36 protein-coding genes and 14 pseudogenes (2 of these 50 only partly in view) are annotated in these 57671 nt (G+C 54.1%); 13 read left to right on the top strand and 37 right to left on the bottom strand.

Going from position 1 to position 57671, the window contains the following annotated elements:
• From WT16_RS33040 to WT16_RS34090, 27 genes and pseudogenes are all read right to left on the bottom strand, one after another.
• Positions 1-1205, bottom strand: the 5' portion of a protein-coding gene (locus tag WT16_RS33040; RefSeq protein ID WP_082875020.1) for a glycosyl hydrolase family 18 protein. Its footprint begins 196 nt before the window's first position; only the first 1205 of its 1401 coding nucleotides appear in the window; the start codon lies at positions 1203-1205; its stop codon lies off the left edge, out of view.
• A gap of 151 nt (positions 1206-1356) precedes the next feature.
• On the bottom strand, positions 1357-2439 hold the full coding sequence (locus WT16_RS26835) for a glycosyltransferase (protein WP_063534604.1): 1083 nt from the start codon (positions 2437-2439) through the stop codon (positions 1357-1359).
• A 228-nt stretch (positions 2440-2667) separates the two neighbouring features.
• The gene (locus tag WT16_RS33035; RefSeq protein ID WP_156521515.1) at positions 2668-3288 is read right to left on the bottom strand and encodes a hypothetical protein; all 621 of its coding nucleotides are present in this window, start codon (positions 3286-3288) and stop codon (positions 2668-2670) included.
• A 212-nt stretch (positions 3289-3500) separates the two neighbouring features.
• Positions 3501-4139, bottom strand: coding sequence for a hypothetical protein (locus tag WT16_RS33030; protein ID WP_156521514.1), 639 nt, complete (start codon positions 4137-4139; stop codon positions 3501-3503).
• Between the two features lie 28 nt (positions 4140-4167).
• Positions 4168-6696, bottom strand: coding sequence for a glycosyl hydrolase family 18 protein (locus WT16_RS34605; protein ID WP_197486512.1), 2529 nt, complete (start codon positions 6694-6696; stop codon positions 4168-4170).
• A gap of 136 nt (positions 6697-6832) precedes the next feature.
• Positions 6833-10834, bottom strand: coding sequence for an FG-GAP repeat protein (locus tag WT16_RS33015; RefSeq protein ID WP_082743693.1), 4002 nt, complete (start codon positions 10832-10834; stop codon positions 6833-6835).
• A gap of 38 nt (positions 10835-10872) precedes the next feature.
• Positions 10873-13887, bottom strand: coding sequence for a hypothetical protein (locus WT16_RS34110; protein WP_156521513.1), 3015 nt, complete (start codon positions 13885-13887; stop codon positions 10873-10875).
• 57 nt (positions 13888-13944) lie between these two features.
• Positions 13945-14361 carry a hypothetical protein gene (locus WT16_RS33010; protein WP_197486511.1) on the bottom strand — a complete coding sequence of 139 codons (417 nt, stop codon included), beginning with the start codon at positions 14359-14361 and terminating at the stop codon, positions 13945-13947.
• Positions 14358-14801, bottom strand: a complete 444-nt coding sequence (locus WT16_RS33005) for a GPW/gp25 family protein (RefSeq protein ID WP_082743692.1) — start codon at positions 14799-14801, stop codon at positions 14358-14360. The genes WT16_RS33010 and WT16_RS33005 overlap by 4 nt, the downstream gene beginning before the upstream one ends.
• 14 nt (positions 14802-14815) lie before the next feature.
• A complete protein-coding gene (gene vgrG, locus WT16_RS26805) occupies positions 14816-16480 on the bottom strand; it encodes a type VI secretion system tip protein VgrG (RefSeq protein ID WP_156521512.1) in 1665 nt (554 codons plus the stop codon).
• Between the two features lie 5 nt (positions 16481-16485).
• On the bottom strand, positions 16486-17169 hold the full coding sequence (locus tag WT16_RS26800) for a hypothetical protein (protein ID WP_059931715.1): 684 nt from the start codon (positions 17167-17169) through the stop codon (positions 16486-16488).
• Positions 17169-17345 (bottom strand): DUF5908 family protein, encoded by a 177-nt coding sequence (locus WT16_RS34105; protein WP_156442997.1) that lies wholly within the window; start codon positions 17343-17345, stop codon positions 17169-17171. Before WT16_RS34105 ends, WT16_RS26800 begins: the two co-directional genes overlap by 1 nt.
• Positions 17342-17815, bottom strand: coding sequence for a phage tail protein (locus WT16_RS26795; protein WP_059931713.1), 474 nt, complete (start codon positions 17813-17815; stop codon positions 17342-17344). Before WT16_RS26795 ends, WT16_RS34105 begins: the two co-directional genes overlap by 4 nt.
• Positions 17812-19098, bottom strand: a complete 1287-nt coding sequence (locus tag WT16_RS33000; RefSeq protein ID WP_156521511.1) for a phage tail sheath C-terminal domain-containing protein — start codon at positions 19096-19098, stop codon at positions 17812-17814. Before WT16_RS33000 ends, WT16_RS26795 begins: the two co-directional genes overlap by 4 nt.
• Before the next feature lie 445 nt (positions 19099-19543).
• Positions 19544-20965 carry a phage tail sheath C-terminal domain-containing protein gene (locus WT16_RS26780; RefSeq protein ID WP_063534599.1) on the bottom strand — a complete coding sequence of 474 codons (1422 nt, stop codon included), beginning with the start codon at positions 20963-20965 and terminating at the stop codon, positions 19544-19546.
• A gap of 120 nt (positions 20966-21085) precedes the next feature.
• Positions 21086-22237 carry a phage tail sheath C-terminal domain-containing protein gene (locus WT16_RS26775; RefSeq protein ID WP_063534598.1) on the bottom strand — a complete coding sequence of 384 codons (1152 nt, stop codon included), beginning with the start codon at positions 22235-22237 and terminating at the stop codon, positions 21086-21088.
• A gap of 84 nt (positions 22238-22321) precedes the next feature.
• Positions 22322-22774, bottom strand: a complete 453-nt coding sequence (locus WT16_RS26770; protein ID WP_059931706.1) for a phage tail protein — start codon at positions 22772-22774, stop codon at positions 22322-22324.
• Between the two features lie 731 nt (positions 22775-23505).
• A complete protein-coding gene (locus WT16_RS32995) occupies positions 23506-24234 on the bottom strand; it encodes a LuxR family transcriptional regulator (protein ID WP_082743689.1) in 729 nt (242 codons plus the stop codon).
• A gap of 107 nt (positions 24235-24341) precedes the next feature.
• A pseudogene (locus WT16_RS32990) lies at positions 24342-25413 on the bottom strand (transposase); the annotation flags it as partial.
• A gap of 346 nt (positions 25414-25759) precedes the next feature.
• Positions 25760-25933, bottom strand: coding sequence for a hypothetical protein (locus WT16_RS34100; protein ID WP_156442996.1), 174 nt, complete (start codon positions 25931-25933; stop codon positions 25760-25762).
• A gap of 1311 nt (positions 25934-27244) precedes the next feature.
• Positions 27245-27909 (bottom strand): annotated as a pseudogene (locus WT16_RS35290) (transposase); the annotation flags it as partial.
• Between the two features lie 408 nt (positions 27910-28317).
• A complete protein-coding gene (locus WT16_RS32985) occupies positions 28318-29673 on the bottom strand; it encodes a glycosyl hydrolase family 18 protein (protein WP_082743688.1) in 1356 nt (451 codons plus the stop codon).
• Positions 29674-29799: 126 nt separating this feature from the next.
• The gene (locus WT16_RS26750) at positions 29800-32184 is read right to left on the bottom strand and encodes an autotransporter-associated beta strand repeat-containing protein (protein WP_231892115.1); all 2385 of its coding nucleotides are present in this window, start codon (positions 32182-32184) and stop codon (positions 29800-29802) included.
• A 395-nt stretch (positions 32185-32579) separates the two neighbouring features.
• On the bottom strand, positions 32580-33425 hold the full coding sequence (locus WT16_RS26745; protein ID WP_063534596.1) for an acetyl-CoA C-acyltransferase: 846 nt from the start codon (positions 33423-33425) through the stop codon (positions 32580-32582).
• A gap of 28 nt (positions 33426-33453) precedes the next feature.
• Positions 33454-34569: an ISAs1 family transposase gene (locus WT16_RS26740; protein WP_015601316.1), complete on the bottom strand. Its 1116-nt coding sequence runs from the start codon at positions 34567-34569 to the stop codon at positions 33454-33456.
• A 112-nt stretch (positions 34570-34681) separates the two neighbouring features.
• Positions 34682-35056, bottom strand: a pseudogene (locus WT16_RS32980) (beta-ketoacyl synthase N-terminal-like domain-containing protein); the annotation flags it as partial.
• Positions 35057-35279: 223 nt separating this feature from the next.
• Positions 35280-41906, bottom strand: coding sequence for a hypothetical protein (locus WT16_RS34090; RefSeq protein ID WP_156521508.1), 6627 nt, complete (start codon positions 41904-41906; stop codon positions 35280-35282).
• A gap of 74 nt (positions 41907-41980) precedes the next feature.
• Here WT16_RS34090 and WT16_RS26730 point away from each other — a divergent pair.
• Positions 41981-42508, top strand: a pseudogene (locus WT16_RS26730) (DDE-type integrase/transposase/recombinase); the annotation flags it as partial.
• Positions 42509-42736: 228 nt separating this feature from the next.
• On the opposite strand, the pseudogene WT16_RS35280 reads toward WT16_RS26730, so the two are convergent.
• From WT16_RS35280 to WT16_RS35275, 3 genes and pseudogenes are all read right to left on the bottom strand, one after another.
• A pseudogene (locus WT16_RS35280) lies at positions 42737-42921 on the bottom strand (transposase); the annotation flags it as partial.
• A gap of 518 nt (positions 42922-43439) precedes the next feature.
• Positions 43440-43559: pseudogene (locus WT16_RS34085) on the bottom strand (IS3 family transposase); the annotation flags it as partial.
• A 354-nt stretch (positions 43560-43913) separates the two neighbouring features.
• Entirely contained in the window at positions 43914-44087 is a 174-nt protein-coding gene (locus WT16_RS35275) for a Mor transcription activator family protein (RefSeq protein WP_269447553.1), read from the bottom strand.
• 19 nt (positions 44088-44106) lie between these two features.
• Between WT16_RS35275 and WT16_RS26720 the strand changes: the two are divergent.
• The 5 genes and pseudogenes from WT16_RS26720 to WT16_RS26705 form a co-directional block, all read left to right on the top strand.
• Positions 44107-45353: pseudogene (locus WT16_RS26720) on the top strand (ISL3 family transposase).
• Positions 45354-45376: 23 nt separating this feature from the next.
• Positions 45377-45615 (top strand): annotated as a pseudogene (locus tag WT16_RS32970) (IS3 family transposase); the annotation flags it as partial.
• Positions 45616-45708: 93 nt separating this feature from the next.
• Positions 45709-46467, top strand: a complete 759-nt coding sequence (locus tag WT16_RS26715) for a glycosyltransferase family 2 protein (RefSeq protein ID WP_197486509.1) — start codon at positions 45709-45711, stop codon at positions 46465-46467.
• Between the two features lie 354 nt (positions 46468-46821).
• A pseudogene (locus tag WT16_RS35740) lies at positions 46822-47499 on the top strand (helix-turn-helix domain-containing protein); the annotation flags it as partial.
• Between the two features lie 49 nt (positions 47500-47548).
• Positions 47549-48478 (top strand): annotated as a pseudogene (locus tag WT16_RS26705) (IS5 family transposase); the annotation flags it as partial.
• 38 nt (positions 48479-48516) lie between these two features.
• Here the strand turns inward: WT16_RS26705 and WT16_RS34080 are convergent.
• Positions 48517-48669 (bottom strand): annotated as a pseudogene (locus WT16_RS34080) (IS3 family transposase); the annotation flags it as partial.
• Between the two features lie 158 nt (positions 48670-48827).
• Here WT16_RS34080 and WT16_RS26700 point away from each other — a divergent pair.
• Entirely contained in the window at positions 48828-49040 is a 213-nt protein-coding gene (locus WT16_RS26700) for an EF-hand domain-containing protein (RefSeq protein WP_197486508.1), read from the top strand.
• Positions 49041-49240: 200 nt separating this feature from the next.
• Here WT16_RS26700 and WT16_RS35265 read toward each other — a convergent pair whose 3' ends face one another.
• The 3 genes from WT16_RS35265 to WT16_RS26685 form a co-directional block, all read right to left on the bottom strand.
• Positions 49241-49387 (bottom strand): hypothetical protein, encoded by a 147-nt coding sequence (locus WT16_RS35265; RefSeq protein WP_231892114.1) that lies wholly within the window; start codon positions 49385-49387, stop codon positions 49241-49243.
• Between the two features lie 359 nt (positions 49388-49746).
• Positions 49747-49941, bottom strand: coding sequence for a transposase (locus WT16_RS35260; protein WP_231755981.1), 195 nt, complete (start codon positions 49939-49941; stop codon positions 49747-49749).
• A gap of 175 nt (positions 49942-50116) precedes the next feature.
• Entirely contained in the window at positions 50117-50311 is a 195-nt protein-coding gene (locus tag WT16_RS26685) for a hypothetical protein (RefSeq protein ID WP_231755980.1), read from the bottom strand.
• On the opposite strand from WT16_RS26685, the gene WT16_RS35475 reads away from it, so the two are divergent.
• The 4 genes and pseudogenes from WT16_RS35475 to WT16_RS26665 all read left to right on the top strand — a co-directional run bounded on the left by WT16_RS35475 (position 50310) and on the right by WT16_RS26665 (position 54575).
• Positions 50310-50729 carry a transposase gene (locus WT16_RS35475; protein ID WP_063534591.1) on the top strand — a complete coding sequence of 140 codons (420 nt, stop codon included), beginning with the start codon at positions 50310-50312 and terminating at the stop codon, positions 50727-50729. The two genes, WT16_RS26685 and WT16_RS35475, sit on opposite strands and share 2 nt — an antisense overlap.
• A complete protein-coding gene (tnpB, locus tag WT16_RS35735) occupies positions 50717-51367 on the top strand; it encodes an IS66 family insertion sequence element accessory protein TnpB (RefSeq protein ID WP_348982123.1) in 651 nt (216 codons plus the stop codon). Before WT16_RS35475 ends, tnpB begins: the two co-directional genes overlap by 13 nt.
• Complete coding sequence (ltrA, locus tag WT16_RS26670) at positions 51367-52845, top strand: group II intron reverse transcriptase/maturase (RefSeq protein WP_348982157.1); 1479 nt, start codon at positions 51367-51369, stop codon at positions 52843-52845. Before tnpB ends, ltrA begins: the two co-directional genes overlap by 1 nt.
• Positions 52846-52977: 132 nt before the next feature.
• Positions 52978-54575, top strand: a pseudogene (locus WT16_RS26665) (IS66 family transposase).
• A gap of 98 nt (positions 54576-54673) precedes the next feature.
• Here WT16_RS26665 and WT16_RS35255 read toward each other — a convergent pair.
• The gene (locus WT16_RS35255) at positions 54674-55060 is read right to left on the bottom strand and encodes a phosphoribulokinase/uridine kinase (RefSeq protein WP_082743895.1); all 387 of its coding nucleotides are present in this window, start codon (positions 55058-55060) and stop codon (positions 54674-54676) included.
• Between WT16_RS35255 and WT16_RS34060 the strand changes: the two are divergent.
• A pseudogene (locus tag WT16_RS34060) lies at positions 55046-55234 on the top strand (IS3 family transposase); the annotation flags it as partial. The gene WT16_RS35255 and the pseudogene WT16_RS34060 overlap by 15 nt on opposite strands.
• Before the next feature lie 40 nt (positions 55235-55274).
• Here WT16_RS34060 and WT16_RS32960 read toward each other — a convergent pair.
• Entirely contained in the window at positions 55275-56522 is a 1248-nt protein-coding gene (locus WT16_RS32960) for an alpha/beta fold hydrolase (protein WP_082743893.1), read from the bottom strand.
• A 92-nt stretch (positions 56523-56614) separates the two neighbouring features.
• On the opposite strand from WT16_RS32960, the pseudogene WT16_RS35250 reads away from it, so the two are divergent.
• Positions 56615-56754: pseudogene (locus WT16_RS35250) on the top strand (IS6 family transposase); the annotation flags it as partial.
• A gap of 131 nt (positions 56755-56885) precedes the next feature.
• On the opposite strand, the gene ampC reads toward WT16_RS35250, so the two are convergent.
• Positions 56886-57671: the 3' portion of a class C beta-lactamase gene (gene ampC / locus WT16_RS26655; protein ID WP_063534590.1), read on the bottom strand. It continues 387 nt past the right edge of the window; the window shows 786 of its 1173 coding nt (coding positions 388-1173); its start codon lies off the right edge, out of view — the gene reads right to left on this strand; it ends in the stop codon at positions 56886-56888.

Genomic DNA, 57671 nt, shown 5'->3' with positions numbered 1-57671 from the left:
GAGCGCTCATTATCATAACTCAGAAAATACTTTCCCTTGGTAAGATACGGAACTTGCGCATCTTCGTCCCAATGATATTTCCAGCCGCCACTCCCACCGCCGCCAGTTTTCTGCAAAATTGCACTCGTGAATGGTGTGGCATCCCACCCATCCGGTATCTCTTCCGAATACTGCGGCCAATTATCAAAATCACCACTGCTTAGAATTGGCCCATCCGGATCAACCTCAACCATTTTTTTGACCGTGGGAGCATTCAGTGCAGCCGAACTTTCCGTAATAACGCCGCGCCCATAAAATGCAACACCCAAATTGATCTTTTCAGGCTTCACACCCTGACTCAAAAGAAAGCGGGTTGTACCGTCCAATGAGACGGGTGATTCTGAACCCGGATAGTAATAGAGCGGCGAATTATGCCCCGCAATATCAGACCAGCCGCCATTGACATCATAGGTCATAAGATTGAAATAATCCATGTACCGCTCCAGCTCAGCCCAGTCAAATCCACCCAGATTCGCCGGGGTCGCAGACATAGCGGCCGTAATTAGACGTTCAGGACCAATTGCGTCACGCACCTCCCCCATTAATTTGGCAAAGTTTCCATAGTCGGCCTCAGAATAGTTTTCGATATTCATGCCCATTGCATTTGGATATTCCCAATCGAAATCGATGCCATCGAATCCATAATCGTCGACTAGCATACGGCACTGTCGGACAAGCGTTTCACGCATGGTCGTATCAGCGGCAACTTCACAAAAATGCTTGGACATGCTCCATCCACCCAGCGAGGCCATGACCATGACGTCCGCATCCTTTGCCATCTTCAGCAATCCATGAGCACCGCCCGGCGGCCCATCAGTCTGACCAAACAAGATAGGTTTGTCGAAGCTCATACCCTTCGGCGGAGGGACATTGGGGTCAGGGTCTTCCGGGATTTCATCATTGTAATCCTGATGGAGGAGATCCGCAGGATTTTGAACCTCTCCCGGTTTATAAATATCTTTATTGCGGTCATCGCCGCTATGCAAGGTTCCATCGCGCGCGAGACCAAAGAAGGAGAAATTGAGTATGGTGTATTTGCTGAAATCAAGATTCAACTGGCAATAGGCGCCCTTTGATACGAGCCCGGGAATATTCTTCCACGCACTATATTGCGTCACATAACCGATGATCTGCTTTCCATTCACTGTTTTTTTCGTGGTCGCCATTTTACGTCCTCTGCAAAAATGACATCGACATTTCCTTTCCCATCATCACGCTACTAAAATAGTCCCAATCCGAATCGAAGCCACCTATCAATACTGATAGTCCAGACGTGCGACACGGTTCCGCGCCCCCTCCCAGGAATGTAACTGCCAGTCAGGCTTCTTCTCGAATGAGATAGCACTGCAGATTCTGCTCAAGCCGCACGCGCTGATCGTCCGGAAATTCTTGATCGTGCAGCATGCGCAGCAGAACCTCCTTCCCCTGCGCAAATGCCCCAACATAGAACGCACTAATAGCGAGTTCATCGCGAGCGCGCCACGCATAGACAGCACCGTCAACAAAAAGGGAGTCAGCGGGCATTGCAATCGCCGCCGCCTGTTGGGCGTAGACATGCGCCAGCGCGTATTCGCCACGCAAGCGGTGATAGCGTGCCAGCTCGCATAATGGTTCAGCGCGGCGAGGCCGTGCCTGGTATGCCGCCAGGTACGAAGCGCAGACCTCACGGGGTGGCATCGCCAGTCGCTCACTGAGCACCGCGATCTGGAACAGGCAAAACCAGCATTCTTCATCCCAACCGCCCATGGACAGGCGTGCGCGGTATTGGTAGAGGGCGGCCTCGGGCTTACCCGCGTCACGGTAACTTTGGGCCAGATAGAAGCGATAGCGGCTATTGCCAGGTTCGCGTCGAAGCGCTTCCTCAAGCACTTCAACATCGTGCAGGTAAGTGTCGGGGTTCCTGCCACGGGCGCCGTCATGCGCCACTACGATAGTCGGCCCAGGCAGCTTCTGCCACTTATGGGGCTGATCGCAAGTGAGGTATTCGTGCAGCACGCCCTCCCATCGCCATGCGCGGCGGGTGCTGACTAGCGCGTTTCGCAGATAACGCCAGCCGTTCAGTTCGCAAAGAAACTGGTAGGCCTCGTCGTTCAGATCTGGCCAACCAAAGCCGTCAGGCATGTCTAGCGTCTCGTCGGCGTCGATGAACAATAAATAGTCGCCGTGATCTCGCGCCAGCATCAACGCTTCGTTCCGATTATGGGCGAAGTCGTGCCACGGACGCTCGTGCAAGCTGCCGGGGACGTCATGCATGAGTTCGCGTACCAGCTTCTGGGTACCGTCCGTGGATCCGGTGTCGACAATGACCCAGTGATCGATCCAAGGGCGAACCGACTCGAGGCAACGCGACATCACTGCCGCTTCGTTCTTGACGATCATGTTCAGGCAAATGCGTGCCATGCGATATCCACTTTTCCAGAGCGCTGATAGCTGGTAGTACGGAATGTCGCGTCGAGAGATGGTCAACGCCAGGTATCATGCCGCGCGGTTGTTGAGCCAAGTCGGCAATTGCACGAGTGCCAGGCGCTGCTGCGAAACGCCATAAAGGCGGGAACACGCAGCCGCCGCACACGTAGACAGGGCAATTTCATTTCACTTTTTAAATATTTCAATTATAAAAATTGACTTTTATTTTTTCCTAATAAATGATAATAATTCCGCACGATTAGGGGAGCCGTCAAAGCTGTTTTCCATATTAACGAAAAAACCTTCAATTGGCTCCCAATTGGGGTCTGTTGTATCGATCCTGTCAAAATCGCATAGTCCTCTCGCCTGCGTCGGAAATTGAAAACTACTGGGAACGCCCTCACCGGGAGGGCCCATAGGCCCGGGAGGGCCCATAGGCCCGGTAGGGCCTATAGCACCAACGCCAGAAGCACCGGCAGGACCCACAGGCCCCCTCGGGCCGGGAGGACCCGGAACATCTGACGCCTCCGCAATGATTTGACTAGTGGAATTATTAATCGTGAGCCCTTCGCCAACTTTGATGGCAAGTACACCGTCATCAGATAAGACTAATCCGTCTCCCACCCCGTAGCCTTCCGGCTGCAATCCAACAGCCTTACGCCCCACGTCAGCGATCTCAATGATGTTAGAAAAATCCTCTGCAGATGGAGCTCTCCCTTCGCCAAACTTGGCCGTGAGTTCTCCCGTTTCCGGCCCCACTGAATCAGGCACATCCGTCTGCCGAGGTATTTCAGCTACATTTAAGATCCCTTCAACCGTCTTCATATTTTTCCTGTTCGTCATCACGCTCTCCTATAAAACCACGAATTGCAGCGCTTACCAAAGAAAACCTTATATCAATCTACGCGCAGAATATTTTATCAGAGCCCTCATCATGTTTGCATATAACTAGATCACCTCTTTTTTCGAAAGCAGCAATTTTGGTTCGCCCCCTCCGGCCGCCTCCCCAAAATACATGTTTGCGAACAGGATTCGAGCGTCAGCGAACAAGATAGTCAGACGATTTTAAATTTAAGCAAATACAACTCCTCGAATTCATTTTCCGGCTGACCTTCACCTGCATATTTTTGCAAATTCACCCTACCAATTATTTCCCAGTCATCTGGTAAATCTTCGCCAATTGGCCATAAAATGCGAATATTTTGCTTCAAAAGATCCTCATCAGCAATTTCAGCGCTGGTTAGAACCGCCGGGGGACCAGTTGGCCCCGTTGGACCGGTGGGACCCGTCGGGCCAGTCGCGCCTGTTGGGCCACCAGTGCCCACCGGGCCAGTAGCGCCCGTTGGGCCAGTAGCGCCGGTTGGGCCGGGAAGCGATGCCGCCGGATTCGAAATTGCCCCGCCTTCGAATACGAGCGCTTCGCTAATCCGCACGGCAAGCCGCCCATCGTCGAGCAAGCGCAATCCGTCTCCTGGACCGTTCCCATTTGGCTGCAAGCCGACAGCTTTGCGCCCGACGTCAGCAATAGCGATCAAGGCCTCGAAATCTGTAGCCAATGGAATTTTTTGAGCATCGAATCTCTCCTTGGTCTGGATCACTTTCGATGCAACCCGAGCAGGCCCTGTTTTTTCTCGAGACAGTGCTGCTGCTTTACTTCGTCCACTAGCTCCACGCGTGGATTTCTTGTTTGCCATAATTTCTTTCCTAAAAAAACATACTCATTCATTCTGCTTGAGGACCGCGAACTAATATAAACGTTTCTGTTTCTTTACTTGATTGTGTTGCGTCTTCGACTTCAAAAGTTACTTGCCCCACACGTCGCCAGCCGACTGGAAGTGCCTGATTCGGCAAATACAAAACCCCCCATCTGTTAGCTAGCGGAGGGAACGAACCGCCGGCACCGCCCGGAATCCCGGTAGGACCTTCGGGACCTGGAGGACCCTCGGGGCCCGTAGGACCAGTACAACTTGCACCAGTGCTGCCCGTAGCGCCTGTAGGGCCGGTAGCACCAACAGGGCCGGGTTTGGGTTCCGTCACAGTGATGGCGCTGTGTTCATCGAAACCGAGTCCGTCGCCAATATTGACAGCAAGCAACCCGTTTTCCAGCATCAGGCCGCCCCCTGGTGTGGGTGAGGCGACGGCCTTCAACCCAACTTCAGCGATAGCGAGCAAATCGGCATAATCTTTTGCTAACGGAATTCGCCCTCTCCCAAATCTTTCCATGAGTACTCTTGTTTCCGGTCCAACAGGAACAATCGGCTTGTCTTCGCCATGAACCAACCAAGCATACCGATCGCGGAACTCCCAATTGTAATTATTACCCGATATGTCTGTGCCATTGTCCCAATTGACAGACCATGTCATCAACCCCCTGATTGAATTGCCATCGCCGTCGAGCCTCGCAAAGGCTTTAAATATCGCATTAGGGTCGCTTACGTAACCATCGATCGACGCATCATCGTTGCTTGGCAAACCTATGACCAATTTGTTCGACGGAACTCGATGGAAACCACGTGTGCCGTACACAAGGCTGTCAACCAAAAAGAAAATAAATTCTTCCTTTTTTTCATCATCATTCTGTGTAATCAACCCCACACCCTCGACATCTACGCCGTCATCTCCGTGGTTGTAACATTTCGGCGCGACAAAATCAAAAACACCCTCCAATTCTTCCAAATATGAAATATATTCGTCGCTTTCCAATAAGCTCGGAAATCCTGGGGTCATACTGATGATGAAATGCTTATCCTGAGCGTCATAATGACCGCGCACCATCTTAAGCACTTCAGGGAGTACGGTTTTGTTCGCAGCGGCACCAATGGCATCTCGTTCCAGATCGATATTAAGGCCATCAAAACCGTATTTCTCCACCAATCTAATAATTTCAGCCCTCAAACTCTCACCATCGCTCTCTTGGAGTGCAATGTTCGATTCAGGACCTCCCAGGGAAATTAACACCGGACATCCGCGGCTATTCAATAGCCCCACTTGCTGCCGAAAATCGTCATCCGACCATTTATATGGGATAAACGTAGGAATATCACCAGACTTTTCACTTTTCATGAAAGCTACTGCGATTACATTATATTGCCCTGGTACGTCCTTCAAATCCATGGCGGCGAATGTTCCACCACGATTACCACCACCTCGCACGGCAACTTCACTCCAATTATGCCAATATCCCATCAGAATATTCTTACCGTCGATCGATGGCATTTCCGAGGCATCATCATTTGGAATATCATCTCCATGGATCAACGATGCATAGCGGTCGCGAAACTCCCAATTGTACATCTCGCCTGTCTTTTTTGTTCCACCGTCCCAATTGACAGACCAAGTCATTAACCCTCTGATACTCTTATTCATCCCATCAAGTCTTGCAAAAGCATTGAATGCTGCATTAGGATTTATAACATATCCATTGGCTGCCGCATCATTGTTGCTTGGCAAACCGATGACAAATTTATCGGGGGGAATTCTCGTAAAACCACGATCGCCGGAAATCAAACTATCAGTCAAATAAAAAAGAAAATCTTCCTTTCTCTCATCATCATTTTGAGCAATCCAATTCCCCCCGTCATCGTGCACACCATCTCCTTCTTGATTGTAATATTGAGGCGCGACAAAGTCATAGAGATCCTCCAAAGCCTCGAGGTAGGGGATATACTTGCCGTCACTCCTCAGATATGGAAATTCCGGCGCCATGCTGATGATGAAATGCTTACCCTCTCTGTCATAGTGTTCACGCACGATTCTAAGTGCTGCGGGTAACACAGTTTGGTTATCCGCAGCATCAATGGCGGCCTGCTCTAGATCAATATCCAGACCGTCAAAACCGTAAGTTTCCACCAAACGGACAATTTCTTCCGCCAGAGGGGTTTCATCTCCGTCGTGCAGTTCAATGTGTGCATCGGCCCCGCCGAAAGAAATCAATACCGCGCGCCCCTGGCTATTCAACATTCCAACTTGTTGCCTAAATTCAATCGGACTTAAATTATAAGGCTCGAACGTCGGGATTTCGCCGGGCCGCTTACTCTTCATGAAAGCCACAGCGATAACATTATATTCACAAGGAATATCTCTCAATTGCACATTGCGAAATCGCCCACCGTCATAACCTTCGCTACCCTCCGCCCACCCGTTCCAATTATGCCAAAATCCCATCATGATTTTCTTTCCGGCAATAGGGGTCATTTCTGATGCGGCATCATGAATTTTGGACTTCAAATGTGAAAAATCGAATTCTTCCATTTTAGGCGCCTATCGAAATGTCAACGGGTCAATTAGTATCGCGTCAGACAACGGCGATGATAGCGCCGCGAGCAAGTTACTCACTCAGCCAAGCGCGATCAGTCACTGTCGGACACACGCACGCGCGGGCAGCATTTCATGCTCCGCCGTTGGTATCTACAGACGGCGGTACATATAAGAGTTCATATTCGTCTATTTTATCCTTGTTCCATTCGCTTTCGTCTTCTCCAATAACTTCATTCCTCTGATATTCACTAGCTATTTTCATTATACCGATGCCGCGCTCGACAGATTGCTTCTGCCCAAACCCAAGAACACTTAGCAGACGATGAGCCAAATCTCCCAACGGCTTACCGTTGTTGTACCATTTACGATAGATATTTGGAAAAGACTCGTCGTCGCCATCAAAATCGAGCCAATGAACGCGAACTGAAATATGACAAGGAATTTCATCCTGGATAATTTCGTTAATCCAATCTACGGCAGCATTTCGATCTTCTACGTTTTTCAACAGATCTTTTGGGAAAACAATGCTGACGACGAAAGAAAAACTGTCTTCTGCGGTATCGCGGTCCAGATGCCAGCTATAGTCTTTGGGTGATTCAGGCAGTTTGTCTTCGTGCTCCACTATGAACGTACCATCCAACGGATCCACTTCAGTCACCGTCACTTTAAATGAAGCTATGCTGACAGATTCAGGCGGTGTTACGACAATCATGTCGCCAACCTTCAAGGTCGCTGGATATGGCTCCGCTTTCAAGCGCCTGGTTCCCGATGCGTCGCCGGATTGATCGACGTAGCTCAGTGGATACGACATGTCCTGCAGCCACGCATTAGAATTCATCCAGAATAAATTTCCATTCTCCGCGGCTTCCGAAATAGCTTCCTTTTTTGCCAAAATCCGGTCATTGCTTTTTGAATCCACGTCAAATTCCGTTCCACCGACTTTAGATACCAAGACATTGGAAATGACATCCCCATCGTCTGTGCTGAATTTTTGGTTTTTTGCTATAATCAGATTAATAAATTGACCGGGCTGAAGGTAAATCTCGCCAGAAGAATGGATGGTCAAAATATTTTCTCCATCCTTAAAATCGACGTTGATGACGTTCGTCGCGTCATCATGCCTATCGTCCGGCATACCAGGTAGCAAACTTTGGTGTTCGACGATATAGAACGGCAACTCGCCGATATTGCCCCCTGAAAACAACGCCGCCCCCCATCCTAAGCGAGCAGCGATACGTCGATGCAAGGCCGACAGTGAATTAATGCGGAAATTGGCGCGCTGATAGGTCAGCTCGGTTATCTGAGACAGATAATAGTGCTGAACCCTCAGAAACTCATCTTCGGATTCCGCCTGCAAGATACGTGATGCCCGATTGGCGCCAAAATAACCAAGCAAATAATCAGTCAGTGCCAATTCCTTGCCATTGTCCTTCCGTCGATCCTGAGAGAATGTCTTCAGCTCATCCGAGTAAGAACCATGTATCTCATTTGGTATGTCGATCTCATCAGGTGGAAGTATTGGAAACGGCCATTGGCCTCCCCATATTGCTGCATCGTTATCGTCATCACCGCGATCAAAGGCCAGAAGTTGCGGTAACATGGCAAGTTGCTGGCAGCCGTCGGAGACAATTTGCTCATAGGGCAACATATACTGGTGTAACTGAGTTTGCCATCGATCTGGTTTAGTATTCTGCAAACCGTAACAGGGCGGAATCAGATTACTTACCGGGTAGTGCTGCGCAGGTCGGCGCCAAAGCCCGTATGGCAGCAACATCGAAGTTTCATGCACTAAAGCTGGGGACGGGACTTCCATTTCAATCTCGCTTGCCGACGGCACGGGAATTGCCTGTCCGCGTTTGAGCAGGCGTACCGGACTGCCGGGAGCAGCCAGTTTCTCGAAGGGATCTTCACCCCACAAACGGAGATACTTATTTTTGTCGCTGGCAAACCAATCCCAGCTAGCGTTTTCGTCCGCCCCCTCGAAACAAAGTTTGCTGATACTCCGAACACCTTCAATATTCAGCAACTTGTTAGCTAACAAACTAATGTTGACATGTTGTCCATTATTGTAATCAGGCGCCGGCAACAGCTCGGGAATCCAGCCATACTGTAGCTGTGGTCCTTCGTATATCGAATCGTTATCGAGCCCCGTGGATTTCAGTTCAGCCGCGCTATAGCGCTTTGCGTTAGGGCTGACAAACGCCTCTGTAACCGAAAAAATCTGCGCAAGGACACGTGCGTATTCCTGACAGTCATCGTCTACCTCAATCACGATTTCAATATTCACGTCTTCCGGTTCGAGCCAGGTGATATGACGTACACGCTCACACAGATTACGATTATTTTCCAAAAAAATATTTACAACCGACTCTGTTAATTGCATATTTTTTTCTGCATCACGGCTTGGCACGAGGTATAAGTGATATCCTCCCAATACGCGCATCTCTTGAAGCGAATTTTCGTCAACATCCTCCCTTTTTTTAAATAAGTATTCCCTTCTTGCCGGATCATACCAATATTTATATTGCTTTTCGTCGGGTTCCGTTATTAACTGTGCGTCTCTCAAATAGAAATAGCCGGCATCCTGCCGTGTCTGGTAGCTTCCTGCGTCTTCCGAATATCGCCGAAACTCCGTCTCACTACGAAACACATAAGCCGCACCACTGTTTGTTTGCCAATCGATATTCTTGTTGCGTGCACCAATCACAATTTCAGAGCCGTTGTTGCTCAGGCTGACGGAGCAAGCAAACTCATCGCCAGGACCTGAATCATCTGCGAGAATTGGTGTTATTGGTGGATTCCATCGATCATTGAAATAATTCCATACATAGACTGCCCCTGCCCCCGCCACTCCTGCGTGGGTCAGCGCCAATACCGCCCCGTTTCCACTCAAGCCCATACCGGTATATCGATCGCCATTTATATGGCCATCCAAAATCCTTTTCGGAGCAATCCATTTTGATTTATCCCCATCATTCCTTTGGCAAAAATAAATCCCTGATCTCGATGGATAATTTTCGCCGGAAGCTCTTACCGCGAGCACATTCCCTTCTGCGTCGAGGCATACTTGAGAGCCGAAATTTCGTGCCACACCGTCTCCGACGGCTACCTTGACCACCTCTGATTGCCGAGTGGATACCCCCTGCCTAATATCAAAAATACAGACCTCACCCGTTGAATCGTTTGCCCAAGGCGCTCCCACCGCCAAGGCACTGCCATTTTCATTTAAACTAAGCGAAAATCCGAAACCCGAGTACGGAAAGGAACTTCCGGGGTATCGTAACGGCGAATCTGCTATTGGCTCCCAATTGCTCCCGGCATATCGATATACATAGACCTCGCCGTCGCCCATGCCATCAGTCTGCAGCGCGCTCACTGCCACGACAGAACTGTCCGAACTGAAGCTGATTGCGAACCCAAAATTCACGTTCGAATTGGTAATTTCTGTTAACTTTTCCCAACTCTGCCCATTAAACTCAAATAGATAAATGGTCTTGCTTGTTGTACCGGCCGTCGCCGCCAATCGCGTTCCGTCTTTGCTGAGACTTATCCAGACACCAAAATTGAGAGGCTCCGACTTCGCAACAACGGGAAGCGAGAGGGGCTGCTGTGGCTCCCAGCCCTGCTCCTTTCTCTGGAATAGATAAACCGTACCGCCACCTGCTTTGCCGGGCGCCCCAATTGCCAGGATATCGCCGTCTTCACTCATGCTGACGGAGCTGCCGAAGTGATCTTGTGCCGCGGCATCGGGCGCTGCAAGCCGTTCTTCGGGAGGGGTGTGCAAATCCAGCAAGGCACGCCGATAGTCGTCTTCGGTCACCGGGCCACAGGTGAGCGCCTGCTGCGGTCCGAACACAATGGGAAAAATACCCGTACCTGGCACGGGATTTGCGGGTGTTAGCAAGTCCGGAAGTGGCAATGTATGACGATAAGCCAAGTCTGCGACACCAAAGCACAACGCTTGCAGCAGCGTAATGCCAGGATCATGTTCCTCTTTGTCGGTCCAGGTCTTAGCGGCTTGAGCAACCAATACATCTTGCGCCTGCGCCAACAGGGAATCGAAGTGGATCTGCTCTTTCACTCTCGACAAGATGGAGCCGGTTGTGCAGGTGGCGGGTATTTTGATCGTCATTGCGTAGTTCCTTGGTCAAGGAATTTTCAAGCGTTGCATCAGACCTGGCCGACGCAACTGAAAGCCGACGTATTCGGGAGTACCAAAAAACTGGTCAGAATCAAAACATCGATATCGCCGCTGGTGACCGATTCACGCTTTCCATTCAACGTCAATGTAATCACCCGTTCGACCCAAGGCCGAGTCTGGATGAAGCTGATCATTTCATAGTAATCCAACTGGTACCCGAGTGTGACAGGACTTCCATCCCAACTCCACGGCATGTACTGCCGCTCCAACGCGAGCCGCAACTCGTGATAGCCGTAATCGAGATTGACGCCAGCATGAAAGGCAATCTGATAGGCGACCTCGACATCGGTATAACGCGGGTTGCGTACAGCCAATCTCTGCCAGGGCGAAGCGAGGCTGTGCAAATAGTGCTCCATGTCGCGCAGCCGCGATGGATTGAATGCAGGTCGCAGAAGATCAGTGTTATCCATCTTGTCGATGGCGGGAATAACTACCAGGATTGGCGGAAGGTGCGGCAGGCTAAGCGTCTCGGGGGGAGGAATACGAACCGCCTGTACCTCCGGGTAACGTTCTTGCAACAAGGCTTGCACATCTCGCCAGGTGAGCGCACGACCTCGATGCCTCAGCCGTTCAGCGGCACGTTGCAGAAAAGCGCGCTCCGATTCCGGAGCTCGGCCGCCCGTCGATGGCAAGGGCTGAAGAACTGCCGTCAGTCCAGCCAGCGGCACCGTAGTTCGCTTGATGGTGCCAGCCGGTAGAGGCGCATCGAAATGCGCTGGTTCCAGGAGCTCGCCGTTATACAAGACCGCAGTCGCACAATTGCAATACAACCCCTTCAACCAGGGGTAGCGCGATGTGTCCTGCTCGGATTCATCAGATTCGATGGATCGAGTAGGTCGCAACACGCCACGTATCCAGTAACGTTCACTAGGCATCCCTGAAACGGTTAAGCCTGCGTCTTCTGGTAGCGGCGTGGACAATAAACCCGAATACAACAAACCGCCCGTGGCGTCGGCTACTGCGTACGTCAAACTGCGCCATCGATTGTCTTTGCTCAAGTATTCCCATGTAATGTCAAACGCCTGCGGACTTTCCAATTGCAAGTGCAGGTTCAGTGCTTGGCCGGGCTCGATGCCCTGAAAACCAAGGTAAAGCTGCCGCGTTGCCTCTGGCGGGTCCGCCAGCTTATATAGATAAACCGTACCAGCACCATATTTCCCGTCGACGATTTTTGCGTAGGCACCCACCGCGAGAACACATCCGTCGACACTCAAGTCCATCGCTGAGCCAAATCGCTGGGCATCCTCGCCCTCGGCATTCAAAGTTATCGCCTCGCTCCACCGGCCACCGATAAAGCTTGATACATAGGCCGCTCCAACCAAATTGACGGCGTCCTTGTTCCCCAGCGCGAGCATTCCACGTTCGCAGCACATTTCGAGCGCCGGATAAGTGACATTCGGAACTCCCCTCAAAGAGCCCCATTTACCCAGCTCACGATAGCTGGTGGCGAGAATTGATCCGTCGTCTGATCGTACAATTATTTGGTCGCCAGCAGCATTTAGTTTGATCTCCACGCCCATTGCCACTGCCTTCTCATCGCCGTATTCCAGATGCACGGGTTTTTCCCAATCATCATCAAATACGAGCACCTGTCTTTTGCCAGGCACACCTACTGCCAGGATCGTGCCATCTATATTGACGCTGACCGATCGCCCAAACGATTTCGTTTCTTCATAGGCTAGAGTAACAGGATCCTGCCATTCGTCCTCTCGACGATACACATGTACCTTACCCGGTTTGAAATGAACGTCTGTCTCCGATTCAAAAGCCGGATCGGGTTCAGCAACAGACGACACTTCGCTCACCGCGAGCGTTGATCCATCGGCGCTGAAGCTCACGCCGCGGCCCCAGGCATCACCGGTGGGTCCTTTAAACTGCTGCTGCATGTTCCACTCTGATGTAATAACATCATATTCATAGAGCAGAAGATTGGTGCCTTCTCTTACCACCAGATGACGACCATTTGCACTGAGCTTCACCCACCCCCCAAATCCACTCCCTCCGATGATTCTTTCCGGAGATAATTCCCAGTCCTGCCTATTGCGATGATATACATAGACGCATTGAATCCCTTCTGCGCCAACTGCCAGAATGCGACCATCTGCGCTAACACTGACCGCTGCGCCAAAATAGGCCCGCGCAGTCTTATCCGGTGCCGTAATCTTCAACGGCTCCGGCAACTCGGACAATTTCGACGATCGGGGCATGATACATTTCGTCTCGTTCTTTTTTATATCATCGTCCAGAGACGCGACCGGTGAACGCCCAATCACGACAGCCCGGTCAAGATCCTCGTTGTACTGGAACAACCTGACCCCTTGTTTGGGCCAAGGCATTTTATTTTTCTCGTCATACACTACACGCTCGATTTCCCATCCGCCGCTACCATCATCTGGTGGCTGGCGCCACCGTAGATCCGTCCAGCGTGAGTGATTGAGCATTACCGATTGCTCCAGTCTGTATTGGCGAGATGTCCCTTGACCATCCTGCCCGCCATCGAGTAACAGCCCGGCAGACAACGGCAACTCCGGCGTATTACCACTCAATTTGAACGACACAACCACTCGATCTGGTATCAGACGCCGCTCTCTCAAACCCAACAAATCGCGATAATACAGTTGTCGATGGCGAGCGGGAAAGCTATTGAATAGCGCGCGTGGCGTTTCGAGCATGCAGAAGAACGCCAGCAAGAAAGCCTGATGCGGCAGCATGTCGCCGCCAGCATTGTCAGCATCGTAATATAATTGTGCTAGGTGCTCTGGGGTTACTTTTCCAGCAAGCACATTTTCAATAAAAAAGACATCTGCCCAGGTGAATTTCCGCTCGTCATCAAAGGGAATGAGGTTGCAATATTCCCTAAACGTGGCCAGTCGGAATGCCAATGTGCGATCGTCCAGAATAAAGCTATCGTCCGACGTATTGTCATTTTGCTCGGCAATGTTCAGCCACAGCGATTGTGGATCGATTAAATTAAACTGGCTCATTTTCTTGTCATTCCGTTCGAAACAATAAAATGCATGGTACGATGCAAATAAAATGCATCAGCCAGCCGTAACGAATTTCTGCCTGACATCAAAACTCCCGTTTCCGTCGCTCTCGGGTGACGAGGAATCGGCGTCGCCCGAAGGCGATGTACCGGGCACGGTAACAGTAAATAGTGCTGTGAATTTCTTACCCTTGAGTATTATCGCTGCACCACTGGTGCAGCGCGGTGCTTCCTGGTCGGACGCCAGCATCTTGATAGTAATAATACCTTGACCGCCTTGATACGAACCCGATTGGTAATTCGCCTGCACTGTGACTTTTTTTTCATCTCCCTTTACACAGATACGTTTGCCATTGATGGTCGCATGACCGCTGCCGTTGATTTTCGCGGGACCGGTTGGTGTAACCATACGAGCACCGAATTGCGTCTCAAACTGCAATTCATCACCATCCACCACGACGAGTCTGCTCATAGGAAAAACCCTCTCCGCTGCCCTTCACCGATATCGAGCTGCCCTCCCAGCCGTTCCTCGGTCTCCATGCCACGCACGCGATAAGTGAGTAGAATTCGTAACACATATGGCCGCTTTTTATCTTGTGTGATGTCCAATGCGACCAAGGTAACACGTTTCTCATAGCGCAAAATACCGTCAGTAATTTTACTTGTTATGTCGGCAATAAGATCATCATTGATGTTTTCAAAAACTGCGGATTGCAGATCGCAGCCATAGTCTTCTCGCATGATGCGTTCATAGGGCTGAGTGCTAAATAAAATCAACAGACTTTGCCGAATATCTTCGATATCGTGCACCATGGCTACGCCACCACCTTCGCTGTCATTCAGATTGACATTGAAATGTGGCGGGAAAGCCCAGCCACGACCATAAACGCCCTCCGTTACTTTATTAACCATGATCACTCTCCCCCTCAATTCTTCAGATCGATTTTTTTGCCGACAACATCAACACCGTCCACGCCTTCGGCCTTCAATTTCTTTTCCGCTTTCAACGTGATGTTTTCCTCAGCCTCGGCGGTGATATCTTTTACGGTACTCAGGCTTATTCCGTCTTCGCTAAACTTCAGCTCGTGCTTGTCGTCGTCTTTTGTTAGCGTCAGCGTAGCAGTAGCCTGTTCCCTATCGAATATCAGACTCTGCACCAATCCATCAACGCTAAGAAACAGTCCCTTCTCCGCATTTTCTTCGCTAGGTGGATAAGGTGGTTTGTTGATTGGGTTGTGCAAGGCACCAAGAATGACAGGATGGCGCGGATCTTCCTCAAAGAATCCCAACACCACTTCGTCACCCGGCTCCGGATAAAGACATAAACCGCTGTCTTTACTGGCATACGGCGCAGCAAATCTAGCCCAGAGCGGCTGGTCATCCAATCTGAGCATGGGAATGATTACCTTAATACGGTTCCAGTCCGTATTGGGATCCTCCTCATATTCGGCAACAATTCCTATGTGCAACCCTGGTACACTGGGTATAAGACTGTCTTCCGGCGTGCCTCTAGTTTCTTTTCCAAGAGTGAGCGTGGTACGCCATGTACCTTGCGTCATCGCGTGAGTGATTTCACTAATGAGACCAACACCATCGAGATGCTCCCCATAGCCGGATATCGCAAGAGACTGTCCCAACGCATAATTCGCATTTCCCAAGACAGTGAAACTGGCGACAATTCCGGATGCTTGCCGAGATAACAACCTGCCATTGGCGAGCGCCAGTTGTTCCTCGCCAGCCAGCGTCAGGCTATGAGCAATGGTCCATGGCAATGTTGTGAGCGCCGGCAGTTTCGCGGGATCCAGTGCATCCCGGCCCATTTCCAGCGATTTACCTTCATAGGCATCCGACATTTTCTGCTCTGGCATCTCCCAATCGAAAACCTCGATCTTTTCCGGTTGGATTTCGCTATTGAACTGCCACCTCGCCTCGGACATCAAAATGTCAGACTTGTTTTTTTCAGCACTGCGATATATTGTGTGATCGGTTTTTCCGGTGAGTTTTGGCACGACAACATCAATCCCTTCCGGTGTAGGCATCAGCCAGACACCATTGGCATTCAATCTCGCCTTGATAAATTGCCAGTCAGTGCAATCAAACTGAATCATCTGTTGATGCACCGCCGCCATTGCCTCCAGCTTTCCGACCGTGGTCTCTTCGTCGTGGATATCAGTGTCTTTAAGGATGACCCTCAAAATATCGGCATCGCTCATATCTTCAAAAATCTTGCTGCGACGGACGATATTCCATCTATGCAGGTTGTGCTTCATCTTGAGCGAAATATCCAGTCTATCCATGTTAAGCAAACACTCTTGCTGGACCACCACCCCGGAAAACAGCACACTGTCGCCAGACTTTATCTTTAATTCAACGCTCTCTCCAATTCGACAAAGTTTAATATCTTTACCAAATTTTTCAGCGTCCCATCCTATACCTTTCGAACTCGACAAAATCAGCTTTGCGGTAGGAATCTGGTTAATGCCATGTCGCACCTCAAGCGATACCAACTGAAAATCCCGCAATTCCTCTTTCGACTTGCCGAACAGCAATTCGAGATCAGGAGGTCTGAATTGAGAATCCTTGGTCGCCATGCCATTTACTCCCCGGGCCGGTAAACCAGGGAATCTCCTGGCACAAGGTTATAAAGATTATCCAACTGATTCGCCGCAGACAGATCAAGATAATCGATAAGGCCAGCCCCTGCTGCCATACCAAGACTTGCAATCAAGAGCGGAAGGGTGCTTCCGTCAGGAATCGGAAGAATCGACACGTCGGGTAGCGCTATGTCTTTCGGCTTCAAATATTCCGCGGCGAGCCTTAGCGTTGCAGTCGCTCGCAATGGAGCACCATCTCGATCAAACAGTGTGTACTGCAGCGTCAGGGACATTGGACGCCCCATAAAATAGCGATGGCCGTTCCCACCCCATTCCATATTACCCCATTGGATCTTTAGCAAGCACTTTTCTCTCGAATCCAGATCGACGTCGTAGCAAAGTGCGCGCAGTTGCGCCAACTGATCATTAACCGATTTATCGTTATCGGCCAACATGGCGTCAAATATCAAACTCAGTGATAAATCGCTGGCTTTCGTACCAATATAATGCTTCCCCGGGATGCTTTGATTGATAAATTGATCATCGGCATAATCGTTGCTGTAGCCCAACTCAATGGATGCCGGGTTGTACATCGCAGCAATCTTCCCGATCTCCTTCGTGAGATTTCCGTCCTCACGATAACCGGTAATGATCAGTTTTGATAATCCGCCCCCCAGGGAAAACATTACATTTCCTCCCGTTCATCATACAGTTTTTCCAAAACTCGTCGCACAATGAGTTCTATCAGGCGCTCCTGCTCTCCGCGCCCCAGACTGGAAACGCCAACAGCCGGCGCCAGCGACTCAGATGTCGCCTTGACCACCCGCGCCTCAATAATCAATTCCCTGATTTCAATTGTCATGCCTTGATCCCGATCCATTGCATTTCACGATACGCCAACTCGAGCCTGTTGATTAATATTGCATTGCTATTTGCGTCAAGATCACCGGTGTCCCATTTTACCGGCATGGCCTTTGTAAACGTCCATCCACATACAGGCAACGACCATTCATTCAACAGCACAACCATGACGTCGACGTAGTGGCTTTTGAACTTTCCCAGCACGTCGTCAAACATGAAGGTTAATGGCGTAACAGTCATTACGCCGCGCTCGAGCACCAGATTTTGGTGCGTCACACGTTGCGGCAGGTAAATTTGACCGATATTATTACCCCCCTCCCGATAGGCTTCCCCGGTCTCCAGCGTGCGGCTGAGGCCGGTCACTTTCTGGAATCGCATATCGATGGGACTGGGAATCGGTAGCGGACCGATGTGAAACAGAAAAGTCGCCATGAAGCGATGCGATACCGCGGGCTCGAACAGACTATTCATGCCAGCACACTCCGATTCGGAGACGAGACGCGATTGATCTGCACGTCACCAATATCGAATTGCAGGCTCAGTTCAATGAATTCGGCAGGCTGCAATACCGCGAGAAATATTTTCATCAGCAGTTTTCCTTGCAGAATATCGGTTTGCGTCATGCTCTCGCCCAGGCCAACCAGTACCTGAAATGCCTGTTCTTCTTTTGTGCCATACAATCCGCCGCGCTGCCACAGTTCTCGCAGCCAAACAGTTGCAAATCCTTTTAACTTGAACCATGTAATGGCATTGTTAGGCTCGAATACAATGGAACGTGCTATATCGCCCAGACTGCTTTCAACATAAGACACGAGCCGGCGCACCTGGATATGTTGCCATGGCGTATCCGCCGCGAGCGTTCGACAGCCCCAGATCCGCACGCCACGTCCGGGAAAACTGCGAATCAAGTTGATGCTGGCAGCCGTCGGTCGAAACAAGGATTCATCCGCACCGCTATGACTGGGGCCGTATTGTGGTTTAACGACACGCAGCAATGCAATATTGGCTGGCGCTTTCCAGACGCCGCGCTCCCTGTCGATACGCTGTATCGCAGCAGCGACTGCACCAGATGGCGCTACGCGTACGAAAGATGAACTGGCATCATTGGCATTGCTCCGGTAATCACTGATCAAATGCGGCCAATAAGATGCACATCGAGCCAGATTGGCAGATAATCCAAGCAACTGCAGTGCATCCGCACATGTTCTTGCATGTTGTGGGGACGCGGGAGGATCGAGCAAGGCAAACAGCTTGCCCTCACCAACAAACTTGACCACCTCAGTCCACATTTTCTTCATGGCGGTGGCTTCATCGTCGTTGTCATCGTCCAGTATCAACATGTCTGGCACGGCCAGCAATGTAATCGTTGGCTCCTGTTTGACAACTTCGATGGCCTCAAGCAACTTATCGATGAATTTTTCCTTGTCGGTAATATCGTCAATGTCCCGATACGTTGCAGCAGATATGACATAACACGGATCACCACCATTATCAAAATAGTGCTTGACAGTGTGGTACATCACACTTGAGGACGCGACACTCATCGGCGGCGGAGGGCCACCGAGTTTTGATACATAATGTTCAAAAGAATCGATGGCGTGGAGCACGATCTGTTCGTCGTGCTCGCTCTCTGCGTCCTCCCGGCTGCACTCAGTAAACCCGACGAATACCGGTAGCGCTGTTGGCATTTCCTGTCGTGACAGCGACATCATCGACTCGGAAATAGTCACACCCGGTTGTTGGTTGAGATGCACCGATCACTCCTCACGTTTTTCAAACATTGGTAGCTGCGGCTTGTGTCATCAGCCACCGATTATCAATCTGCCGCTCATCAGGTCATGCACTGCGGAAATTGCGGCAAGATCAATCCTGCAGGCTACACCTTTGCCAAGCCGGTCCCGACTACCATCCTGTCCTGTTTGACGTCGCGATATCGGTCGCGGTGATATCGCTGCCCATTTGCTTGCGGTGTCCCGGGGCGCCTCCTCCCCAAGGCCTCGTGCCGCTGGAAATCGCCGAAACTGTTGGCGACCTCTATCGCACACACTCCCGGTTGACGGCCATTTGACCCGAACACCTCGACAATGCATGATTCCAATGGCCTCGTACCGCACGGCATTAAACAATCGGCGTGTCAGCCTCCCTCACTCGGCATCAGCGATATAACGGCTTATCCGGCATTTCGATGTAAAAATGCAGTTAGCTTTGTTCCATTTCCTGGGTGAACTGCAGAATGATAAATTCCGCTGGCCTCACCGCCGCCATGCCAACCTTGACGATCATCCTGCCCTGCTTGATATCAGTATCTGTCATGGTGATGTCCTTGCCGACTTGAACAAAGTAGGCCTCCTCCGGCGTCGTCCCCAGCAAGGCACCGCGTTGCCAAAGATCGTGGAGATAATTGTCGATTGCGGCCCGTACACGCTCCCAGGTCGGAGGGCTATTCGGTTCGAATACCGCAAAACGCATCGCCGCAGAAATATCGCGCTGAGCGGCGTTGAACAAGCGACGCACCGGGACATACAGCCAATCAGGTGTGGCCTCATTCACCAATGTACGGGCCCCCCAGATCACGACACCTTGGCCAGAAAACTGACGGATGACGTTGATTCCGTTTTTATTCATATCACTCTGCCGTGCATCGCTCACCACATCTTCAAGCGAAACAACACTGCGCAAGGTGATATTGGCTGCCGCTTTCCATACACCACGTTCACGATCGGTTCGGCAATAGGCACCGGCAACGGCGGGACTCGGAGGCAAAATCAACTGAAACTCGGCATATTGTTTCTTGATCGCTTCAGTGATTTGCGCATGAAGATCTGGATTGATGTTTTTCAGCTCCGACAAATTATTGACGTCGTTCTCGTCATCAACATAGCCGGTTACAGCAATTTGTCCAAGCACGCTTTCTGCAAGACCTGGCAGCTTGTACGGCACGCCCAATCGAGGGTAATAGTAAGCGGTCTGCTCCGGATTCGTGCCAGTCTCCGGTCGGCCAACCGGGGGGGCGACACCATTGTCACCATGCGCAATGAGAAAATACCCCTCCCCCTTATCCTTTTCGAGCAAGCCGTTTAATTTAGCATATATTCTACCTTCATCAGATGAATTTTCCGCCAACACGATCAATGTAATTTCCGGGTGCTTCTTGATTTCAGATGAGAATTTATCATAATCTCCCGGGGCGGTATATGACAGCACATAGCACGGACCACCGCCATTCTCAAAATAATGCATGAGCGAAAACACACCCAATTGATACTCAGAATAATCAAGAGATTTCTCTACGGAAAATTCATACGTATAAAGAGAATCACCATTCTCATTAGTTGCTTGCGATTTCTTTTGGCGCGCGCCTTTTTCAGTCGCCTTTGGGTTTTTAATATTAAGCGACGAAGATGTGACAGTCACCTCTCCAGGCTTCAAATCCGGTATACCGAATTTCGCTTGATAATCCAGCCAGTCAACTACTTTGACACATCCATCACCAACGGGCACCAGAGTCCCATCCGGCTTAACAAATTTTCCAATCATTACCGGAACCGCAGTCGCGCTGGAACTCACTGACAGCGACAATGAAAACAGTTCCTCAATCGATACTCCTGGAGTTGAATTCATAATATGCTAGTCCATTATTGATCTAAAACCTTGAATAGGAGGCACGGGCACGAACCGCCAAATCATATTTGGCAAACATGCAAGCAGAGAGATAGCGACGCGTCGAAGCAGGCATTCTGCTTAACCGCGCCCGACCTCCGTAATAAACTGCAGAATGATGAATTCTGCGGGCCGTACGGCCGCCATACCGATCTTGACGATCATCCTGCCTAGCTTGATGTCGGTTTCGCTCATGGTGACACCTTTGCCTACGCGCACAAAGTACGCTTCCTCCGGCGTGTTGCCCAGCAAAGCGCCTTCCTCCCACAGCTCGTAAAGGTAATTGTCGACCGCCGCTCGAACTCGTTCCCAAGTGGGGTGGCTGTTAGGCTCGAACACCGCAAAGGCCATCGCTCTTTTTATGTCCCTTTCCGCACTATTAAATAGCCGGCGCACTGAGACATATCGCCATGAATCCGTATCCTGCAGGGTTCTTGCTCCCCATACCAACGGGTCTGTGCCGTGAAACTCGCGAATCATGTTGATCGCCTTACCTTTGTTGAAATGGCCCTGTACCTCGTCAGACATCTTGAAAATGGGCCGCAAACCACCTTTCAACGGTACGTTGGCTGGCGCCTTCCATACGCCGCGCTCTCTATCGACCGAGCAGTACACACCGGCGATTGCACCACTTGGCGGAACAGGCATTTCACGTTCCTGATTTGTCGGGTGTACCGCCCAAGGGGCTTTCAGCCATGGATAATAAAGGGCCGCTTGATCACTGGCTGCCGGAAGATCCGGATTAGTATCAAATCCCAGCTCTTCGTCTGGTTTAGCGTAATCGTAGATTGTAAATATTTTTAAGTTGGGGTCTGCGCTCATCATGTTGGCCACTTCAGATTCGACCTCGCGCATCGGCTGTCCGGCGGCAACGATCAAAGTCACATCATCCAGAACAGGAACGTACGTTGAGAGTAGATCAGTCGGCACAAGATAACAATAACCTCCACCGTTTTCAAAATAAGCCCTGAGAGCTGCCTGAACGGCTTTATTATATTGCGGGACTTGAGGAGCCGGATTTCCCTGTTCATCTTTTAAATTTGCCAAACCATCCACAAAATCCAGCCAGGAGTTCAACCGGATTATCGGCCACGGAACATTTGGATTGGCCGTACGCGACGGCCCGGAAGCAAAAACAGGAACCGCGGTTGCTCCACTGGAGATCGCTAATGACAGGCTGGGCACTTCCTCAATATAGACTCCAGGCCATTTCGTCACCACGTTCGTTGGCATAACGCTTCCTCATTAAAAAGACTTACAGGCATTTCGCTCGTACACGACTCTCGGCTTCGCGCGAAGTCTGCAACCGGGATTCGATCATGGATGATATTTCACGGTGCAACGATCGGCTGTCAGATCCAATTGCTCAATCGCAACGTCGTTGCTGGACGCGTCGAAGTTCGGTGCCGTAAGCTTGGTCGGGAAAGCATTCACAACGTTCCAAGTCACAAGGAGATTAGTACCGGAGTCGTCCGTCAGGCTGATAGAAATATCTTTCTTTTCCACCTTATTCAAGGAAATTGAGGTAATCCAGTCATAGAACTGGGCTTGCCCGCGAAAAATCCCTTTTGTTAGCGTGATATTAATGACATCCTGCTGCCCCGGCATTTGAAACCATCCACCAAGACCATCTTTATAGCTGATCGTTTGAAAACTTATTGTCGGCGCAGTAACTTTATTGAACGCGATTTCTTCGCTGCCAACGCTTACGCGAAAGCGATAGGAAGGGATGGGATAACTCGCAGCCATTTGTTCGGCGGTTAGCGACATACAAAGCCCCTTGCAAATTGGCGAGACGAATATGTCGCCGTCGCCACGGTTTATAAAGCCAAGCGTGGCAGGATGCCATCTCAACAAACGATACCAATCGCATTACATTGAAAGTAATTCTTATACATGACTCAACCATCCAGGGATAAACACTCGATTGCTCCCAATGCCAATAAAAAACCTCCCTCCGATGTGTTGTCCAAGTATAGTGTCACGACGGAAAAGAGAACCTATCAAAATTGAGAGGTAACGAAGCTCCTAATGCACTGCATCTCCCAGCGTCTTGGCAAACAACGCGCCCAGCAAGATAAAATCTTGACAATCGAAGCACGATTGCTTTTATTTCGCCAAAGCATAACGAACTGCTTCCCGGGAATCGTGGAGATGTGCACGCTCCCTGGATACAGGCAGGTAGCCAAGGTGAATGGGTCATGCGCTGCAACGGTATGTCACCTCGCCTGTTCACGATGATATTGCCGGGAGCCCGGGGCTGCGCTGGGCCCGTTCGCTGGCGAAGGCGAAACGCAAGATTGAGGCGTAGCGTCGGTGGGCTCGAGATGCACAATTACCGTCGAGCGTGGCGCCCGGATCGTTCTCTAAAGCTCGATGTTGTCGCACCTCAGGTACATTTGACATGCCTTCAATGCGGATGATTCCGTGAGCTGCGAGCCGGTGCCATGATGATTTGGCGGCGATTTGTGCATCGAAGAACCCCCGCGCGGTTCAGACAGTCATGCTGGGTCCACGATGCCTAGACGAATCGCCATAACCACTGCCGCACGTCGCGTTGGCACACCAAATTTTTCTCTTATGTTTTTCATGTGAAAGTTCACGGCTGCCACCGAACAGCTCAAGATACGTGAAATTTCCCAACTGGTTTTGCCGCGCATCGTCCATTGCAGGCATTCTCGCTCACGTGGCGTAAGCGTCGGAACGTGTCCGGTTGCGCAGCTATTTGTATGACGCACACTTGTTTCCGCCACCATATCTCGAACCAGTACGAGATCGGGGAGCAGGGCGTTAATGTGACGCAATATCTCGGCATTCAGATCGCTGTCGCTCGCAAAGCACAGCATGCCGGATTCTTGTCTCGGCCCATGGATTGGCAATGCCACTCCAGCACGCAAGCCATGCCCGTATGCCAGCTCATACATCGAATGCTGAGCCGAAGTTGTAAAAATTTCTGAAGACCAAATGATAGGAACAGAATGCGTCAAGCAATGTATCAAGGTCGGGTCAATATCGGCGAGTTTTTGCTCTTGATACAGTCGTCGCCAGGATTCTGGAAACGTAGTGCGTATGAATGCATCCTCCCAAAGCAAACCCGGCCGCGGCAGGATTCCGAGCAGAATCTGCTCAAACCCCAACGAATGTGCCAGGCGCTCAATCGCACTGAACCAGGTCGCCTCATCGGCAGACTCTAGTATCGGCAAGACTTTCTCGACAAGGTCGGGGGACATATCAACCCTCTTTGCGTGGTTGTGATGCTAGCGCACCATCGAATCTTGTGTTCTATCAAACAGCAGGTAATCCCTCCGTTTTCCATCGGGTTCAGAAGTAGAAACCAAGCGGCCATGGCCAGCCGCAGCTTTCGTGCAAATCCGCCAGGGCCATGTTCGGGCGGCCGCGATGGCAAGTCCTCATCCAGTCAGCCGCGAAACGCTGTACGTGGTCCAGATCCTCCCAGTGGTACTGCGACGTACTGCATGATTCTGTTGAATCGCTCGACTTAGGCATTTTGTTGAGGCTTGCCCGACTGGATGGAATCGAACCGGGCCATACTGTCGGCCCCATTCGGTGATTGCTGCACGCAGGTGCTCGGGCCGTCGTCACACCGAACCGCTTTCGGCCTGCCATGCGAGCCGATGACTTGTCGCAGCGCACGGATCACCCGCTCCGACGACAACGAGAAGTCGCTCTCGATGCCGAGCGCGGCACAGTTGAAGTCGTCGATCACATTGAACAGCCAGATGCTGCGACCTTCGGCCAATTGGTTGTGCATGAAGTCCATCGACTGGACCTGGTTGACGGCAGATGGTACTGCCAGTAGTTCAGGCACCTGCCTGACCAACCGCCTGCGAGGCTTGACCCGCAGGTTCAGCGTCAGTTCGCGATGGATCCGGTACACCCGCTTGTCGTTCAAGCCGAAACCCTTCACGTTGCGCGGGGACAGGAAGCACAATCCAAAGCGGCGGCTCCTGCGGTTGCCTGTCAGACGCAGCAGCCAGTTCGCGGTGTCGTCGTTCTCGACATTGCGCACGCTGACGTACCGACAGCAGGCCTGGCTGATCCCGAACGCCTCGCATGCCAGCCAGATCGCTACGTCTCGGCCGAGTACCGCTCGCGTGGCCATCTCAAGCCGGCGAGATGGCCTCGGCCTTTATTGCGAGCGCCTCCGCAACAATCCCGGCCTTGATCCTTTCCTCGACGTGCATCTTGCGCAGCCGGGAATTCCCGGCCTCCCGCTCCTTCATTCGCGCGATCAGCGAAACGTCCATGCCGCCGTACTTCGAGCGCCACTTATGGAACGTCGCCGGACTAGTGTCCGGCTCCCGGCACCGGTCCGGGACCACAAGCTGCGACTCGACGCCCTTCAACGCCTCCATGATCTGACTGTCCGTGAATCTCGACTTATTCATTCTACAGAACACCCTCAACGAGAAAATCCTACTTCCGATCCCGCCGGTTCCGCGGAGGGATTGCCATTCGAACACGACGTTGGCGCACGGCGCGCATGATTACAAACGATGGGCTTGCGTGGCGCACGGGCTGGACCCGTCGAGCCGGGCATGGGGAGCTCAGATCGAATCGATGACGGGTGTGTGACTCGATGAAGCCCACGCACGCCATCTTCCTGACCTTCGACATCCACGTCACGACGGGTCTGGTTCGCCGCTTACAGCGGTCAAGCCAACCCAGGCCGAGCGCGTGTCGATAACATGCGCTCGGCTAGCAAACCCTTCATTTTTACAACGCGCAAACAGATCAATTAATTTTCTTGATGTCATCCTCCGTGAAATCGCGCGATTCGCCTTCCCACTGAGTCAGATCAACATAATGCAGCCCACCGGGGATGTGCCCGAACTCGGGGTGGTCTGTGAAATGGGCTGCGCCGTTGGTATGCAGGATCATGCCGCCGTCCTGCTTCACGATCCCCACGCCCCCTGCTGAAGCAACAGGTACCGCGGGTACGCACTGCGTTAACGAGTCGGTCCTTGTTCGCCCCATCGGTCATCGGCGACATCACCCAGTTCGGGTCAATGTCATCCGACGCCGGGTTGACGACCGGACCAATCGACTGCATTTGGAAATAGGCGTCGAGGCTCACGCGATACCCAGTGACCCACCCATGGTTGATCCGGAACTTATATCCGCTCGGCCCGGAAAGTACCTCATCGAGAACAGGACCTGCCGGAATGGCAATGCCCAAACGTTCGTATGCGAAAACGACACTTGTGAAATTTTTGTTACCCTCGACGAGTTTATTGGCAACCCAAATGGTCGTGTCGATACTCACGCATTGGACCTTTATCGACAAACTTGCGCTCCAGAGCCCAGGCGGACTTGCATACTCTTGTGCATTGATCTTCCCCGATTTCCAGTCCGCTTCTAGATCGTCATCGTGAACAAGCTCCGTTTGGGAAGTGTGGAGCGAACGGAGCTTGCTGAGGAAAAGTTGAAAGACTTCGATTGCCGATTGGTGATTTTTATTGGCGTCCATGGTGATTTCTCCTTGAAACATGAAAGAAGGTTGACCAACGGCCGCACACGCAATGGGCCCTGTCCAACACACGCACGGGCCCGCTCCACCTCCCCAACTGCATCAGCAATGATGCCCCGGGTTGCAAAAATTCCATGTGATATAGCGCTCCACAGCGCGTAGCTACCATGGGCTAATACATCGCCATCATCAGGATTACTAATTTATAACAAGTCTTACGAATTCTCGATGCGCAAGCGATCAGGCTAAGCCAAATCGGGCCAAATCGAGCGCATTTCGAGGACGCGCCTCAATGGAAATCGATCATTCTCGCGTCCTGCCTAATCAGCATACGTCGCCCCCTCCAGAAATTCAAATTCATAAATGAAATAGCATATTCTTTCTATTTTGTTATCAAGAATGATTTGTCGACCCTATAAGCATCTGGGGTACGCCACCCACGCGCGGCCTTGCACCAGCCATTTGCAATCACTGTTATCCCTTGGTTGGGCGGTGTTCTGAAATTGCTTAAGATGATGCGCGCCGCAGGCGCGATACTTGGTTATGCAACGATTTTGTCTTATTGATTGCGTAATTTACATTTTTAAAATAATTGGCACAATCGTTGGCAACTCAGTGGCCAGCGGGCAGCAATGCAGCACGAATCTCCATCCGAAAAAAATACTGCCTGATTTACCCGCCTCGCCTCAATTCAAACTTATCCGGTATTTTTTTCCGTTTTCTGACAGAACCGTGTTTTGCACTTCGATACTGCGTTCGACCACCCAGCGCCGTGGCAGCCGCACGAAACCCTTCTTCGCCTCGGACAACTTGACGACCTGCAACTCGATGCCGTCGTCACGCGCGGCCTGCGCCGCACCGTCGCCGGCATAACCCAGATCAGCAAAAGCGTGCTTTACCGTCTGGCCCACGGGCTGCGGAACCTGCCGTGCCGGTTGTTCACCTGAGCGCGCGCCCGCTCGTTAGCCAGCATGATGTGCACGTCAGCGGATGGCCCATCGTGTCGACTAATGCGCACGTTGCAACCGCGTTTGCGTTTGTAACCGTCATATCCTGCCTGCGGGCCACTCTCACACGTCAATTGCAAGTTCGCCCATCGAGAATCACCGCGCTGGGTGGGCGCTGGCGTCCAGGTGCCACGCGAACGATCATGCGCCGATCGCCGGTCGTCGCTTCAAAGCAGCCTGCACGCAGCCATTGTTGGATTTGTTCGTACACTGCCTCCCGGCGGAGAGTTCGTCGGCTACAGCCGACACGGTGCGCGTGCATGGGCCAACCAGCTCAACGCGTTGTAAAGCTCGCGCAACTCAAATTGCCGTTGCGGTGCATCTTCCTTCGTCAGCGTGAGATACGGCACGACGAAACTCCATTCTTCGTCCGTTACGTCACTCGGGCAGGACCTGCGTTTTTCCATCTCCTTTGGACGCTGGCGCCGATGAACAGTGCATAGCACGCTCCAAGGAAACCGCTGAGTGTGCGAAAGTTCGCCCTTCTCTTGAACGTATATGCAAGGAAAATGCGCTCTGGTCCACCGCAAAAAATGGATATCCGGAGCATGATATCGGGCACTATTTTGATCTCATATGCCTAAAATATTTGCGCCCACAAAGAATTGAATCCAATAAGACTGCCGCCACGCATCATGATCCAATGCGCGGCGGCAGATGGTTACAGACCGATTTTCAGTCAATCGGACATGGCATCAGCAATCACCAGACAACCACTTCTCCACATGGTTTGTCAACAATCATGCAAATATCCCAATGCTTACGACATGAAAGCTGCACTACTTAAAAACCCAACGCCTCCATCTCGACGGAATTCAGCGCTTGGCTTCATTAAACGTGTCATTAATAGCGTCAGACAATACGTAGGTTGTGTTCGGGCACTTCTTGAGCTTGTTACCCACGAGATATTGCCCCTCAAGCAAATTCTGCATTTCCCCAAAAACATTCCAAATAATAACTCCCGCACATCCTTGATTCACCACATATTGCGCCTTCATACTCACCGAGCGTTCATTATCGTAGCTAAGGAAATAATTATCCTTGGTTAAATATGGAACCTTTGCATCAGGATCAAAATGATATACCCACTCATCAGCTCCCCCGCCTTCAGTTTTTTGCATAATGGCGCTATAAAAAGGCGTGGCATCAAAATATTTCCAGTTGACGAAATCGCCACAGCTCAAGATTGGTCCATCCGGCTGAAATTCAAAACCAGGTGTGTTTGTTTCCGGTTGTGTTTTTTCGACGGTTTCAGCATTGAGCGCCGCCGGCCCCCTAGTAATCACACCACGACCATAAAATGCCACACCAAGGTTGACCTTAGCCATCGCCACATTTTTTCTCTTAAGGTACTGGGTTACTGTATCAATGGACAGCGGCCTTTCCGCATTGGGATATTCATACAGCGGAGCGTTATGCCCAGCCTTATCGGACCAACCGCCATTGAAGTCATAAGTCATAATATTGAAATAATCCATGACCGCCTGCAATCTATCCCAATCATATTTCTCCAGATAATTAGGATCAGCAGACATGGCAGCAGTAATCAGAAGATTCGGTTTAATCTGATCCAACCTTACTCGCAACTCTTCCATCACAATCGCAAAATTTTCATAATCGTCATCGGAATAGTGCTCGATATTCATACCCGCCGCACCAGGATACTCCCAATCGAAATCGATGCCATCGAAATCAAATCGTGTGATCAGATCGGCACACTGGCTAATAAGCGTGCTGCGCATGCCGGGGTCTTTAGCCACCTCACAAAAATGTTTGGACATACTCCATCCACCCAATGAAGCCATAACCTTGACGCCTGCATTATGCGCCAATTTCACCAAACCATCCGCGTTGTTACCAGGAATGCCACTCGATCCATACAAAATAAACGGATCATAGCTACTCCATACATCCTCGTAAACAAGTGGCGCCGGCTCTTGCACTGCCCCTTTCTGCCAAATATTTTTATTTCTATAATCCGCGCTATGCAAAGTGCCATTCTTTGCCAAACCAAAGAATGAAAAATTAAGCATAGTGTAATTACTTAATTTGACGTTCAATTGATTGAAACTGCCCGGGGTCACCAATCCCGCAACATCCTTCCAGCCATCATATTGCGTAATATAGCCAATGATCTGTTTTCCATGTGCTGACGATCGCGTGGTAGACATAGCAAATCCTTGGTGGAAAGTTAGTAGATAAATACCTTGTTAATTAAGCCCGCACCGCCCAGGCAATATAATTATATGATTAAAAAATAAAAAAGCACCTATCGATGTTGATAGGTGATATGACAATCAACCTGGAATGCTCGGCACAACTTCCGTCCGAACGTGCTTGCAAGAGGGATGTGACCCTGCGTCGGCATAGAGATCCTGGCCGACCTGCATCCCCCACACCGTGCCGTCGAACGACGGCGTCACGTCGCCCTTCTGCTTGATGTTGCTGTTGCCGCCCCACACGCGCGCCCACGACGCGGGCATCGGGCCGTTCTCGCTCAGCAGCCCCTGTTCGCCCTGCCGGTCGTGGAACGTGTCGATCTGCAGCAGCCCGAGCTGGCACGCGACGGCCGGCGCTTCGGCATACAGCGGCACTTCGGGGCGGTAGATCGGTTCCGGGTTGCCGCCGGTGCCTGCATCGGTGACGGCTTCGACGATCGATTCGGGCGTGCCCTTGGCCGGCGTGACAGGCGTCACCGGCGGCGGTGTCGGTTGCCCTGGTTCGACGACCGGCGGCTCCGGCTTCGGCGGCACCGTATTGCGCAGGTACCAGCTATCGCCGGTGCCGGTCGCCGCGCCGCCCTTCGCGAGGAAGCACGAATACGCGCCGGCGCTCACCGCGCCGCCCGACAGCGTGAACGCGCTCGCGCTCGACGTCGCGCCGTTGGTCGCCTGCACGACCTGGATGCCGTCGCCGGTCGTCTGCGCGCCCGCGCCGCCGACGTTCGTCACCTTCAGCGTGCTGGCACCGCTCGCCGTGCCACCACTGACGATCAGCTTGTCCGACGGCGCGCCGTCGCCGGCGAGCGTCATGTTCAATGCGATCGTCGCGTTCTGGCCGACGTAGTTGCCGGCCACTGTCAGCGTGCTACCGACGCCGCTGCCGGCGCGTTGCACGAGCCCCGCGTTCGTCAGGTTGCCGTTGATCTGGAAATTGCCGATCGTGCCGCTCGCGAGGCTCACCAGCGCGTTCGCGACCGAGAGCGTGCCGTTGTTCGTCACGTTGCCCGTGACGCTGCCGTAGCCGCCGAGCGTCGCGCCCGACGCCACCGTCACCGGCCCGCCACCGCCCAGCGCTGCCGACGCGCTCGTGCCGTCGCCGACGATCACGGTGCCCGCTTTGACGTTGGTACCGCCCGCATAACTGCTCGCTTCGTTCAACGTCAGCGTACCGCTGCCGAACTTGGTCAACGAACCCGCGCCCGTGATGCCCTGCGTCAACGTCGAGTTGAAACCCTGCGTATCGATCGTGCCGTTGTTCGACGTGATCGACACCGCGCGGCCCGACGCGAGATTGAACGCGCTGCCGAGCTGCAGCGTGCCGCCGTTGAAGGTCAGACTTCCTGACGATGCGCGGAGCGCGTTGTCGGCCGCGACCGACAGCGTGCTCTGCGTGATCGTCGTGCCGCCCGAATACGTGTTGCCGCCGGCGGCCGCAGGCGCGACCGTCAACGTGCCCGCGCCGGTTTTCTCCACCGCGCCCGTGCCGCCGATCGCGCCCGTGTACGTGCCGGCACTGTCCTGCTGGAAGCGCACGAGGCCGTTGACGGTCGCGACGAAGGACGCCGTCGTCGTGCCGAGCGTGCCGGTGAGATTCAGCGTGCCGCTCTGCACGAGCGCGGTCGAGAACGTGCCGGTGCCTGCCCACGTCCAGTTCGTGCCGGCCATCGTCAGGCTCTGGAAGTTCGTAAATGCGTTCGACGCGGTGCCCGTGCCCTGCAGCGTCTTGGTGTTGGTGCCGGCGCCGCCGCTCGCGGTGCCGACGATCTGCGAGCCCGTCTGCAGGATTAGCGTCACGTTGCCGTTACCGCCCTGGATCGCGGTGCCGCCGCCGCCCTGGATCAGCCCCGCGTTGGTGATCGTCGTCGCGCCGTTGGTCGAGCGCACGCCGATGCCGTTATTGCTGATGATCCTGCCGCCGGCCTGGTTCGTGATCGTCGCGGTGAACGAGCTGCCGAGCGTGTTCGACACGACCGCGTCGACGCTGCCGCCGCTCGTCGCGGTGCCCGTGGTCTGGCTCGTGCCGCTGGTGATCGTGCCGTTGCCGCCGAGCAGCGACGCCGCGTGCGCGTTGTTGCTGGACATCGTCACGGTGCCCGTATTGACGATCTGGTTGCCCGACGCGCCGGGATTGCTCTGCCACCACGCGGCTGTCATCCCGTACGAATTGTTGCCTGTGGTTGTAATCGTGCCTTTGTTGACGAGCGTGTTGTTGTTGCCGTTTGCGGCCATCCCGTCGTTGTACGCGCCCGTCGTCGAAATTACGCGGGTCGCGCCGTTGGTGAGCGTGTTGCCGTTGTTCACGCAGAGCAGCGCCGCGCCGCGGTTCATAACGCCCGTGCCGTTGCCGGACATCGGCAGGTTGCCGTTGTTGGTGATCGCGCTCGACGTGTCGACGGAAAACGGCGTCCGCGTGGTGGGCAACACATAGCTGCCCGTCGCCCCTGCATTGATGTTGATCATCACGCCGGTGCTGCTGGTCGCGGATGACTGCCCAACTGAACACCTGTCGGTCCATCCCGCAATTGATCTGGGCCGCCTGAGAAACTGCGCCTTGAAAATTCGGCAACGCCGCCCCCCGCATTCCCGATACGGGCCGCATCGCTCAAATTAGAATGTGCGCGGAATTAAAGCTCGTCAGCGAATCTGCCCGCGCTGAGTGCATGTGCCTGCTGGCTTCCGATGAGTTTCAATTCCGCTCTCCATTGGGCGCCCCTTTCGGACGTTTCAGGCATCCTGAAATCGATTGGCAGGTGATAGAACCGAGTTAAGGTAATCTTTACCTTACTCGCGCTTCCCATCCATCAACCTTTCCTGTTTCAGCCCGGAGTTGAAGTCCCCTGCATTTATCGAATAATTCAGTCCAAGACTTGAGATGCGCTCGACTTGCCAGCAAGAGCGAGCCGCTCAACAATCATTGCCATCCCCTGGCCGCCGCCTATGCAGAGTGTCACGAGCCCATAATGTCCGCCTATGCGCTCGAGCTCGGCAAGGACCTTGACGATGAGGATGGCCCCTGTCGCTCCGACATGGTGGCCAAGCGCGATCGCTGCACCATTCGGGTTGACTTTATTCAGTGGCAATTCCAGCGCACGAACGACTGCGATAGTCTGCACCGCAAATGCCTCGTTCACCTCGATGACATCCATCTCGTCGATCACCAACCCGGCTTTTTCGAGCACCCGGCGCGTCGCCGGCACCGTGCCTAAACCCATCTGGAGTGGATCAACCCCGACGTGAGCATACGCAACCAATCGCCCCTGAGGATGCACCTCACGACGAGCCGCCGTTTCCCAGTCCATAAGCACGATGGCAGCAGCCGCATCGTTAATGCCTGACACATTGCCGGCAGTCACGGTTCCATTCTTCGCAAATGCCGGTCGCATCCTGGCGAGTTCCTCAAGCGAAATGCCCGTCTTGACGCGTTCATTATCTCGAACTGTGTATCGCCCCCCCGTTCCGGGAATCGTGACCGGAACGACTTGCTGACTAAATCGACCTTTGGACTGCGCAAGCGCAGCCTGCTGATGGGAGCTGAGCGCATATTCGTCTTTCTCGGAACGGGAAATTTTCTCGTCGCACGCCATACGCTCGGCAATTTCGCCCATCAACATCCGATTGAAAGGATCAGTCAGGCCACCCGCCAGCATATCCACAACGATCGTATCACCCATGCGCTGGCCGGTACGCAGCCCGGACAGCATATGCAGGGCTTCCGCATGAAGAGGCATGTCAGGCAAGGCCGAGGATGGAGTCACGCATAGCGGTATCCCATGCGGCGAGGTTACGGATGTTCTTCAGGCTCACCTTCTTGGGCTGCCGACTCTGAGCCAGCCGGGCGAGATTGAGTGTGATCTTGCGCAGACTGGCCATGTTGCGGGCGGCCAGGGTGTCGCGGATCAGGCTGGCATCCTCGCCCCACGAGACATCGAGGACCCAGTGCAGTTGGTTTTCGATGCCCCAATGAGCACGGATGACCGGAGCCATCTCAGTTGCTTTCACCGCTTTCGAGCTGATGTAGTAACAGCGCTCGGTCGTCACTTTCTCGCCAATCTGGCGTGTGCGCTCAAGCATCACCAGCCGCTGGAGACCCGCCCAGTGCTGTCCTGTCCCGCTCAGCCACGCCACATCATCGCTGACCCGGCAAACCCGGGTCTCCAGCCGCCCGTGGCCTTTGTCATGTTCGGTGTGCTCCCAGTACGAGCTTTCGAGCTTGCCGTCCTGGGCAGCCGCAAACCACTGGCGCACGCCTTCGGCCAGTCGCGGCTGATTGTCCTTGACCGCCAGAACGTAGTCGGCCCCGGCCTCCACGATCGTGCGTGCGATCTCGTGCTGCGTGCCGATCGCGTCGATCGTTATCGTCGCGCCCTGCAAATCGAGCGCGGCCAGCAATTCCGGGATCGCCGTGATCTCATTGCTCTTATCGGCCGTGCTCACTTGCCCGAGGCTCAAGCCGTTGTTCGAGCACCATGCCGACACCAAATGCAGCGCCGCATGCGTGCCGCTACGGTTGCCGCGCACCGCCTTGCCGTCAATCGCCACATGCTGGCCAGCCAGCGCCGGACACAGTTGCCCGACCCAGTCGATGAAGCAGCGCTCAAACGCTTTCGCACTGAGCGCGCCGAATACCCGCCGGAACGTATCGGGCGACGGCACGCCGTTCTCATACGCCAGATGGCTACGCAGCCAAGCAAGCTGCGTGCGGCCCCACAGTGTCATCGTCTCCCAGTCCTCGACGCCGCATAAAACCGCGCACAGGGCGGCAAACAGGATTTCCTGCAACGGATAACGGCAGGCGCGGCAGCGCGGGTCTCGCAGTTCGGCAAACGCGTCCATGATCGTTGGCATCTCTCGTCCGGCAAAAATCGAGAGTAAACCTGAGACGCCAAATGTTTACAACAACCTTTTCCGCTCTCAGCCTTGATTCATGGGGGCCTTCATGCGGAAGCCCTGACAGCATATGCGGGATTCGGCTCATGACCTCCGCTCCCCCGGCGATCGCGATGCGTGCATCACCCAGCTCGATATATTGCGCCGCGCTTATGATCGCTTGAAGGCCGGACGCGCACAGGCAATTGATGGTGAGTGCCGCAGCCTGATTCCCTACGCCGCCCTGAATGGCGACGACGCGGGAAAGATACATGTCTGCGGAACTGGTTTGGTGCACGTTGCCGAAGACGATATGCTCGACCTCACCCTCTCCAACACCTGCACGACGCATAGCCTACCGAACGACTAACGCACCCAACTCGCCCGGCGTGGTTTTCGATAAGCTTTCACCAAATTCGCCAATCGCCGTCCGTACCCCACCGACCATCACCACTTCATGGGACATAATTTTCTCCTGTCCGCGAACTGCCGCGATCAGTCGCAGCGGCACATCCCGCCTGCGAGCGACTTCGCGCTGGCCGACTGATTCGGCTAAACGCGACGCCTCCAGCTTGAATTCCTTCGGATATCGCCTTCTCGGCACCTCCCTCGCTGTCATGCTCTCCGTACAGTCAAAAAGTTTCAAACCTCTTGCTGTACGTGGAATCGAAGCAGGGTCGCTGCCGACCTCATTCATCACGCAGCTTTCCCCGTGCGCCTGGCCACGGAGTATCCGTTGGACGTACTACTGGCATCGGCCCCTCCCCAGGCTGCTTTCCTTGCGCGCCCGGCCATTGACCTGCTTCGTTCAGGTCCAATCGGGGCTTTGAAAGCGGATTATCCCGACCATAGAGAGGACGCCCGAGCGTACCCCGGATGGGTTGGCCGCGATTATCACCCAGCGGTACTCGCGCCCCCCCCCACTCCCGCCCTCCTCCTAGCCCACTCGGCTCCTTCCTTATAAAGCCTGCGCTTGTATGTATTATTTCCGGGCCAGTATGAGGCGTTTGACCAGGAATTCGAACCCTTAACGTTCTTCCTCCTTGAGTTGCGTCCAACTCGAAAATGCTACCGTTTTGCCTAAGATATGTTCGACCGTCTTTTGTAAACAAATTATTCGGTGCATTTACAGAGTTATAGCCCAATGGCTGATAGCGTTGCGCGTCAGACAAATCAACATTAACACTGTTTTTAGGGTCGAACGGTGTACTACTCCGGAGCGACTGACCGCCTCTCCCAGCCATGCCCTGAAGCCCACTCATACTATCAGGCGCCGTGAACGCACGTCGCGCATATTTGCCACCCACACGAGCCGCTCTGACCAAATCAAGTGGCGGAAACATTTCAGCGGCCAACTGTGTTGTCATCCCTTTTAGCGATTCGCGCAATCCAGGCGCGGCGGCCCGTGCCCCCCGCGCAAACAATGCCAGCATGCCCCGCGCATTAGCTGGCGCGCTGTTACGAAATACGGCCGACAGAGCCCTGCCGGATTTCGCTGCTCCACTACCACCCGCGGCACCAACAGAGGCAAGTCCAAATAAATTCATTAAATCATGATATGAGTCTTCATCACTATGCACGTAATCCGGATCAGTAGACGAACGACTCCAGCGCTTATAAAACGGGATCATCGAATCACGAACTTTTTCCCACACACTTTGCGGAAATTTCTGCTCCTTCACCTGATTTACCGTGCGCCTAAGAAGGCCAGAATTAAAGGCATTCAGTTTTGTTTGCAAATTCCCATCCGGCCCGTTACTTTCAACCTGCGCACTGAATTGGTACTTGCTGCGGCCGGCGTAGACCCTTTCTCCAATGGTTTGATTATATGATCCATACCCACCTTCCGTTTCAGCATCATCCAGAGAGACATTTTTGCTTAACAGAGTCTCAAGTTTTTTCGCGGATTCCGAACTTACCCTCCCTCTTAGCATGTCGTTCAACTCAGCTTCATTGAAGATATCCGCCACATCCTCCAGAAATGCCTGCCCGCCTATTGAGCTGTAGATAAAAAATCGACCACTATCGGCTTCAAATAAATTAACATCCCCGATTAAAGACCTGTGCCGAACATCATCCTTGCTCCCTGTCCTGTAGGTGATTGTGGTTCGAGACAGGACCTTCGGCGTTATTTTTACACTTCTCTTGGCCGGACGATTCAAATCGAAGCCACTGAGTCCAGATTGACTCGCCAGGAGCCGAGACATCCTTTTCGCATCATCATCCAGATTATTTTTAGCGTAGTTCGAGAACTGCGCAAAATATTCCGTATCATCTTTAAATTCATTACGCGATTTAAAATCATGAATCTCAAAAGCATGGGTATCAAATAGATGTTTCGCCATCTCGGCCCCATAATCCGCAATCAATTCCTCGCGAAGCGAAAATAAACCAAGACCCGCACCACCCGTCAGGGTAGAAATTCTATCGTCGAATTTGGAATCCGTTGCAAGCTTCCAGTTCAATGCAGCAGCGAAAATAAAATCATTTTGCTGCTCAATATCCATCTTTGAGTAAATGGAATCAGCCGCCCTCAGCAATTGATGTTGATCGGTTGTAGCTGATGAAATTCCAGTTCCGTTCGCCAGAGCCGGATTCTCGCTCAAAATATAACGAAGGGCATCTGTTTTGGCTTTGGCGAAAGAGACATTCTCGGCAGACGAACCCAACAACGGATTGCCGGATCTAAATGCAACCACACCCTTAATAAAATTTCTCTCCTTGTTCGCCCAAACCTTATCGTCCGTCGCCTCCTCGGGAGAAAGACCGGCGGCCGTCAATTCATTCCTTGTTTTACTTAACTCTCTCTCGATGGCCCCAGCGTCCATCCCGAAAATTCTTCCTATTTCAGCACGATCCAACGCGTTGTATGGATGGCGTTTTCTATAAGCAAAATGCATTCTTGTTCCCTGACTATCCTTCTTGACCTGATTCAGGAATTGATAACGTTGCTGTAATTTTAAATTTTTATCAAGGGCCACCGAGGGAACCAACGCATACTTGACGACATAATCGTTATTATCCACCCAAAAAACATTCCCCCCGGCCACATCACTCGCCGGAACAAACGCTCCTTGAGATTGCTCGCCAACCCGAATATGCCTGGCACTATTATTAATAGTACCACCCCATTTCTTTACATCAGGATCTTGAATGGCCGAAATTTCCAGCCTCTCAATCAATTCACCATTATTCTTATTTTCAACCCAAACCACCAGACTTTCATCAGAATATGGGGGACGTGAAAAAGCCAATCTATATGGAGTTGGAGCCCAGTTGTTACCGGCCTTTGCATTACCCTGAGCTGCCGCCCCCTCACTTGTGCCTTCCCTGATAATTTGCCATTCCACAACGCAATCATTCATGGTCCACAAATAGTTATCCCCCCCGGTTTTCAGGTCAATGGGCGCCGCCGTATCCTGGCTATCAACATCCCCAATCCGGGTGAATTTCATGTTACCGTTTATGATTGATGCAACATAGGCCGGCCATTTATCTTTACTGAGCTTGTCATCAGGAATGACAATTTCCATATATTCCACAAGACCCAGCTCGTTTGTAACCGATACCAATATTTCCTCACCGGCAAGCAGATCTCGCTCTCCTTGCAAAGAGAATTTTTGATGATTATCAGATTCCCAGGTTTCTTCATTTTCATCAATATGCGTTTTAGTCACCACTGCTTCACCAACCCCGCGCTCGGAACTCACTTGCGGCACCGGGTGAAGTTCTTGAGAACCAAGCGGCTTTGTTGGTCCGGCATTCGACCTTTCGATGCTGGAGAGATATCGTTCGCGAAAGGCAGCAGTGCGTATCTCTTGTCTTAACGCGGACGGGTATGCACTTGACCAGACAACCTCAAATTCTGGATATGTATATAATGATAAATCCAACCATTCGCTCTCGCTTTTAGTGACAAGCGCGTCAATATTGATCTGCTTATGATGCGTAGCAATAATATTTCCCAACATGTTATGTTCACTAATTCTTATGTTAATTTTGCTGTCTTTTTTCAACCAGAGATTTTTTGGAATACGATGGCGTTCCATTAGCTCGTCCAGAGCCCTGTCTTTCCCGCTATGAATCGTATTTCCCGAGCCACCCGTCGCACTAAATAGCACCCTGTCTGCGTCGTCAATTTCGCCAAGTTCGTCCGTGCCAGCCGGTATTTTCTTACCCATCACCTCATCGGTCAGCCCCATTGCCCGGGTCAGGGCACTCTCGTGCTCTGTGGTCAGGCCTAGTACCGAGCAAATAGCCTCCATCACCAACGACAGCAAACTCCTGCCATCGGCATCTATAGCCTTTAGATGGTTAATAAAGTCGCTGTTGCCAGAATACAGCCCTGCCACAAACTCATCCAGATTGCTCAGGTAATACAGCGTGTCCGGTTCCGTACCTTCATAAGCGGCTGATGCTTTACTACGCAGGATATCGAGCCGCGCGACCAGTTGCCCCAGTTCTGATGACGGGTGCTTCAGTCCGTACCGTAACTTATGCGCAGTCAGACTATGAGTAATTTCGTGCATCATCTCCCAGTCAGACGCACCAACACTCAATTTTATCCAACGACCGGACACGTTATAAAAGCTGCGGCCGTTGAGATTCGACTGCCACAGTGGTACCTCACCAATACCTGGCTGAGCGAGCAGGCGCGCAGCGAGTGACTTTAGCTCCTGGTCTGCCGAATCGGCCATACGCGATAGTTCTTTTTGGGCACTGAACGGCGTGAGCGTTTCCCCCGGGTCCGTTGGGGGACCCACACGATTTTCTTGCGAATCAGACTCGTTGTGATGTTCTTCTACCTGAGTGTCCGTCTCATCATCCAGCAACCATTCTTCTGCATCCAATGAGTCTTTCAGCGATTTTTTTGTATAATTTATGGTCGCCATTCTGCTTCCCACATCCAGCGCACGCCAGGGAGCTTCACCCACAATATCCTTCGCTATTTTTTTCGCCGCACCTTGCAACCCTCCCTCGTAAACGTCTAGTACAATCGAGGCAACCCCCAGCATCGTTGCCAGCCCCGGGGGAAGTGATAGCACCACTTTGATGGTTGCAGTTTTAAAACTCCGCTTTGCATATTCCCTTATCTCATCATTTACATCACCCTCACCACCGCGTATGGCTATTTGCCCTTTGTGGGCAACCCACGCCACTTTCGCCCCCGTGATAACGAATTTGATAGCGATACGCAGCGGCAGTGATGCCAATTTCGGTATCAGCTTGACACCTTGCAGACAGGCTGCCAAAAAGGCGCCCCTGACCAGTTTTCTTCTTGACCAGTCCCTTATTGCTCTTTCAGTGCTTTTTATCCCCGCCAGGATTTCGGCCATGGTCGCAGGATAAAGCGTTGTGCCTTCTGCCGCATTGCCCACTTCGAGGCGCAACCGTTGAAGAAGACGCTCGCCCTCCGGATCGTTCTCCTTGGATAACAAGGGAAGGTAGTCCTGAATCACCTCGAGAAACAATGTGTCATATTGTGTTTCGGCAACTGCACGGTCTTCTGCAGAAAGTTCCTCCAGATAGCGTTGCTTCTCAGCCTCATTCCACTCCCCCATCCTCCTGGCCAACATGCCATGCCGAGAAAAATTGTTGATCGACCGCCCAGTAGCCTGAGTAATGTTGGTTTTCAGTTCTCCTTTTATGCGATCTAGCTGCTGCAATAATGGCCACAGGTATTGGTTCAGTTCTCTCCCACCTACTTCACCATGTTTGGAAAGGCGTACTGCGGCCTGATTCACGCCGGCTTCAATCGTGGCCAATCTCTCAACGATTATTTTTACATGTGCATCAAAATCACTGATGATGCTTCTTGATGCTGGATCCAGGGAGGCACGGTTTAATTCAGCTCTCAGGTTCGACAGAAATTCATTTTTCTCACGTGCTTCTTTCAGCGGCATCATTATCTCGAGCGCTTGCAGCAGTCGATTTTCCGCCCCCTCGGCCTTTCCTTTCCATCTGCCGGATTCAGAAATCAGCTTTTCATCTAATATCCTGATGGCCTGCATGCCATATAATATTTTATCCAGTTCATCGGACTGTGTCACTGCTTGCTGCAATGGACGAGTAGCCTGTTTGATTTTATATATATTGGCGGTAGTTTGCTGAATTTTATCAAGGAGTATCATGCCGGCCCGAAAGACAGCTTCGTTTGTTTTACCGTGGCCTGTATCCGTATCGGGGTCTGTACGGGAAGGTAGTTTGTATGCAATACGATGCCTATTTTTATTTGCCTTGTCAGATAACTTATCAAAAACGGCCTTTGCTCGCTGTGCTCGCGATGTCATCACTCCCCGCGTCTTTACAATTTGCCGTTTTGCTGCCTCTGCTATAGTGTGCTCTTCTTCCTGCTCAGGCAATCTGTGTTCAGCGAACACTCTGTCTGCTGAAGGTTGGATTTGTTCATTTTTGGTCTGGATTGCTTTGATAACGACCTTTAAGACCTGACAGAGATCAAGGATGTAGCTGGCTAACTTGGTGGCTTCTCTTTTTTTATCTGTCTTTTCCGCATATTTCCTGGTCAGTGCTATGCTGCTCAGCAATCTCTCTGCTCGCCCTTTCGTCTCCGCGCTTAGAGTTTCACGAACCAGCCGTTCATCCAGCGTAACTGAGTTCACAATAGTTTCAAATTTGATGTTCTCGGGATTGTTTTTAGTCAGGTTCCCGCGAATTTTGGCTGCATATTGGCTTCCGTGATTGTCCGCATCCATCGGAAGAATCTCATTGCGGAGCGCATCATAGTTTTTTTTCCAGAAATCTTCCCACGATGACAAACGCTCCTGATTTTCATTGAGGAGGCTGATGAGATCCAGCGTTTCCGCGAGATAACCGCTCAAGCGGTTTGCATGCTTAAGCGCATCATTATAATCCCGTGTTTCACGATCATCCCAGCCCGCCTCTTTCACCGCTGAGCGAAATTTAACATATTCCAGTGAATAGTTATGTCTGCCCCTCTCTTTTCGAAACAGTCTGAACCGGTCCAAAAAAGCGTTGGCGGCCTGTTCCAGTTCCTTCTGCAACGGTTGTATCAATGCAGGTATCCGCATCGAGCTGATTCGCTCTTTCAATGTTTTAATGTCGACAGGCTTGGGGAACAGGATATTGCGTCCCGTCTGATGAAATTCGTAAAACTCTGGCAGAAAATCACTGATAGTGGCCCGCAGGCGAGACCTCAATGCGTCCATGTCAGATGTCGACGCCTCACCAGGAGGTGTATCAAAGCTCAGCTCTTCCTGTTGCCCGGCCATATCCTCAGACCCGGAGTCTTTGTGTGAGCTCTTGCTGGCATTATCAAGGTATTCCGAAGTTGGCATAATGCTCGTCTTCCCGTTACTGGCTGAACCGCCCCGGATTTGGTAGAGGCTCCAACTCTTGAGAGAATGGAGCCATGAACAAGTCGAACAAGTGTTCTGCTGAAGTCCGTGAACGTGCAGTGCGCATGGTGCGAGAGCATCGCGACGAGTATCCGTCACAGTGGGCGGCGATCGAATCCATTGCCCCCAAGATCGGCTGCACGAGCCAGACCCTGCCGTGGTGGGTCAAGCGAGAAGAAGTCGATAGCGGCAAACGCATTCGCTCGACCATCCCCGATGTCACGGCCCAACGTCCGCTGGATCGCATCAACCGTCAGTTCAAGGCTGATCGGCCGAACCAGCTTTGGGTTTCGGATTTCACATACGTTTCGACGTGGCAGAGCTGGCTCTATGTGGCGTTCGTAATCGACGCGTTCGCCCGACGTATCGTCGGCTGGCGCGTCAGTTCGCCGATGACCACGGACTCCGTTCTCGGCGCACTTGAACAGGCGCTGTACGCTCGCCGGCCGGACAATGACGGTACGCTCATTCATCATTCCGACAGGGGGTCGCAATACGTCAGCATTCGCTATAGCGAGCGGCTGGCCGAGGCCGGCGTCGAAGAACTGTTGGCGACAACGATCGCGGTTGCCGCGGACATGAAGGCCGTTGCACGCAACGAGTTCAAGCGCTTGATCGTCGACAGCACGGTGCAAGCGAAGGCGATCGCGTTCCCGCCCGACAGCCGACTGCTGGAAGTGGCGCGTGCAAAGATGGGGACGCTCGCGCATCGTGCTCTTGAGTTTGCTTCTGTAGATCACCGCGCGAGCCCCGTGGATAAGCAGTGTTCATAAACACGTATCGCCACGCTGATGCCGAGCAGGACATTCTTGCCTCTGCCGGAGTTTTGCCGAGGCATCAAGCCAAGCCGCGCTGCCAGTTGGCGTCCGCTGACAAAGCTTCGCGCGTCGCCCACGGTCGCTACCAGTGCGCTGGCGATAAGCGGCCCAATTCCGGGACCTTTCGCCACCTCGCGGCCCAAGTCGCTGTTCCGGCGCCACGCCTCAATCTGCACGCCAATTTCATCCGCCTGGCGATCGAGTTCTTTAAGGTGCTCCGGCAATCGCTAGATGAGCAAACAGAACGTCCCCGGCAGCGGGTCGGCGCAGCCTCGATCAGTTCCAGTACCGGCCTGACAATGTTTTCGATACCTTGAGGAACAACCAGACCAAACTCGGCCGGCAACCCACGGATCTGGTTGGCTTGGGCAGTCCGCACAGTGATCGTAACCTTCATGGTGTGCGCTTCCATTCCGGTTAGATGGGTTGTGGTAACACTCACCACTTTGATACATCGATGTCGTCGCGTGGGGGCGTCCATTCCAATAGCGCAACTTGACAACGTCCACAACCGCACACGCGGTCGGAAATATGTGCACCGCGACTGAGACAAGCGGGTAAGGAGGCGGTCGAAAGCAAGACGCCCGGCATTGGTACCTATTTGCCTGAGAATAGGTCAGAAAACTCGAAAACGAACCTCTCACATCTGATAGGTTGACCCTGGACGGCCTCGGGCTTTCAATTGCCGCACGATACGGGGGCGGCCCTGACTGGTGTGAGTGGCCCGATAGATCGCCGCCACTTTGGCGTCCAGTGCCTCGTTGCCCAGCGCACGGGTGCACCTTCCGCGATTCACTGGATCTTGCCCGGGAGAAGCTCATCCCCCATTGATCGCTTCCTCGCTATCGACCCGACTACCTGTCAAGTCAAGTTCCGGCTAATTCACATGACGTGCCGTACGTGTGAGAGGAAGTGAGATAACCCGAGACGAATCCGCGAGATAAAACCGGGACGAACCGGGACTGAATGGGATCAGACGGGAGCGGCGAGGAAAATCTGTTTCATAGGCTGGAAGGCAGCGCGCAGTCTGGAAAGTCGTACTTTACCAGCGGTGCCGCCCGCCCGATTATTCGAACAGATCACTCTGCCGGGCGGCGAGTTCCTCGCGCCGCACGGCCTTGATGATCTTTTAGACCCACTGGAGCGAGACACCGTACTTCCGTGCCAGATCTCCGTGTTTGTCACCGCGGAACTCGTCGAAAATCTGTCGATCGCGCTGCGACAGGCGGTAGGACGCCCCCATCTGAAAGTAGATGTGCCTCTGTTGAATTCGGAGTGGGTGGTATGGTCCGTTTTTTCGCATAACAAGACGAAGGGAAGTCATGCATAGCCAGTTGTTCGAAGCCGCATTGGGTGTGAGCGATCCGTGGTTCGTGAGCGGCGTCGATTTCGACGCGGCCGCCAAACGGCTGACGATTCAGATCGACTTCACTGCCGGCACCCGCTTTCCGTATCCGGAAGTGGCCGGCGCGCATCCCGTGCATGACACTGTCGTCAAGCGCTACCGGCACCTGAACTTCTTTCAGCACGACTGCTATCTCGAAGTGCGCACGCCGCGCGTGAAGCTGCCCGATGGCCGCGTCGCGCTCGTCGAGCCCGGTTGGGCCAGCAAGCTCAGCGGCTTCACGCTGCTGTTCGAGGCGATGGTGCTCACGCTCGCCCAGCAGATGCCTTTTGCCGCGGTGGCCCGCGCCGTTGGCGAGTCGTGGCACCGCGTGCACGCGATCTGCAAGCGCTACGTCGAGCTGGCGTTGGCCGAGATTGATCTGTCGGACGTGACGAGCGCCGCCGTCGACGAGACTTCCTACAAGCGCGGGCACAACTATCTGACGCTCGTGGCCGACGCCAAACAACGCAAGGTCGTGTTCGTTACCGAAGGCCGGGACGCCGCCACCATCGAGCAGTTCGCCGCCCATCTGCAAGCGCACAACGCCACGCCCGGGCAAATCACCTCGGTCAGCATCGACATGTCGCCGGCCTTCATCAAGGGCGTCAGCGAGCACCTGCCCAACGCCCGCATCACCTTCGACAAATTCCACGTCGTCGCTCAGGCATCGTTTGTCGTCGCTCAGGCATCGTTTGCTCTGGACAAGACGCGGCGGCTCGAACAGAAGACCGACCCGGACCTCAAGGGCCTGCGCTGGGCACTGCTCAAGGACCGCGACCGGCTGAGCGTGGCGCAGCGTGCCGATCTGGACGCGCTCGTTGCCAACATCACGACCAAGCGCACCGCCCGGGCCTGGCTCTATCGCGAGCAATTGCGCGACATCCTCGATCGCAAGCAGATCAACGTCGTCTCCGAGATGCTCGAGCCGTGGTGTACCAACGTGATGCGCTCCAAGGTCGAACCCATGAAGGAGGTTGCGCGCATGATCCGCAAGCACTTCGACGGCATCGTCGCCTGGACCCGGACGCGTCAGACCAACCGCTTCCTGGAAGCGCTCAACGGCTTGTTTCAGGCCGCCAAGCGACGCGCGCGGGTTACGCCAACCTCACCACCATGCGTACCGTGCTGTTCCTGATCGCCGGCAAGCTCGACTTCGATTCAATCAACCCGCATGCGGCATAACCCACTCAAATTTCAGCAGAGCCAAAAAAGTTCGTGACGCATTTCGCGAAGGAGTCGCAGTGAGGTGCGGCATGATAAAACAAATGCGACAGGAATATCCCGTGCCACCGATGTGCTGTATGCTGGGCGTGTCGGTGAGCGACTACGACGCGTAGCTCAAGCGCAAGCCGTCCGAAAGAATGCGACAGGAACCTCGCGTGGTAGCGAAGTTGCTCGCGGCCTACAGCGAACCCGTGGAAGTTTCGGGCCCGAGCGGCCGCAGTAACATCTCGAGGAACGTGGCGTGCGAATCGGAGTGCACCGTATGAATCCTGCAAGCTCCCGTGCAACCCCAATCACGGCAAGCGCACCTTGTGTGACCGTCATCACGCCCACTTGGAATCGCGAGGCGCTGCTGCCACTTGCGTATCGCTCGTTCGCCGCGCAGTCGGTTGGAGTTGCCCTCGAGTGGGTCGTGATTGACGACAGCGATGTTCCCAGCACGTTCATCACTAGCCTGTGCGACGAGCGTGTGGTGTATCGCCACCTGCCTTCACGTATGTCGATCGGCGAAAAGCGCAATCTCGCGGCAGACCTCGCTCGTGGCGAGGTCATCGCCCAATTCGACGACGACGAGATTTATGGGCCTCATTACCTCGCCACGATGCTTGGACAGATGCGCATGCACGAGGCGCAACTGGTCAAGCTCGGCGCGTTTTTCCTCTATAGCCGCGTGTATGGGCAGTTCGCTTACTGGGACCTCGTGCGCAAGAGCGGCCTGCACTTCTGCTGGAGCGACCGACCCATGACGGTGCTCAATTTTCCGCTGAAGAACGCCGTATTTGCCGACAATCATCTAGGCTACGGCTTCAGCTACCTGTACACGAAGCGCTTGTGGGCGGAGCAGCCTTTCGAGCATTGCTCGTTCAACGAAGACTGCATGTTCGCGAAGGCCGCACTTGCACGCGGTGCGCGGGTCGCGCTGCCCGCCGACAACGTGGGCCTGTGCCTGCACGTGCTGCATGCTCACAACACGTCGATATGCTTTCCACAGTATCTACTGCCCGAAGTGCTCGTCGCGCGCCATTTCCCGCACTTTTGCGAGGCGCTCGCTGCTGCGGAAAATCCGGCATGAGTAGGCTTCCATTTTTTCGCTGCGTTATTACTGGAACCCGGCCACGTTCAGTAGAACGATATTGGCAGTAAAAGGCGGATCGCCGGGTTTCGTGAAAAATCCGCCACATGTTGATCTAAGTCGGTGAATTATCGTGAAAAATTATGTCTGGTCCAGGGGAAACGCTGATTTATTCGGCCTGGCGGGCATCGCAGAGTAAGCGACCAGACAACCCGTCTTGAGTTTGACCAAGACGCGTGGGAGTATCGTGCCCACTAAATGAACCACCTATAAGGATCTTTCCATTTTGGCCTCTGTTGAATTCTGAGTGGGTGGTATGGTCCGATTTTTCGCATAACAAGACGAAGGGAAGTCATGCATAGTCAGTTATTCGAAGCCGCATTGGGTGTGAGCGATCCGTGGTTCGTGAGCGGCGTCGATTTCGACGCGGCCGCCAAACGGCTGACGATTCAGATCGACTTCACTGCCGGCACCCGCTTTCCGTATCCGGAAGTGGCCGGCGCGCATCCCGTGCATGACACTGTCGTCAAGCGCTACCGGCACCTGAACTTCTTTCAGCACGACTGCTATCTCGAAGTGCGCACGCCGCGCGTGAAGCTGCCCGATGGCCGCGTCGCGCTCGTCGAGCCCGGTTGGGCCAGCAAGCTCAGCGGCTTCACGCTGCTGTTCGAGGCGATGGTGCTCACGCTCGCCCAGCAGATGCCTTTTGCCGCGGTGGCCCGCGCCGTTGGCGAGTCGTGGCACCGCGTGCACGCGATCTGCAAGCGCTACGTCGAGCTGGCGTTGGCCGAGATTGATCTGTCGGACGTGACGAGCGCCGCCGTCGACGAGACTTCCTACAAGCGCGGGCACAACTATCTGACGCTCGTGGCCGACGCCAAACAACGCAAGGTCGTGTTCGTTACCGAAGGCCGGGACGCCGCCACCATCGAGCAGTTCGCCGCCCATCTGCAAGCGCACAACGCCACGCCCGGGCAAATCACCTCGGTCAGCATCGACATGTCGCCGGCCTTCATCAAGGGCGTCAGCGAGCACCTGCCCAACGCCCGCATCACCTTCGACAAGTTCCATGTCGTCACTCAAACGCGCAAACGTCATCAAGACCTCGAGCCTGAAGCGGGTGATCGTCGATACGACGGTCATGGAGAAGGCGATTGCATATCCGACCGATTCGCGCCTGCTCGAGCGTTGCCGGGAACATCTGGTGAAGGCTGCTGCCGAGCAGGGACTGAAGCTGCGGCAGAACTACAACCGCGAAGCACCGCGTCTGGCGGGCCAGATCGGGCGCTACGCACATGCCAAGCAGTACAAGCGGATGAAGAAAGCGCTGCGCACTTTGCGTTCGCGAGTGGGGCGCGTGATGCGCGACGTCGAGCGCCAACTGGACGGCGTCGCTCAGCAAGGTCGGGCGGCGCTGGAAGAGCTGATTGGCCGCACGAAGCGGATTCTCACGCAGAAGCAGAAGGACAAAAACAAGCTGTATGCGCTGCACGCGCCGGAAGTCGAGTGCCTGGCGAAAGGCAAAGCGCGCAAGCCGTACGAATTCGGCGTAAAGGTGTCGATCACGACGACGCACAAGGAAGGTTTGATCGTCGGAGCGCGTTCGATGCCGGGCAATCCGTACGACGGGCACACGCTGGCCGAAGCGTTGGAGCAAGCGGCGATCTTGAGCGACGTACAACCGGAGATTGCCGTCGTCGACCGCGGCTACAAGGGTGTCGCCGTCGACGGCGTGAAGATCTATCACCCCGGCTTGCGACGCGGCATCACGCGCGGCCTGCGCGCAATGATCCGGCGTCGCAGCGCGATCGAGCCGGCCATCGGACACATGAAGGCCGATGGCAAGCTCGATCGGAATTGGCTCAAGGGCTCGTTGGGCGATGCAATTCATGCGGTGCTGTGCGGCGCCGGCCACAACCTGCGGATGATCCTGAGAAAGCTGCAGCTTTTTTACGCCTTGATTCTTGCTGTCCTGCTCAATGGCGAGACTGCCGCACTATCGGCGGCATGACGCCGCCGCACAGTAAAACGAATTGTTCAGGGCCGACTACGTAACCATACCAGCACTGTCGAGCGTCCCCGGATACCGTAACGCTGCTGCGCCTCTTTGTACGTTAGTTCGCCTTTTTCGACCTGCGCCACCACCGATAGCTTAAAAGCCAGGCTGTAGTCCCGCTGCGTCCGATTGATCCCTTGCTCCACTTGGTACCTCTTCGCTTCGGCGAAAAAGTGTCAACCTATTTCAGGACGAATCACATCAATAGATTCGATTGACGAAACGGATACAACGACCTATCTTCAATATGCTTCAACCGTCAAAAAAGTAGATCTGTATTCACATTTCTGAAATGGAGATCAAAATGGGCAAGTTAACCGAAAATCAGATGGAGGAAATTATCACCCGATTCAAGGAGTATGACAACGATGATGATGGAGTTATTACCGAGTCCGAGTTGACGAAAATTCTAGGTGACTATTTGACTGATTCTCAAATAAAAGATATGTTTAGCAAAATGGACACCAATGAAGATGGTCGTGTAAGCCTTGATGAGTTCAAGCAGGCAAATTCCTAGCCTTTCCGACTGGAGAGGCGACCTCGCTGGACGGTGACCGAAGCGCGGCCCGAATCGGGGCCGCGCTTCCGCCCGTTTCCAAGGCCCAAAGCATCTTGCTGGCAAGATATACTATACTGTTAACGCCGAGCGTGACACGCCGAGGACGTTCGCAGATGGTGTTCATTGGTCGTCCTGCGGCAGCAAGCGCGAACGCGCAATCAAACTTTTTGCTCAAACGTCTGGACCACTGCCTTCAGGCTCTCGCTCTCCACGATCTTCTTGCCCGATAACCATTGCAACGTGCGAATCTCCTTGCGGGCGACAGCCAGCGCCGATGCGGGAATGATCGGCTCGCCAGTCTGCACGGCCCGTCAGGCTCGCACGCTGGCACTGCTTGCGCCACGCGAATATCTGGTTCGGATTGATGCGGTGCCGGCACGCCACGCCTGACACTGGCGCATCCGGTCCGAACGTCTCCTCCACGACTGCCCGGTCTCCTACGGGGAGCGCCACCGACCTTCGGCTCGCTCAGAACTTCGACGTTCAAAGCATCGCGCATCGCCTTAAAGTTATCCACTGCAATTTGTCTGGGTGGACAGCGTGCGCCAAGCCGAATCGGCCGAACATGCCGTCGGATCCACGATGATGTGATCTGGCCTGGGATGTCGATTGATACGCCGTCTATCACCAGCGGGTCCGGTCTCGTTGGTGTTTGCAGTGTCTGCTACTGATGGCGCGAGATCCAGCGGCGCAACTGGTTCGGATTGACGTCGTGCTCCATAGCCGCCCGGGCGATCGATACCCCCGGTTTCAAGCAAAACTCGACCAGCTCCCGCACGGCATCTTCATCAAATTCCCGCCGGCCATCCCGTCTGCGGCCAACTACCAGTCTGCTTCGAAGATCCTGTTTTTCTGTCATCACGGTCTGAGTGCATGTGTCCACGCGGACACCTAGTATCTGACCTTCTGCCTGCCATTGGTAGGGCGTCGTTTATTGACGGCTTACGAGGCATTAACTGCAACTGAGCCTGCATTCGATCACGCCGATCTGCATTCCATCGGCATGGACTGGGATTATCTGCAACTGACGGACTTCAGATCGGCAGCCCGGCCGCGAGCATCTTGTCGCGAAGGGTCGCGGCCCTCACCGGCTCCAGCGAGTTGCCGAACAGCGCCTTGATCTCGACCGGCTTCGCGTCGAACGTAAGCGACTCGTCCTGACCGTTTACTGATGCTGATTTTTCCAACGCATGATGGGCGCGTTTAGATTGACGGAGCCAGTCAGCCATGTCGAACGCAGCGGGTCGCGCGCACCCCCATCGCACGTACGCGCGAGAATTCAAGCAGCAGGTGATCAGAGAGACGCTAGAGCCCGGCATGTCAGTGTCGATTGTTGCGCGACGGCATGACATCAACGCCAATGTGGTGTTCGGATGGCGTAAGCAATATCGTGAAGGCAAGCTGGTCGTCCCTGCACTCGACGTTGCGCCGAGCGTGCCAAGCACGGAACTGCTGAGCGTCGACGTGATCGACTCGGCATTGGTACTTCGGGCGCCGGAGCCGACAGTGGCGTCGGAAGCGATGAGCAGCGTACCGATGCCGACGCCTGTGTGCGAGATCGAGGTGGAGATCGGCAAGCGGCGCGTGAAGATTCGCGACCTGTCTGCCGAGCGTACCGAAGCGTTCCTGCAGGAATGCCTGAAGTGATCGCGTTGCCGGCAGGTACGCGCATCTGGCTGGCGGCCGGCGTGACCGACATGCGCTGTGGGTTCCAAGGGCTGGCCGCGAAGGTACAGACGGCGCTCGAAGAGAATCCGCTGGGCGGTCATGTGTTCATCTTCCGTGGCCGCCGCGGCGATCTCGTGAAGCTGCTGTGGGCGACCGACGACGGGCTCTGGTTGCTCGCAAAACGATTGGAACGAGGCCGTTTTATCTGGCCACAGGCCGATGGCGGAAAGATCCATCTGACGAGCGCGCAGTTGTCGATGCTGCTCGAGGGCATCGACTGGGTGCGACGGGAGACCGTTTGCGATGAAGAACCAGCGAATCACATCGACCCCGAGTCATGCGGGGGCACTCGCGAGAGTGTCACCGAAGCGTTGACAAGGGCGCACGTAGGCCAGCCATTGAGCGACGAAAGACTTCCCAATCGGAGTGCTGATGCTTTCCAGTCAGCAGAAGGCAATACGTCCCACCGCGATATCGCGAGCGGTGGGCGGCTCCGCGTCGTCGGTAGACCCTGGCATGCGTGTACGTCTCTTGAGCGGGAACCGCGAGGTCTCCAGACCGCCCTCGCCAGCCGGGCGATGGGCCGCATGGTGAAGGCTGGGAGCCGTAGACCATGATGCACGGTCCGGAGAAGTCAGACTCGCTCGTAGTACCAGGGAAACCGGCGAACAAAGCGGCGTCAGCCGCAGCGGAGCTGGTGGAGGGAAGGAGCGGGACCGAAGGGAATGCGATGATGCAAAGCATGGTCCGGACGCAGAGCTGGGAAGCCGTGTCACAGGCGCAGAGTCGCATACGGGAAGCTGTCAACAGAAACGGGAAGGAGAAACTGACAGCGCTCCTGCATCACATTGACGTTGACGTCCTGCGTGCGGGCTTCCTGTCGTTGAAGAAGAGCGCATCAGCGGGCGTTGACCAGATGACGTGGGGAATGTACGAGGCAGCACTGGAAGAGAATCTCCAGCGGCTGCATCAGCGGCTCCACGCAGGAGCGTATCGGGCGTTGCCTTCGCGGCGGGTGTACATCCCCAAGGCAGATGGCAAACAACGGCCACTCGGCATCGCCGCCATGGAGGATAAAATCGTTCAGGCGGCGACGGTCATGATCCTCACGCCGATATACGAGGCGGAGTTTCTGGGTTTCAGTTATGGGTTCCGGCCCGGGCGCAGCCAGCATGATGCGTTGGACGCGCTCGCGTACGGAATCAAGGGGCGCAACATCTGGTGGATTCTCGACGCCGATATCAGTCGCTTCTTCGACACGATCAACCACGAATGGCTGGTCAAGTTTATGGAGCACCGTATTGGCGACCGACGAATCATCCGCCTGATCCAGAAATGGCTGAAGGCGGGCGTGCTGGAGCAAGGCGCGCGGATCGATACATCTCAGGGAACGCCGCAGGGAGCCGTGATATCACCCCTGCTTGCGAATATTTACTTGCACTATGTGTACGATCTGTGGGTTCAGGCATGGCGGAAACGTCATGCAGACGCTGACATGATTGTTGTCCGCTACGCGGACGACACCATTGTTGGTTTCCAGTATGTATCAGATGCACACGCATTTCTGGGTGAGTTGCGAGACCGACTGGCGAAGTTTGGGCTGAGTCTGCATCCAGAGAAGACGCGATTGATCGCGTTTGGGCGCTTCGTTGCCGAACGGCGCGCGGCGCAAGGGCTCTCGAAGCCCGAGACCTTCGACTTCCTCGGCTTCACGCACATTTGCGGGAAGAAGCGAGGGGGCAAAGGCTTCCAGCTCTGGAGAAAGACGAAGCGCAAGCGTAAGACCGAGACGGTCAAGCGAATCGCGACAGAACTGCGGCACATGAGGTCAAGTCCTATCGACGAGCAAGGCCGGTGGCTGGCTCAGGTACTGCGGGGGCATTACGCCTACTTTGCGGTGCCGACCAACCTTCAGGCTGTTCGTGCTGTTCGCCACCTGGTCAAGATTCGCTGGTATCTCAGCCTTCTGAGGCGGAGCCAGCGCCGGCGGCTTACGTGGCGTCGCATGAACGTGATCGTTGAGAAGTACCTGCCCATGCCACGCGTCCTGCACCCATGGCCGGAACAACGCTTCCTCGTCAAACACCGACGGTAGGAGCCGGATGCCTTAATTGGGCACGTCCGGATCTGTGCGGGGGGCGTCCCGAAAGGGACGTCCCTACCGCGATCGACAGCCGCGACGTACCGCTGCTCTGTCGATGTTGTAAAGGCTCGTAAACTGCGATGCATGTCGAAATATGCGCCGCTTCCCACGACCATCGCTGAGCTCCAGGCCCTGGTACTCGAGCAGCAAGCATCGCTGCTTGAGCAGCAGGCATCGATCGCGAACATGGTGCGGGAGATCGCTCTGCGCGCGACGACGAAATCGAGCGCCTGAAGGCGCAGATCGACAAGCTCAGGCGAATGTACTTCGGGAGCAAGTCCGAGAAACTGGCCCGGCAGATCGATAAACTCGAAGCTCAACTCGAAGACTTGACGGGCGGCCAGGGTGCTGCAGAGACGCGAGGGCAGCGAGACAAGACGTCGAAGGCGCCACCCGGCCGAGCGCCCACGCGAGAGCCGCTGCCGCTGCACTTGCCGCGCGACGAAATCGAACTCACGCCGGATCCGGCTTGCCCCAAGTGCGCGACGACGATGCAGCGACTTGGCGAGGATGTATCCGAGCAGTTCGCCCGCGTGGCGGCCGCGTTCAAAGTGATCCGCACGATTCGCCACAAGCTGTGCTGTCCTGATTGCGGGCACATCGAACAGCCCGCGATGCCCAGCCTGCCGATCGAGCACAGCATCGCGCATCCGAGCCTGCTGGCCGATATTGCGGTATCGAAGTTCGCCGATCACCAACCGCTGTATCGTCAATCGGAGATTGCGGCACGTGACGGCGTGACGTTGGATCGCGCCAGCATGGGTCGCTGGATTGGGCAAATCGCGGAGCTCTGCGGACCGCTGGTTGAAGCGATCCAGCGCTACGTACTGGTCCCCGGCAAGGTGCAAGTCGACGACACACCGGTCGCGGTGCTTGCACCCGGCAACGGCAAGACGGCAACCGGCCGCCTCTGGGTCTACGTGCGCGACGATCGCCGCTCGGGCTCGACGGACCCGGCTGCGGTATGGTTCGACTTCTCCTCGGATCGCAAAGGGCTCCATCCACAAACCCGGCTCGCCGCATTCCACGGCATCCTGCAGGCCGATGCCTACGCCGGATTCGATCAGTTGTACGCGAACGGCAAGATCCAAGAGGCAGCATGCTGGGATCACGCGAGGCGGTACATCTACGATGTTCACGTGCGCACGCCGACACCGGATACTCAGCAACTGCTCGAGATGATCGGCGAGCTCTGCAGCATCGAAGCCGACATCCGCGGCAAGGCGCCTGACGAGCGTTTGCGTGTGAGGCAGGAAAAGACCAAGCCGTTGCTCGCGAAGTTCGAAGCGACGATCAGGGTGAAACTCGCGACGCTGTCGACGAAGTCCGCGCTCGCCAAAGCGATCAATTACTCGCTGAACCACTGGGCAGCGCTCACGTTCTACTGCGAGGACGGTCGGGCCGAGATCAGCAACGTGCTTGCCGAAAACGCCCTGCGCTGTATCGCGCTCGGACGCAAAAACTATCTGTTCGTCGGCTCTGACAGCGGGGGCGAGCGGGCCGCCGCGATGTATAGCTTGATCAGGACGTGCAAGCTCAACGGGATCAACCCGCGTGCCTATCTGGAATACGTCCTGACCTACATCGCTGATCACAAGATCTCTCGCATCGACGAATTGCTGCCGTGGAACGTGGCCGACAAACTGAAGCCGGCCACCCCGCCTACACCCTCAACCGGGTAGATCTGAATAGATTGGGATGGATCGTGTCCACGATCGGCGACTGCGGACACGATCCCCCGTGATCTATACGGACTCCGACACGCCAACACCATCATGCCTCACGTGCGCGCGACTGAGGAAACGGCCCAGCCGAGCCGCTTACCGTCGAACTGCTCGACAAGGTCCTTGATGCGGTAGCCGTGGCGAGTCAGCGTCGGCTCGAGATCGTCAAGCTGCCGCGACAGCATCGATTCGACGAGCGCAGCCGACACAGGCTTCTCGCCGGTCCGGTATCCGGCCTCGAACGCGAGCGTCAGATGGAGCTGGATCTGTAACGGTGTGCGTAGCTTCGTTGCCAGCAGGTCGATCGCGTCCTCCGTAAGGAGCGACTCGACATCGGTGCCATCGGCTGCGCACGCGCCTATCAGCCAATGCAGGTATTCGCGCTGGCTGCCAGTGATGCCATCGAGCGAGAAGATGTCGGTGCGGTAGCCGATCTCTTCCATCGTCGCGCCCCGTGGAAAACAAGGGAATCCGTCGAACTGGCAACGCTGGAATGGGTCGCCTGGTACAACCATCATCGGCGGATGGAACCTCTCGGCTATATCCCGCCCGCTGAGGCTGAAGCAAACTACTACAGGCAACTCAGCAATGCCGCTGAAGTGCCTGCATTAACTTAAACCAACCGGCCTCCACGATTCCCGGTGCGGTTCAAGGCGACTACTCGTTGATTTGTTGCGACCGCTTAGTCGGTTTCGCCAAAGCGCAATTCCCCAGTATTGTTTCTCCGGAGAACGCCTTTCGGACAAAAACCGTCGAATCTGGCGTCGATCCAAGCAACGCACCAGAGTGATCAAGGTTGGGATATAAATGATATTCGACCCTATTTCCTGTTGCGCAAGCTCGTTTGACTAGTGCGATCTGGCCTGGAACGGAAACAGCGCGATCCTTGCCGCCGGTTCCAAAGAAAATCGGAATGTTGGTCTTGATTTCAGGATAGGCGCCCAGATCAAATAGTGTGGAAAACACGTCCTTGGGGTTCTTCTTGAAGCTCCTGTCAAAGGTCGCCTTTGTCCGAGCAATTTCGTTTTGGAGATCAAGCACACAATGATTTTCGGCGAACTTGAAGATATTGAGCCCCTGTTCATTTAGGTAGTCTTCCGGGCGAAACGGAGGGTCCAGGAGTCTAGCCGTCTGCAGCTGATAGAGATCGAAGGCAAAGGCGGGATCAACTTTCTTGGGCGAGGTCGCCAGCGAGTCAACGGAGGAACCTTCGGTTGAGTCCCAGAGATAGTCTGGTGTGCCGGTTGCGACGATTCCAACGATATCGAGGTTCGGCGCGTACGACGCTGCGTACAACGCGCTCGCGAAGGCTGCACGCGCGCCTTGGGATTGACCAACGATTACTGTCTTGTTCGAAATGTTAAAGCCGCGTTCAGCTACCGCCCGAACTCCGTCGAGCACACTGTACGCTAGCGAACGAGTTCCTGCGTACGGATGCGGCCCTACGGTTCCGAGTCCCTGATAGTCGGTTGCGACGATCGCGTACCCCCTATTCAGCCAATGGTCCAAGTAGTCGCGATCCCGACGACTGCGGCCTGCGTACGATGGCGCACAAATGTCTGCGGTACCTACGGTGCCGTGAGCCCAGGCGATCAGCGGCCATCCGCCCGGAGGCGGATGGCCCTTTGGGAGATACAGCGCGCCAGACACCACGATTGGCGTGTGACCATCAACGCCGTTGGTCGAAGTATAGAGAAGGCGGACGTTCTCGCCGGCCTCGGAAAGGCTTTGCTCAGCCGTCAGCCACTCGGTCCGCAACAGTTGACCGGGCACAGCGGGGACATCGCCGCTCCATCTATAGAATGCCGAGATGCTGCCGACAGGTGCGAATTCGCCGGCACGGGACGCTGCAGGGTTCAGAAATATTGTTGCGACGAGGATATGGCAAATCTTTGGAATTCTCATCCTATTTTTCTCAAATTGAGTTGGCACCGTTCGAGCAAATCGCTCACATCTCACACCGCCCCGCATTCAATCTCTCCAAGTTAACAATGCCCATGAGAGGGTTCCGGCATCCCGAGCGCGCGGGTCTTTCCTGTCATGCTTCGGGCCGATCCGGCAACACTTCGCGCTCAGGCGCCATCGGCTGCGCGCATCGCTCGATCGCAAACAGCTTGCAGCGCGATTTGATACGTGGGCCACTTTTCACCGGCATCACCCAAGATCTGTCAGTTGCTTTCTGAGCAGGGGGAGCTTGCCGATCTCTCGTCTCGCAGGCGACTATTTGGTAGCGCCGCGCAACGATTGAGGTCCTTGCTGCTCCCCAGATCACTGCGCACCATCGACCAGCGACGCGAAGATGCGATACGTGGCCACTATCCGCTCGTCATTAGGAATGTTTTTATTGACGAGGATGACGATCCCCAGTTGCCTCTCGGGCACGAAAGCAACGTAGGCACTGAAGCCGTTCGTTGCGCCTGTCTTATTGATCCAGACGTCTTGGCGGGGTTTTTGCGGCGGATTCAGCGCGACCACCGGCGTTGCTTCGAAGACCATCTTGGCCGAATTCCCCTCCAGCAAGGCTTTCAGTTTGGTAGGGTACGGGTACTGCTCCCAAATCAGATCCTGAGTCATCGGCCCTGCCTGGAAGTAGCCGGTATGCGTATCGGTGATCGCCTGCTGGAGCGTGTCGTCAAGGTGGACAAGCGCCATGTTGGCCCGCACGAAGCGGAGCATATCCTCCACCGTTGATTTGACGCCGTAGGCTTCCGCCGACAGCATGCCGCGTGCCACCCGGATCGGCGCGCCTTCCTTAGTGTGGCCCTGTGCGTAGTTTCCCATTTGAGATTCAGGCACGTTGATGAATGTGTTCTTCATCCCGAGCGAAGGGAACAGCCACTGTTCCATCAGCGCCGTGAAATCCCGGCCCATGCTTTTCGCGGTGATCATGCCGAGCATTCCAATGCTCGGATTGGCATAGGTCCGGTACGCTCCAGCCGTGTAAGCGGGCTGCCATTCCTTGAAATACTGCATCAGCTGATCGTCATTGCGGATCCACTCTGGCACCTGCAAGGGAAATCCACCTGACGTATGCGTGCCAAGATTGAGGAGTTC

Origin of the sequence: Burkholderia sp. MSMB1589WGS, assembly GCF_001636105.1 — a bacterium.
Classification (GTDB): Bacteria; Pseudomonadota; Gammaproteobacteria; order Burkholderiales; family Burkholderiaceae; genus Burkholderia; species Burkholderia humptydooensis.
Note: the sequence above shows the minus strand (reverse complement) of the source record. Positions and strands in the feature narration are given on the sequence as shown.

Coding starts and splice junctions, on each gene's coding strand:
- WT16_RS26835 (WP_063534604.1), bottom strand. CDS start 2,439: ATGGCACGCATTTGCCTGAACATGATCGTCAAGAACGAAGCGGCAGTG.
- WT16_RS33035 (WP_156521515.1), bottom strand. CDS start 3,288: ATGACGAACAGGAAAAATATGAAGACGGTTGAAGGGATCTTAAATGTA.
- WT16_RS33030 (WP_156521514.1), bottom strand. CDS start 4,139: ATGGCAAACAAGAAATCCACGCGTGGAGCTAGTGGACGAAGTAAAGCA.
- WT16_RS34605 (WP_197486512.1), bottom strand. CDS start 6,696: ATGGAAGAATTCGATTTTTCACATTTGAAGTCCAAAATTCATGATGCC.
- WT16_RS33015 (WP_082743693.1), bottom strand. CDS start 10,834: ATGACGATCAAAATACCCGCCACCTGCACAACCGGCTCCATCTTGTCG.
- WT16_RS34110 (WP_156521513.1), bottom strand. CDS start 13,887: ATGAGCCAGTTTAATTTAATCGATCCACAATCGCTGTGGCTGAACATT.
- WT16_RS33010 (WP_197486511.1), bottom strand. CDS start 14,361: ATGAGCAGACTCGTCGTGGTGGATGGTGATGAATTGCAGTTTGAGACG.
- WT16_RS33005 (WP_082743692.1), bottom strand. CDS start 14,801: ATGGTTAATAAAGTAACGGAGGGCGTTTATGGTCGTGGCTGGGCTTTC.
- vgrG (WP_156521512.1), bottom strand. CDS start 16,480: ATGGCGACCAAGGATTCTCAATTCAGACCTCCTGATCTCGAATTGCTG.
- WT16_RS26800 (WP_059931715.1), bottom strand. CDS start 17,169: ATGTTTTCCCTGGGGGGCGGATTATCAAAACTGATCATTACCGGTTAT.
- WT16_RS34105 (WP_156442997.1), bottom strand. CDS start 17,345: ATGACAATTGAAATCAGGGAATTGATTATTGAGGCGCGGGTGGTCAAG.
- WT16_RS26795 (WP_059931713.1), bottom strand. CDS start 17,815: ATGAATAGTCTGTTCGAGCCCGCGGTATCGCATCGCTTCATGGCGACT.
- WT16_RS26780 (WP_063534599.1), bottom strand. CDS start 20,965: ATGAATTCAACTCCAGGAGTATCGATTGAGGAACTGTTTTCATTGTCG.
- WT16_RS26775 (WP_063534598.1), bottom strand. CDS start 22,237: ATGCCAACGAACGTGGTGACGAAATGGCCTGGAGTCTATATTGAGGAA.
- WT16_RS26770 (WP_059931706.1), bottom strand. CDS start 22,774: ATGTCGCTAACCGCCGAACAAATGGCTGCGAGTTATCCCATCCCTTCC.
- WT16_RS32995 (WP_082743689.1), bottom strand. CDS start 24,234: ATGTCCCCCGACCTTGTCGAGAAAGTCTTGCCGATACTAGAGTCTGCC.
- WT16_RS32985 (WP_082743688.1), bottom strand. CDS start 29,673: ATGTCTACCACGCGATCGTCAGCACATGGAAAACAGATCATTGGCTAT.
- WT16_RS26750 (WP_231892115.1), bottom strand. CDS start 32,184: ATGATCAACATCAATGCAGGGGCGACGGGCAGCTATGTGTTGCCCACC.
- WT16_RS26745 (WP_063534596.1), bottom strand. CDS start 33,425: ATGCTGTCCGGGCTGCGTACCGGCCAGCGCATGGGTGATACGATCGTT.
- WT16_RS26740 (WP_015601316.1), bottom strand. CDS start 34,569: ATGCCAACGATCATGGACGCGTTTGCCGAACTGCGAGACCCGCGCTGC.
- WT16_RS34090 (WP_156521508.1), bottom strand. CDS start 41,906: ATGCCAACTTCGGAATACCTTGATAATGCCAGCAAGAGCTCACACAAA.
- WT16_RS35275 (WP_269447553.1), bottom strand. CDS start 44,087: ATGCGAAAAAACGGACCATACCACCCACTCCGAATTCAACAGAGGCAC.
- WT16_RS26700 (WP_197486508.1), top strand. CDS start 48,828: ATGGGCAAGTTAACCGAAAATCAGATGGAGGAAATTATCACCCGATTC.
- WT16_RS35260 (WP_231755981.1), bottom strand. CDS start 49,941: ATGACAGAAAAACAGGATCTTCGAAGCAGACTGGTAGTTGGCCGCAGA.
- WT16_RS35475 (WP_063534591.1), top strand. CDS start 50,310: ATGTCGAACGCAGCGGGTCGCGCGCACCCCCATCGCACGTACGCGCGA.
- WT16_RS26685 (WP_231755980.1), bottom strand. CDS start 50,311: ATGGCTGACTGGCTCCGTCAATCTAAACGCGCCCATCATGCGTTGGAA.
- tnpB (WP_348982123.1), top strand. CDS start 50,717: ATGCCTGAAGTGATCGCGTTGCCGGCAGGTACGCGCATCTGGCTGGCG.
- ltrA (WP_348982157.1), top strand. CDS start 51,367: ATGCACGGTCCGGAGAAGTCAGACTCGCTCGTAGTACCAGGGAAACCG.
- WT16_RS35255 (WP_082743895.1), bottom strand. CDS start 55,060: ATGGAAGAGATCGGCTACCGCACCGACATCTTCTCGCTCGATGGCATC.
- WT16_RS32960 (WP_082743893.1), bottom strand. CDS start 56,522: ATGAGAATTCCAAAGATTTGCCATATCCTCGTCGCAACAATATTTCTG.